This is a genomic window from Bacillus gaemokensis, from assembly GCF_001590835.1.
GTDB lineage: Bacteria > Bacillota > Bacilli > Bacillales > Bacillaceae_G > Bacillus_A > Bacillus_A gaemokensis.
Window position 1 is genome coordinate 70,920 of sequence record NZ_LTAQ01000003.1, and the last position, 57,671, is coordinate 128,590.

The window sequence follows — 57,671 nt, forward strand, 5'->3', positions numbered from 1 at the left end:
CCTCCCAACAAAGGCTACAACCGGACCATATTTTGCAAAGAAATGATCTGCTTTTTGGATTTGTTCTTCTTTTATAAAGAAATATTTCCCGTACTTTATTAATAAAGGTCGCCCACCATAATAACCAAGGGCATATAAAGTCAGCGGTCCTGTCGTCCCTCCAATTGTTCCAGCCAATACGGCTAGCCAAAAGTTCATATCTCCTTCATATACCCAATACCCAACAAGGGGCAAAACAATTTCCGCTGGAATAAACTCGAACGTTAAAGCCGCAATAACTCCAAAATAAGAAAATTGCTTCAAATACTCGATTACATCTAGAATAAATTGCTCCATCTCTTCAACTCCTATCCCTTATTTAAATCATATTTTTCTTGTAAATGCGGCGGGGCCATTTTTACAATTTGTTGCAAAATAAATGCCACTACAGCAATATCATCTAATACTCCAAAAAACAGAAAAAAATCAGGAATCAAATCGAATGGGAATACAACATATCCTATTAAAAAACCAATGGATAACACCTTTTTTCGCATTGGAACTTCTTTCGACGTAAAAAAATCATATAAAAATGGTCCAAAACGACGGAAATGAAGCATAAATCGAAATCTGTTTATAAATTTTTTCACTCTTCATAACTCCTTCCTTTATGTACAAAAAGGACCCTTACCAAATATGGGAAGGGTCCTAAAAAAGACAATAAGGGGCCTTTACCATTGCTGGTAAAGGTCTCACTAACAACAGAACGTTGCCAATAAAGCCGAGGGTTTCTCCCTGTAATGACGACTTTATTGTAATAAGTTACTCCCCTTTATATACACAATTTTATACACTCACCTTAAAATATTTAATAGAACTTGTCAATCTTTTTTCGATTATCCCTCTATTCGCGGGCAGTAAGACCCCACCTCAAGATTCAGAGAGAAGCAAGGAAGATAGGTGGAGGATAACTGCCCGTAAAAGCCCGATTGGTGAAGGCTAACCATCAGTGGGGAATGAAGAAAACCCCATTGATGGAAGTTTCACTTTATTGCAACAGGTTGATACATACTACCTATTGCCTGTATTTCAGAATGTGGTGCTGGTGATAATTGATAATATCCTTTCTTCACCATATACTGCCAAATATCATAAGCATGGCGACTACTATTTAAAAAGGCATTTTCTAAAAATGTTCTTAAATCTGGGTTTCCACACTCTAATAAAGAACCTGCATAATTGAATGCAGAAGACTTTTGATTGAGTAAATATCCTGTTGCAATTGCTCGATCACTAGGAGCCTGTGCAGTCATACTTGGTGTAACTGGTAAATATTTTTGTGAAGGAGCTTCTATATAAGAGACTAATACTGGTTTTAATTTAGACGGCTGAAACTTTGAGATATCAGGAGTTGACTCACTTTGTATAAATTCCACCTTCAAATTATAATCCTGTACGTGAAGAGGAAAATGCTTCTGTAACATTTGTTTCAACTCAGCATCCTGTGCTTGTTGTATATATGTAGACATTGTATTAATTGTATTGTAGCAACCAATGATCAGTTCACTTAAATCACGTAATTCATGTGTAGCTAATTGCATTTACGAATCCCCCTTTTCAAAACTTCTTTTTAGTCTCTCCCAAAACTAAAAAATAATAGAAGAAAAATTTGAACAACAAGAAAAAGCGCAACCATATCTCCTACCACAAACATCATAAACATTACGGAAACATTCAATGCTAGTATTGAACAAGTAAAACAACAAAAAGCCACATGATTGTGGCTTTTTGTCTGTTTTTAAAAGGGGGTACACTTTGGTATTTCTAGTCCAGATGCTTGTGCTAGTTTTAATAAATAGTAGCACTCCTCTCTTGCCATATGGTCTGCCATTCTCGCAGATAATGCACTTAATACTTGCTCGGATAGTTCTAATTCTTCTACTTCATGAAGAAAATGTGAAAATAAATTCAATTCCAATGAAACATCTTTCGTAAACTTCTTTAAAGCCGGAAAATTCTTAAGTTCTGTACGTAAATATCCCGTCATTTCAACAGCTTTTAAATAAAACTGCTCAAAATGTTTGGCGTACATCTCACTCTTCTCTTTCAATCGTTTCTCTACAGGATCCAATCCACCTGAAATCGAAGCAGCATGACCAGCCGCATCCGTTAACCAAGCAAGATGGTAATGTAATTCATGAAAAATAGGTGGCACTTCTCCTTTTATTAAAAATTCTAACACCGTTATATACTCTTCTACTTCATTTACCATATGATTAATAAAAGTTGGGGTAAAGTGGATACCTATTTTCCCTTCCAATTGCTTTTGTATAATACTCAACTTAAATTGTCTAATTTCCTCCGCCCCTTGTTTGGCATCTTTCGCAAATGCGACTAAATGAACCGTATGAATACGACTTAAAAGTCCATCAAATTTTTCTACAAAATATATAGCCCTCTGAATATCTTCTGTCTCTTTTGGAGCTAAAGCATCTAAAAGAAACTGTGCATGATCTCCAAGAACTTTGAGCCAAAATTTATGTTCAAATAATGCGCTTTCTTCATAAATTCTATCCATCCTGCATCTCCCCCTTGTAGTATGTATTTCATAGTTTTATCCCGCATTAACAAGCAGTAATACCCCACTAATTAAAGTTTCACTGTATATTTACTTTCGATTCAATTTGAAGTTTATGTTGGTCTGGATCATAAACAATAATAGCCTCTCCTTCAGCACCATACTCTTTACGAAATGATACCTGATAGAATTCCAGCTTTTTCTTTACCTTTTCCATATCAGAAATTGAAAAAGCGACCTCTATACATGGAGGTGAATCTACCTTAACCCCATCGCTTCGATTCCTATTAACTACAAAACAAATTCTTGTTGTATCAACATCGTACCAGACACCAGGTACATTTAATTGTGGCCTCTGCCCGCTAGGCTTAAGACCCAGGATTCCCTCATAAAAATATAAAGTTTCCTTTAAATTTCGCACTTCTAATACGATACAATTTGTAATCGTCTCCACATATATTTCCCCCTGTCCCTATTAGTTTTCTATATGAGTCATAAATAACAATTATGTCTGAATACAATACATAGTGATGAATGCTTTACGCTTTACTTATAAAGGGGGTTTATAAGATGGATAAATTCATGAAATCCTACACGCCTTACCATGGCCCACAGGATCCTTGCCCTCCAATTGGAAAAAAATATTACTCGACTCCTCCCCATTTATATATGGGATTCCAGCCAACTAACCTGCCACAATTTTCGCCAAAAGAAGCATTAAAAAAAGGAACTTTATGGCCTGCTTTTTATGATTATTATGAGAATCCATATAAGAAAGGACGGTGAATCAAATCGTGGCTCAAACATTACCAGATGAATACTATAAATGGATAGAAGAATTGCAAGAACTTGATTTTGTACTAGTTGAGCTTACCCTCTATTTAGATACCCACCCAGATGATGTTGCATCCATAAAACAATTTAATGATTTTTCCTACAAACGTAGATTGCTAACACAAAAAATCGAGGAAAAATACGGTCCACTTCAACAGTTTGGAAATAGTTATTCCAATGCCCCTTGGGAATGGAACAAAGGGCCTTGGCCATGGCAAATATAAAGGAGAAAAACTTATGTGGGTATACGAAAAAAAATTACAATATCCTGTTAGGGTAAGTACTTGCAATCCAGCACTAGCAAAATTATTAGTTGAACAATATGGTGGTGCCGACGGTGAACTAGCTGCAGCTCTCCGCTATTTAAATCAACGATACACCATTCCTGATAAAGTAGTTGGTTTACTAACAGACATCGGTACAGAAGAGTTCGCCCATTTAGAGATGATTGCTACGATGATTTATAAATTAACAAAAGATGCAACACCTGAGCAGATGAAAGCAGCCGGACTAGATGCTCAGTATGCGAATCACGATAGTGCTTTGTTTTACCATAACGCAGGTGGTGTTCCTTTTTCAGCAACATACATCCAAGCAAAAGGTGATCCCATCGCAGACTTATACGAAGACATTGCCGCAGAAGAAAAAGCACGTGCAACATATCAATGGTTAATTGATTTATCAGACGACCCAGATATAAATGATGGACTACGCTTTTTACGCGAACGCGAAATCGTCCATTCACAACGATTCCGTGAAGCAGTCGAAATTCTAAAAGAAGAGCGAGATCGAAAAATCTATTTTTAACTATTGCAGATGCACATATGAACATGTGCGTCTTTTTTAATTCGTACCTTCCTACTCCCCAAAAGGAAAATCTCTCCTTTCCACCCTATAAATAGTATAATTATTCACCTTAACGCATTAATTTTTAATTTTTTTAAAATTCCCTGTTGCTTTCTAGTCATCAGACCATTAGAATTAAAACAGTTACTCGACAAATTATTTGAATTTTCGACGAAATATTCTTAGGAGGATTATATATATAATGCGTACAACTTTAAAACCATCGCAAATTCTCTCCATTAGCTTATTGCTATTTGCAGTTTTCTTCGGCGCTGGTAATATGATTTTCCCACCCCTTCTCGGACTTTCATCTGGAGAAAACATGTGGGGCTCTATTTCAGGATTTATTATTACAGATGTAGGTTTATCTTTATTAGCAATTGTTGCCGTTGCTCTTGCCGGTGGTAGTTTTAACAATTTAGCAAGCCGTGTTCACCCAAAATTCGCAGCAGTACTAGCCATTATTATCTATCTTTCAATCGGCCCACTATTTGTTATTCCACGAACTGGGTCTGTTTCTTATGAAATTGGAATTGCTCCACTTTTCCAAGATCAATGGTATTCCATGTTAATCTTTAGCTTTATTTTCTTTACGGTTGTTTATTTTTTATCATTAAACCCGTCCAAATTAGTTGATCATATTGGCAAAATACTAACGCCAATTTTACTCGGAATTATTGCCGTTATGGCAACAAAGGCAATTCTTTCTCCAACAGGATCGTTTGTAGCACCAGTCGGTGACTATAAAGAAATCCCATTTTTCAAAGGATTTTTAGAAGGATTTTTAACATTAGATGCAATCGGCGCTCTCGTTTTATCAACAATTGTCGTAAATGCCATTCGCCAAAATGGTGTCCAGGAAAAAGCATCCATCGCTAAATATACAATTATTTGCGGAAGTATTGCTGCTCTTTTCTTAACAATTGTTTATTTCTTACTTGGATATATTGGTGCATCAAACGGAAACTTAGGGCAATTCGAAAACGGTGGCCAACTATTAGCGACTGTTATGTATCAATTATTTGGGACAAGCGGTAACATCATGCTAAGTATTGCCATCATATTTGCTTGCTTAACAACAGCTATTGGTGTCGTTAGTGCTTTTGCTAACTATTTCACAACAATACTAACTAACGTCTCGTATAAAAAACTTGTATTATATGTTTGTATCTTTAGCTTCATCATCTCAAATCTAGGATTAAGCTTATTAATTAAAATTACATTACCTGTGTTAATCATTCTCTATCCAATTACAATCATTTTAATTTTTGTATCATTTATTGATAAATATACAAAGCGTAAGCCTTCTGTATATATTGGTGCAATGATTGCCGCATTCATCATTAGCTGTATTCATGCGCTTGATAATGTGGGAATGATACCAACTTCTATTGCATCCATTGTAAGTACCATTCCTTTTTACAAATTAGGAATTGGCTGGATTGTTCCAGCCATTGTTGGAGGTATCGTAGGATACTTTATCCCGCAAACGCAAACAGAAGGTGAAGTTACTACTAAATAAAAAAGAAGCAAGCATTTTTTACGAATGCTTGCTTCTTTTTTATTTTCTCTCACTTAATACAACTTTTGTATATGAGCGAACCGTTAACAATAAATCACAATATAAACTCCGATGCTACTGTATATTTGAAATAAAGTCACGATCCTTCTAAAAAAGACCCGATGTTTTGAATAAAGTTGCGACGTTTATAAAAAAGATTGATCAAAAATCCTGCATTTTAATACAGGATTTTTCTTGTTCAGCAATTGGGCCATTTTCTTGAATAAGAAAAGGAATTATTAAAAGTAAATCGAAGCTTTAAGTTATTCCAATAACGGAGCTGTTTAGTGTGATAATGAACAATTAATGAACTAAGTAATAATAGTATTTTAAGTACAAGATTAGCTTTATTTTTCCAATCTTCTTGTGTAATCAAACAAATTTTTTTACATTAATAAAATCTAATTATAAAGGAGACCAAAGTTATGAAAATTTCTAAGGGAGTAGAGATGCTGCACCTTGAATTTCATGGGAATATTATTCATCCAACCCTTTTATGGGATCAGGAAATGGCTGTTTTAATAGACACTGGATTCCCTGGACAAATTGAAGATTTACACATAGCAATGGATAAGATAGGAGTGTCGTTCGATAAACTAAAAGTTGTGATTTTGACGCATCAGGATATAGATCATATAGGCAGTCTTCCTGAAATATTGCAGAATTGTGGAAGGAATATTAAAGTTTATGCTCACGAACTAGATAAGCCTTATATCCAGGGGGATTTACCTCTTTTGAAAGACGGGCACATAGGGAATCCACCGAAGGGAAAAGTGGATGTTACCTTGATTGACGGTCAAGAACTGCCGTATTGTGGCGGAATTCATATCATCCATACTCCAGGGCATACTCCTGGCCATATCAGCTTATATTTGAGGCAAAGTAAAACGCTTGTTGCCGGGGATTCGATGTACAGTGTAAACGGAACACTGGGGGGCATTCATGTTCCAACCACTTTGGATATAAAGGCTGCTCGACGGTCTTTGAAGAAATATTTAGACCTAGATATTGAATCCGTGGTTTGTTACCACGGAGGATTAATTAAGGGAAATATTAATGAGCAGATCCAAAAATTTTAGAGGATGCTAATAACAGATTATCATTTATTGAGGCGTTGTTGTTAAACGGTGTGAAGGTTGAAGAATAGCTGTTCCTTTTGGGTAGCTCTATTTTATCTTTTTCGTTCTTCAACAATACTAACAGTCAATATAAGGTCGGCATTCTTCAGCAAATGGGCGCCATTGTGGAACAATACAAACAGAAAATGATCAACCTTTTTTATACCATTTTCGAGAGTTAAGTTATAAATCCCTTACATTTTGATCAATCTTTGTTCAAAACGTAGGGGATTCTTTTTATGATGAAATGAATGTTTTCAGCTATTTTTTAATCGAACTTTATTTTAAGCCAACAGCTACCTACTAAAGAGATAAAATATAACAAATAATCGCGAATATTTCTTTTTATACTTCGTTTTGATACTTCTAAAAAATCCATTGTATTTCCTCACCTGCTCTTGTACATTTCGATATACACTGTGTATCGAAAATATGACATTATCCCTATCGATTTTCATTACACTATCCTTACAATCCTGTAATTGAATCAAATAGGAAAGAGCCTAGTTTTCTAGGCTCTTCACATTGTATGTTTGAACGTAAACAATTCTTCTTGAGGGTGTGAAACAGGCTGTACCTCTCTGATTTCCTCTTTCTTTTCACTTTCTCCTAACCTTACTTTCGTCATCGCATCCTCTATACTTCGTACAATCATATTTCCTGAAAAAATAGTAAGTCCAAAAAAAGTAATTGGTACGAGCGGAATCCATGGATGCACTGTTAGAGACCTAAAATAGACGCCAATTAATCCCGACCATTCATGTGTATAAGAATCTAGTTCTTTAATCATTCCGCCAAACTGCACCGTTCCACCAAAAAACACTTCAAGTAATCCTAAATGAAGAAAAATAATAAGGGTTTTAATAAATTGTTGCATAAATACAAGAATAAATGTCATATATAAATGCGGAAACACATGTTTCCGCACAATATGCCCTTTACTTCCTCCCAGTATACGGGCAGCATCAATAAATTCTTCCTTTTGTAACTTCTACACTATGTGAAATAACTTTCCTTACCATCTTCCCCCTTCTCTCTATACGATTTTCCATTCTATCATTTGACGCTTCGCTTTATTTTATAAATAATTTTCAGAATTGTAAATATTTTCTTCACAAAAAAAGAATCACTAGGATTATGATCCTAGCGATTCTTTTTGCACACGCTTTTCGTTTTTAGAAAATGACATATATAATAGTAAACACCCTATAAATGCAGCGATTTCTAATGAAATAATATAATACGGGTGAGGACCTAACATATCAAGTAATGAAGCTGTTTCTGGTTTATGTGCTAAAAACATATAGTTTCCGCCAGTGTTATAATTTACGAACGAAACAATTGGAATCAATATGTTTAAAAAAAGCATCGTACGCTTAATCGATTGAAGAGTTGGTCTGTAGCCTTCTACCCATGTCATAAAGAGCGGTGCCCAAATGAGTAATACATGTGCAATGAAATATTCTATGAAGCGAAAATGCGGAAATGCGTACTGTAAGTTTGGTGTTAAGATTGCTTGTGATGCCCCAATAATCCCCGTAAAAAAGACAATCTCATATATTTTGTAACTTTTTGTAATAACCATTATTGTTGCCAATAGTAAGCTCACCGTACATAACTCAAATGGTAATGAGGTACTTAACTGAAAAATTCCAGCCTTCACTTGCCACAGATCAAGTCCAATTTCACTTCCAATAAAGAAACAAGCCATTGTATAACGAACCATCATATTCCATTGCTGTTGACGGAGCAGATCCTGATATTGATAGATACAATAAATCCCTACACCGATAAGAAGAAGTATAATAACATGTTGTTTTGAGTATGGAACAAACGGCTCTAATGGAGCTGCTCGAAAATAAGCTTCCATATACCTTCCTCCTTTCCTCCATACAATATTATTGTAAGAAAACAAAGACTCGTCAACCAATTTGTTTTCTTCTAAACTGAAAACCTCTCTACCCCTACAAATCTAGCCCCAAGTTATTTCAATATATAAACCTTACAAAACTGTAATGTTATTGTAAGCTAAAACGATTTGTCATATTCTTTTCCTCTTCTATACTGAAAACAGATACAAAAACGAGCGAAAAGGTGATAAATAAATGAAAAAGAAAAATAAAGTGTTAATTACTAGTGTAGTAGCGATTGGAATTGCGGCAGGTTCATATTTTGCTTTTGCTGGTGGGAGTTCTGACGTGGCTATGGCATACAGCGGTTATAAAATTACAGAAAAACAGATTGAAAATGCACAAAAATTTGGTGGTGAAGTCATTCCAAATGGAATTGAAACAATTGCATTTGATCCATCAAAAGGTACGTATGAACTAGCAGTTAAAAAAGGTGATGAAGTAAAAAAAGGACAGCTACTTTTCAAATACAATGATCCTACTATAAAACTAGGTGTTACCGAAGCAGAAATGCAAAAGAAATTAGCTGAAAAAGAAGTAACACTGTACAAGAAACAACTGGATGCAGCAAAGCAAAAATTACAAAAAGATAAAAATGCTGGCGCACCTGGGGAAATGTTAAAAGCATCTGAAACTGAAATTCAAACCCTTGAATCACAGCTTGAAATGAAAAAGTTTGAAGTTGAAAAAGCTGATCAAATGATTAAAACAAACAAAGAAAAATTAACTACTCTTTCTGTAACAAGCCCTGCTGACGGCGTAATTGAAGATATTACAAAAAATGCTGATGAAAAAACAGGTATGAGTGGTATTACAATACGTAATGCTGGTCCTCTAAAAGTTAAAGGACAATTATCAGAATATGAACTAGCGCACGTAAAAGTTGGGCAAGAAGTAACTGTTACATCTAAAACTGTTACAGGCAAGAAATGGGTAGGTACAGTCACAGAAATCGGTACAACTCCATTAAAGAGTATGGACGAAAACAAGACAGTTTCTAACTATCAATTTACCGTTACATTAAATAATAGTGAAGAATTACAAAATGGCTTCCATGTATATGTAACAAGCAAGTCTGGTGAAGCAACTGGTACAATTATTCCGAAAAGCAGTATTGTGAAAAAAGGCGATAAAAATGTCGTGTTCATCATCAATGATGGTAAAGCAAAAGAACAAGCTGTTACTGTTGAATTCGAAACAGATAGCGAAGCAAAAGTTTCTGGCGTAAAAAAAGGTGAACAAATTATCTCTAAACCAGAAAAAGACTTAAAAGATGGTATGGAGGTTAATGTGGAATGATTGACTTAAAGGGCATCACGAAATCCTTTCAAAACGGTGAAGAAACAGTTCAAATCTTGCACGGCATCGATGTAACACTTAACCAAGGTGAATTCACTTCTATCATGGGACCATCTGGTTCTGGTAAGTCAACATTGATGAATATTATCGGTTGCTTAGATAAACCGACAACTGGCACCTATTCATTAGCCGGACAAAATATTTCAAACATGTCTGAAACAGAACTAGCCCATATTCGTAATAAAGAAATCGGATTTGTATTCCAAAACTTTATGCTACTTCCTCGTCTCAATGCACTACAAAATGTAGAACTACCTCTTATTTATGCTGGGGTAGATAAAAAGGAGCGACGTGAACGTGCATTAGCAGCACTAACAAAAGTGGGATTAGCGGATCGCGCCTCGCATTTACCAAATGAATTATCCGGTGGACAAAAACAGCGTGTTGCTGTTGCTCGTGCAATCGTAAATAATCCAAAGTTCATTTTAGCTGATGAACCAACAGGTGCACTTGATACAAAAACAAGTAAACAAATTATGGACCTCTTTTACGAATTAAATAAACAAGGCTCAACAATCATTATGATTACCCATGATCGTGAAATTGGGGAAGCGGCAGCACGCCAAATTGTAATTCGTGACGGAAATATCGTCCAAGATTGGAGAGGTTGATTTTGAACACAAGTGAAAATATACGTATGGCCCTATCCTCTATCTTCGCTCATAAAATGCGTTCTGTTTTAACGATGCTAGGGATTATTATTGGGGTTAGTGCGATTATCACCATTATCTCAATTGGTGACGGAACAAATGCAAAGTTTCGTGAACAAATAGGAAAAGAAAAGAAAGATCAGTTCTCAGTAAACTACACAACAGAAGATTATTCTGATATGGATGGAAAAATATCTGCAAGCATGTATGAAAATATCTCAAAAATTTCTGGTGTTCAAGATGTTTACCCAGATGTTAGAGGGAAAGAAAAGGTATATGCTGGAAAAAAAGAATTAGATATTGATATAACTGGTGCCAAAGGTGATTACTTTGAAGATGCTTCTAGATTCCAACTAGAGCATGGTAGATTTTTAACAGCTACCGATTTAGATAAACCTGAACACACAATTGTATTAAATAAAGATGCATTTAATAAGTTATTCTCTTCATGGGAACCAGATTTATATGTTGATATAAAAGGTACGCCCTACAAAGTAGTAGGCGTATATTCTACAAAAGCAATGATGGGTGGCATGGAGTTTAAAGAAGGTGCTATCTCTGCAGAAAACTGGCCTGTCCTATTTGGCAAGAACAACTATGATGGTGTGACAGTCAAACTTGCTCCTGGCCAAGATAAGCAAGCTGTACAAGATGCTGTTGTAAAATCATTAAATGATGCGAAAAAACCAGAGCATACAGGAAAATTCAAAGTACCCGATCCACAAGAAGCATTAAAAGAGATTGATGGATTTACAGGTATCTTAAAAAGTGTATTTGGTGGTATTGCCGCTATTTCACTACTTGTTGGTGGTATCGGTGTTATGAATATCATGCTCGTATCTGTAACAGAACGTACGCGTGAGATTGGTATCCGTAAAGCTCTTGGAGCAACACGCGGGAAAGTATTAATGCAATTCCTCATTGAATCTTGTATTTTGACCGCATTAGGTGGATTCATCGGCTTTATGCTCGGTATCTTCTTCGCTTGGATCGTCGCAATATTTGCTGGATGGCCACTTGTAGTTTCCATAAAGTTAGGACTTATTTCAGTCGGACTCTCTATGTTAATTGGTATTCTATTCGGTTTACTTCCAGCTAACAAAGCTGCTAAACTTGATCCAATTGAATGTTTACGATATGAATAAACAAAAAAACAGCTACCTTGTGGTAGCTGTTTTTTTTCAACTATTCTTTTATTCCGTACATATAAACTGCTTCCATGGATGGATATAACCTAGTAAAAACAACTCTTCCTTTATAATATTACCAACAATATTTTTCCTTTCATCCATTGGCATTTCTTGCAATATCACTTGTAATTCACCTTTATATTTTCCGAATAAATTGTTTCCAATAAAGATTTGACCCTTTTCTTGCATAACGCTCGGACGTACCGGAAAATCTTCATGCTTATATTTCTTACGCACTTCTGTAGAACGCACCATATATTCTGTTATATCACCACGGCGTACATGTACTTCCTGAAGTGTTGCTTGTTTCTCTATCGTTGTAACTTCCTCTACAAATTGTACTTTTAGTTCTAACATGTAACGATTTAATTTTCCTAGCTTCTCTAATTCTTCTTCACTTGCATAAGCATTCCCAATAATTACATCATCAATAACTCCTGTTGCCCATAAATGTTTCGCTTGTACATCAATTGATAGATTACGATGTTCTTCTAACGTACATAATCCATCATTAATATCCCACGGACCAATCGAACCAGATTGTGATGTAATAAATGCCGCAGTGCGAATCCCCTGCTCTTTAAAACGTTCACTACAACGAATGAAGTAATCATAAGGAAGACCTGTGAATTTTTGTGGATAAAAGTTATGACAACCTAATAGCGACGCTTTATTTGCTTGATGTGATAGAATATTGTCCAAATAAGCAATATCATTACTTACATTGAGCTCAATTTTTAATCCATATGGATTATATGTCATTTTCGATTCTGTTAATCCATCAAATCCCACATCTAAACGTATACCATCTGCTCCTAAATCCGCAAAAAATGATAAATCACTATAACTAATACCAAGTTGATCAAAAACAGTAGGAGCTACATCTAAAATTACTTCCATATTACACTCTTTCGCATGTGTAATAATTTCTTTAAATTCAGCTATAATTTCTTCTTTCGGACGATTTACGGATAATAAACAAGTAAATATTCTTGTAAATCCACGGCGTGCTGCCGCTGTAATATATGCCATATCACGTTCTTTTGTTGAATGTTCAGGATAAAGAGAAATTCCTAATTTACGCTCCATGTTTTTGCATCTCCTTTATACGTTGTAATAATGCCATGCTCGTAAATCTATATTTTGCAGATAGACATGTTGCACATAAAATTGTTGGTACAATGATAAAGAATGGTGACTGTAAACCTAGTGTGACAAACGCCCCCATCGAACAGCCGATGAGCAGAATAGATAAAAGTAGCAAGGTTACTAAAGATTTGCTTTTTATCCATTCAGAATAATGGGCAATATATTGACCGACAACAAATGTAATTATGATGATACCTGCTCCGAGCATGTTTCATTCTCCTCCCCTGCTAGCTGTTGCTTTTCATACATTTTAAAGAACGGATAGTAGATAACAAATGAAATTGCAAAGTTAATGAACACCAATACCCCTGCTGTAATGGTCCAATCTGTACTAATTACTGCCGCAATTGGAGAAAGCATCGTGAATGGAAGTTTTGCCATCATCATCGGTATCATGCCTGAAACAACTGCAAAATACGATAACGTTGTTGTAACTAACGGTGTAATTACGAATGGGATAATTAATATCGGATTCATTACAATCGGTGCTCCAAAAATAATTGGTTCATTTATGTTAAACAAACCTGGTACAAAAGATAATTTTCCTAATTCCTTTAAAAATTTAGATTTAGAGAACATAAACATTACTACTAAAGCTAGCGTTGAACCAGATCCTCCAATCCATACAAACCATTGAATAAATTGTTCTGTAAATAAGTTTGGTAAATGATGCGCATCTCCTGTACTTGTGAAAACTTCCATATTCTCAAGAATGGCTGAGTCCCACATCGGGCGAATAATTGGCCCCAAAATTGCTGGACCATGGATACCAAATGACCAGAAAAATACAATTAAAAATACTGTTAGCAAACCACCAAACAAATTATTTCCTACTAATACTGATTTAAGTGGTGTAATTAAATATGTGATTGTTGTGTTAATATCAAATTTCAAGCCATAGCGAATGCCCCAGAATAAAAGAATGACGGCTAATGTTGGAATTAATGCTGCAAATGAATTTGCAACTGCCGGTGGTACACTATCTGGCAATTTAATAGAAATATTATGTTTGATCATTAAATGGTAAATTTCAACTGCGATTAATGCCGTCACAATTGCTCCAAACAGTGAAGTCGCACTTAATGTTCCTACTGAAATATATCTACCAGCATCAATAACACCTTCCACCGGCTTCAATACTTGAACTGGTTCTACTGACGCAAGTAAAAAGGCAAGTACAGATAATAGTCCCGCACTTAATTGATTAAGTTGATAAAAATTCGCTAAAGAAGCCCCCACGCCAAAAGCTGCATATAATGCCATTAAACCTACTGTAAACCGAAATGGAATATCTAAAATATGACGAAATGGTGCGATCCATTCCATATATGCATCAATCGGTAAATTAAGGAATATAACAAAAAATGATCCGACAATTGTTAATGGTAATGTAGAAATAACTCCATTTCGAATGGCTAATAAATGTCGCTGTCCTGCAATCTTTTGTGTTGTTGGCATAATTTTTTGTTCCATAAAACTCATAAAACCATTCATCGATAAACCTCCCCTTTTATCTTGAATCTAAGAAAATACGATAAAGTTATAACATTATAATGTTTATATGTAAAAAATAAGGTACTTAAATCACCGAAGAACTAACTCTTCTGCTTGCTTAAGTACTGTCAAACCATCACACATGCCATAATCTCTCTGTGCAATAATTGCAACCGGTATACAGTGCGGCGCTGCAAGCGTCTCTACTGCACTTAACAGGTATTTTACCTGCGGTCCAATCAGAACTACATCTGCCTTAGCAATTTCAAGTTTAACTAATTCAGAATCAACAGCTTTAATTTTATAATTCTTACCTTGCTTTTGTGCCTCTTCTTGCATTCTTCTTACAACCATACTCGTTGACATTCCTGCGGCACAACATAATAAAATATACATATAATTTATCCTCGACTTTACAATACGACTTTCTCTGCCATTCGTTTATGAAGAACAATAAACTCCTCTGCAAGCTCTTTTACAGTAATCCCATTCATTAAATGATCTTGTGCGTGCACCAATAATAAACTTAACTCTGCATGATTTCCTTTCGCCTCTTCTTGAATTAAATCAGTTTGAATTCGATGAGCTGCTGAAATTTCTTGACGGGCAAGTTCTATTTTTACATCCGCAATCTCAAACTCTCCTTCTCTTGCACAAGCAATTGCTTCCAATGCTGCACTTCTAGCATTACCGCCATGTAAAATAAGTTCAAATGGAATTTGCATTTCACTCATTTTAAACTCCTCCAAGCTATGTTTTTCTATATCTCTACCTTAATTTGAAAACGCATACATTTAAACATAAAAAACTTCCGTTACACAACGGAAATTTTTATATGTTTTTTAATCTAATTCATCACAAAACTCCCAAACCTCATAACGACTTTAAAACTTCTTGAAATCTTTCAATTTCTTCTGCTTGAATTAGCTTTTCTACTATAGTTGGATTGGACATAATATCATATAAAAAATCATAGAGTTTTTGCAAGTCTTCATTTTTCATTTCCTATCATTCTCTCGTACATATATAAAAAGGAAAAGCTACTGAAAACCAGCAGTTTTTCCTTTTACTCTATCTACAAATCATTATTTCTTTAACGTGAACCCAAATTTATCCCAAGCCTGTAAATAATCTAACAAGAAAATTTCTTCATCTATCACACGACCAACTACATTTGTCTTACCTGTATTAACCATATCTTTTAAGGCAACCTGTAATTCACCTTTATATTGACCGTATTGTTCATTATCAATAAGAAGGTCACCACGTTTAATTGGTCTTGTATTATGTGGTTTAAACTCTTCTTTTTTATATTTCACACGACTTTGTGTAGAACGAATCATATATTCAGATACATCCCCGCGATAGAAATGCGGTTCTTCTAATACAATTTTCCGCTCTAAGTCTGTTGTTGTTTCATAAATCGCTACATCAAACGTTTGCTTCTCTTTATTTACCTCTCCAAGTGCTTTTAATTCCGCTTCCGATGCATATGCATTTGCAATGATTACATCATCAATTAGTTCTGTCGCAAATAAATGTTTTGCCTGTGTTGTCATCGGTAATTCACGATGTTGTTCTATCGTACACAAACCTTCAGTTACCGGCCATGGTCCATATGTCGCATCAAATGATGTAATGAAAGCAGCAGTTCGCATGCCATAGTCTTTAAATTGTTTTGAGCATTTTATGAAATGCTCATAAGAAAGACCAGAATAGCGATGTGGGTAGAAATTATGACAACCAATTAAATTTTCACGATTTGGACGATGACTCATAATATTATCAACATACTTCGTACCATTACTCATATTAATCTCAATTTTCAATCCATACGGGTTATATGTCATAATGGATTCTTCTAACCCCGAGAAACCAACATCTAGACGAATACCATATGCACCTAATTCATGGAAGAATGACAAATCATTATAAGAAATACCAAGCTGCTCAAAAACGGCTGGACTAATATCAACAAGTACTTGAAAACCTAATTCATTTGCATGAGAAATCGTTTCCTTAAATTCCTTAATAATCTGCTCTTTTTCCCCATCTACGGATAATAAACATGTGAATACACGTGTAAATCCATATTGATGTGCTAATGTTAAATATTCCTTATCTTTCTCTACTGTAGAATGTTCTGGATAAATCGAAATACCTAATCGTCTCATGTGTATACGCCTCTTTCTTCATCATCATTTTGTAAACCTTTTCAAACATATGTAATAAAATAGTTTAAATCCCCTTCTACTTCATCAATCATTTGAATCCGCTTTCTTTTTAGAGAAAATAACCTCTATCATTCATAACAACTAGCAGACTATACATCTATACTTTACCTTTTTTAAGAGTATTTGTGTAGTATTTACACAAATTTGTAAATTTTTTAGCCCCGAAAATTGTTACACGGTTTCAGTTCACCTTTCTTGACTGTTACATTGACCACTACATATACTCGAAAGAACAGAGAAAAATTATATAGGGGATGAATATATGGGAGAAGCAATACTCGTAAAACGAGAACCATTATGGACAAAAGAGTTTATTGCGTTAATTCTAGCAAACTTATGTATGTTTTTAGGCTTTCAAATGTTAATTCCAACTTTACCTGTTTACGTTAAAGAAATTGGTGGTACAAGTTCAAGCATCGGTTTTGTTGTTGGTATGTTTACCGTTGCAGCACTTTTTATTCGACCGTTAACGGGAAATGCCCTGCAAAAATTCAACAAAAAGATTATTTTAATGATCGGAACCGCTGTTTGTTTACTTGCCATGGGTAGCTACCTTTTCGCCTCAACTGTCTTTCTTCTTCTTGCCGTTCGAATTTTACATGGAACCGGTTTCGGAATTACAACCACTACATATGGGACAGTCGTTTCTGACTTAATTCCACCCGCCCGCCGCGGGGAAGGTATGGGATATTTCGGTCTCTCTGGAACAATAGCCATGGCGCTCGGTCCTCTTATCGGATTATGGCTTATGCAAACCTATAGCTTTACAATTCTTTTTTTATGTGCACTATCTTGTACAGTGATTTCTTTAATATTAACAAAGCTCCTTACGATTCAAGCGACTGAGAAACCGATTCAACAAACACATGAAACGTTTTTAGATGGATTTATCGAAAAGAAAGCTTTACTTCCTTCATTATTAATATTATGTATTACTTTAATGTACGGAGGTATCGGAAGCTTCATCACGTTATTCGCTACACAAATTGGAATCGCTGATATTAGCCTCTTCTTCTTATTTAATGCACTCGCAATCGCTGTAACACGCCCCTTCTCTGGAAGATTATACGATATAAAAGGGCATACATTTGTTATCATTCCTGGTGTTATCTTAACATTTGCGGGAATTATCCTTCTGTCGTATACGACAACAATACCAAGTTTAATTATTGCAGCAAGTTGTTATGGAAGTGGATTTGGAGCAATTCAACCTGCCTTACAAGCGTGGATGATTGACCGTGTAGCCCCACACCGCCGCGGTGTTGCTACTGCGACATTCTTCTCAGCATTTGATCTTGGCATTGGAGCTGGGGCCATTATCTTTGGATTCATTGCACACTTCACAGACTATGCGACTGTATATCGCTATTCTTCAATTTTGTTAATCGCTTTTCTTTTTATTTATATTACAAATGTGCGTAAGCAAAAACGAATGAACAAGAAGCAGGAAAAAGCTACTGGATAACGCTCAGTAGCTTTTTGATTTTATATGCATTCCTCATCAAGTATGCACAAAACTTTAGATACTATTGCTTATTTTTCTATCTGTAATCAAACGCTACAAAGTGAAACTTTAGTCAGTGGTTTTTTTCTTCATCCTCCACTGATCGTTAACCTTCACCAATCGGACTTTTATGGGCAGTTTATCTCCCACCTAACTTCTTTTCTTTCACCGAATTTTGAGGCGGGCATATTCCTGCCCATAAATAGCGGGATACACAGAGTTCTATCTCTTGTTTATTTTTTACATTAAATACCTAAATAACGTATTAAAACCAGGGGTTTCTTTAAATAAATGTAAACATTTTATCACTTTGTAAATTTAGTGTAAATTTTATCGGTAAATCGTTTACAGTGACTCAAATTTTAGTTAATAATTACACCGTACATGAAATTTGAGGAGTGGAATGCGTGGAATTTAATGTTCAAGACATGATCTTCCAATTTATTGGTGGACTAGGTATTTTCTTATTCGGTATTAAGTATATGGGAGATGGACTGCAACAAGCAGCCGGAGATCGTCTTCGCGATATTCTCGATCGCTTCACAACCAACCCACTTATGGGTGTACTAGCTGGTATGTTAGTTACCGTACTTATTCAATCTAGTTCAGGAACAACAGCTTTAACAGTTGGACTTGTAAGTGCTGGATTTATGACACTACGACAAGCAATCGGTGTTATTATGGGTGCAAACATTGGAACAACCGTTACAGCATTTATTATCGGAATTAAAATTGGAGAATATGCCCTTCCAATTATGGCAGTTGGAGCTATCCTGTTATTCTTCTTTAAAAATAAAAAAGTACAGTCTCTCGGACAAGTTGTGTTCGGGTTTGGTATGTTATTCTTCGGTTTAGAATTAATGAGCACAGGTATGAAACCACTTCGTTCTCTAGAATCATTCCAAGAATTAACAGTTAGTATGAGCAATAGCCCTGTCTTAGGAGTTATTGTAGGTACCGTATTCACTTTAATTGTACAGAGCTCAAGTGCGACAATTGGGATCTTACAAGAATTATTTGGTCAAGGTGCAATCGATTTAAAGGCTTCGCTTCCTGTATTATTTGGTGATAATATTGGAACAACAATTACTGCTGTATTAGCAGCAATCGGTACTTCTATTGCAGCTAGACGAGCAGCATTAGTTCACGTTATCTTTAACATCGTTGGTACCATCATCTTTACAATTTTATTAGTACCATTTACAAGTTTGATTCAATATTTCCAAACATCTTTAAACTTAAACCCAGAGATGACAATTGCTTTTGCACATGGGACATTTAACGTAACAAATGCGATTATTCAGTTCCCATTCATTGCCGTGCTAGCATGGATTGTAACAAAAATCATTCGCGGAGAAGATGCATCGATTGACTTTAAGCCGCAGCATTTAAATCCAATATTTATTGAGCAATCTCCTGCCATTGCCTTAACAGAGGCACAAAAAGAAATTATTCGTATGGCAGAGTTCTCATTACACGGCCTAAAAGAAGCAAATCAATTTTTAAATACAAAAGAAAAAAAACATGCTGACATGGCAGCTCAATTAGAAGGAGCTATTAACAACTTAGATAAAAAAATCACTGAGTATTTAGTGTTACTTTCAGAAAAACCACTTTCTCCAGCAGATTCAGAAAAACATTCTGTATTAGCATCTGTTGTCGGAGATATTGAACGCGTTGGAGACCACGTAGAAAACGTCGTAGAGCTTGTGGACTCTCAAATTTCTAATCGTGTCACACTATCGGATGAAGCAATGGCAGAACTAAATGAAATGCTTGAATTAACAATTTCAACATTACAAGATGCAATTGGTGCTTTAACAAACTTTGATACTGAACTTGCACAAAGAGTCATTACCAAAGAACGTAAAATTGATCAAATGGAGCGTGTATTGCGTAAGCGCCACGTAATTCGTCTAAACGAACGTAGCTGCTCAGGAGATGCTAGCATTATTTTTGTTGATATGGTAAGTAATTTAGAACGTATCGGTGATCACGCTGTAAATATTGCAGATGGAGTTTTAGGTGAACACGGAAAATATGCATTAAAACAAACACTATAAGCAAAAGAGACGCTCTTATAAAGCGTCTCTTTTTTATCACTCTCTAATCTTGTAATACACTTATCATTGGATCTTCTGTACCCTTGTGCTAGACGAGGATATACTTCAATCCAATTTATGAATCTGACTTATCTATTGTTTTTTCATAATATATCTCTCTATTCCCAATACGATGAATTATACTTATTCTATCACTCTCTCTCCTAAAATTTTCTTTATAAATAATTAGAAAATCTGACTTTTTATAAAATAAATTGAATTTTGGTGAAATGTAAATGATTTGTAATGTTCTTTTTCACCAATTTTAATTATAATTAGTTAATATGAGTGTCGTATTTCAATCCAAATGAAGGAGTATATGAAATGGATCAAAACCCATCTTTACAAGAAAATACACGAAATACTAAGAAAAACGGAAAGAAAAAAACAAAGATTATTATAAGTATCCTTTTATTATTTTTAATAATGGGAGGCGGATATACTTGGTTTTTAGTAAATAAAGCATCCTCAGCTGTTCGAAATGCCGCTCACGATTTAGCGCGCGGCGATAAATCAGATTTACGTGATAAAGTAGTAAAGCCTATTTCTAATAACGTCTCTGTATTAATAATGGGCGTTGATGAAAGTGATGTACGAGGCAAAGAATATGGTGCTGCCATAAGAACAGACGCACTGTTACTTGCGACTTTCAATAAAGATAGTAAAACAGTAAAACTTTTAAGTGTTCCACGAGACACATATACGTATATCCCGATAGAAAAGAAAAAGGATAAAATTACACATGCACATGCATTTGGATCTGCAAAAAATGGAAAAGATGGTGGACCACAAGCTAGCATCGATGCAGTCGAAAAATTACTTCATGTACCGGTTGATTACTTTGTAAAATTCAACTTCAAATCATTCATGAAAATTGTTGATGATTTAGGTGGTATTGAAGTAGATGTACCGGTCGAATTTACTGAACAAGATAGCAATGATAATGCCGGTGCAATTCATCTAAAAAAAGGTGTACAAACATTAAATAGCGAAGAGGCTCTTGCTCTTGCGAGAACACGTCACATTGATAGTGATGCAATGCGCGGACAACGCCAACAGCTTGTTATCGAAGCTATTTTGAAAAAGCTTACAAGTGTTGGATCTGTAACAAAAGTAGGAAATATTATTGATGACATTAACGGACAATTTGTAACGAACTTAACATTTGATGATATGTTATCATTCTATAAATATGGTACAGATTCTTCTATTGAAAAATTACAAATTGAAGGTAAAGATTGTTATATGTCCGCTGGTGATAAAGAATGTGGTCGCGCGAGTGACGGCGGTACATATTACTATGTACCACTGGAAAAAGAGTTAACAGATTTAACAAAGCAGCTTCGTTCTCATCTTGGACTACCAGAATATAAACAAACTAATACTGACGATAAAGAAAACAACCAAAAAACAAATCCAGAAAAAAATAAAGAATCAAAGTCTACTAGCAGTAACAAAGAGACAAAAACAACGTCAAATAATAATTAATAAGAAACCCAGCTCTCCTTCCATAGAGCTGGGTTTCTTATTCTTTCAATCCCTTTCCAAAATATTAAAAATTCTAACTTTTCAACTATCAATTTCAATATCTTTAAATTATAATAAATTATAGAAATCTATTCCAATTAACAGGAGGCACATACATATGAAAGCCGCAGTAAAACATAACATTTCAGACTTTAAAGATTACCTAAAATCCAATGAAATATATATGGAAGAAAACGTAGATGAGAATGATGGTTCTGTATTCTTTGCAGTCAACTTAGATACAGAAAGCGGCGCAAAGATCCGTCTTATTGCTGCTTTCCATAACGAGCATCCTACTGTAGATATGTATTGCTTCAATGTCGTGCGATTACATGATTCTACACCTAAAGATGAAGTTTTACGTCTAATCAACGAACTAAACATCGCATATAGATTTGCAAAATTCACAATCAACGATAGAAACTCTATCGACATTTCAACTTCTCTTGCATTTTCCGAGCCAAACTTCAACCCAGCTCTAGTCTTTGAACATACTTTGCAACTATACCAGATTGCAAATAAAGAATATGAAAATTTAATGAAAGTAATTGTGGCTTAATTACTCTCAAAAAAGCCGCTGATCAATCCCAGCGGCTTCACACATACTTCCGATGCACCATCTTCCCATCATATGAAAAGACCACACCTTTATTTTCCACCGACGACTCCATATGAACGGTTCTTCCCCACAGCTGATGAATGTATGGCAGTACTTTCTCTAAGTATTTTAAGTCAAGCTCAATCCCTTCATAACTATGCTTAATATACAGTTCCCCGTTCTTTAAATAATCGCCATCTTCTACTACTAAGTATGGGAAACCTCCATTTGTACGCATATTTACGAGCTGATCGCGCACGTTCTCCCACTCTTTATCAATTACTTTATACTCTTTCCCTTGGCGCTGGAATAAGTACATATCTTCCCTCATCACTAACTCTTTGTTTAAGTAATTTCTTAAGAAGGATACATCCCATTCAATCTCTCGTACTTCAAAGATCTTGTCACGTCCTGATCCTGGTTTCACACCGCGCTTCTTCATTTCTTCAGTTGGATTATTGTATCGTTCTTCAATATCTTCGAACATTTTAATACCAAGGTAGTATGGGTTAATACTTGTTTTAGATGGCTGCACGACTCCAGCGTTAAGTTTTGCGAATTCGATTGCCTCATCGGATGTTAGGTCCATTTCTCTGAGAATGCGCTGGTGCCAGAACGAAGCCCAGCCTTCGTTCATGATTTTCGTTTCAAGCTGCGGCCAGAAATACAACATTTCTTCTCGCATCATTGTTAAAATATCACGTTGCCATTCATCTAACTCTCGGCTATATTCTTCAATGAAGAGAAGTAAATCTTTCTCTGGCTGCGGTGGAATTTTCTTTTTCTTACGCATATTTGGGCGTTCTTGTTTTTTATTCCTATCATCTAGATTCCACAAGTCATCATACTGTGATACCCGTTTTTTTTCTACTCCTTCCTCTTCCAAATCGTCCGTACTCCATGCAAGCTTTGGTCGCATAAGCGATGGATCAATATGTTCTTGAATCGCCAAAACAGCATCTAAAAATGTTTCTACCTCTTCTTTTCCATATTTATGTTCATACGCTTTAATGCGCTCTGCTGTCGCTGCCATACTTTCAACCATATCGCGCTTCGTATTTGAAAAGCGAATATTATTTTTAAAGAAATCACAGTGTGCTAATACGTGGGCCACAATTAATTTATTTTGAATCAATGCATTTGTATCGAGTAAAAACGCATAACATGGATCAGAATTGATGACAAGCTCATATATTTTACTTAGCCCCAAATCGTAATGCAGCTTCATTTTGAAAAACTGCTTCCCAAAACTCCAATGTGAAAACCGCGTCGGCATTCCATACGCACCAAATGTATAAATAATTTCAGCAGGACATACTTCATAGCGCATCGGATAAAAATCGAGTCCAAAGCCTGTTGCAATTTCAGTAATTTCAGCAATTGCATATTGGAGTTCTTTATCATCACTACTTCTCATCTTTTTCCCTCCTTACAATTTCCCTTAAGAAAGTGTATGAAGGACAACAAGCTTTCATGAAGATTAAACACATCAAGAGGAAAATACTATAAAAGGCATCCTTGTATAAAACAAGAATGCCTCTCTTATTTAACCCTCAATCACTTCTAACTTCTCCGTAATCGGTGTACGCGCTTTTCCTTCCGGTGCTTTATCAAAGTAACCGATGTGAAGAATTCCAGTAATTCGTTGTCCTTTTGTTAATCCAAGTCCTTCTATAAATAAAGGATTATAGTTCAATCCACCTGATTTCCAAACACAACCTAACCCGCGTTCCCAAGCTAGTAATTGGAAGTTTTGCATAAATGCACATACCGCTGCGTAGTCTTCATCACGTTGAATTTGACGTGGATCTTCATCCATATACACAACAATTTGAGCTGGTGTGCTTAGAAAGCGATCGGATAAAATTTTACCTCTTTTTGCTTTTTCTTCTTCTGTAAAAGAATTTAACACAGCATCTACTAATGTTTTACGACCTTCTCCAATAAATAATTTACATTTCCACGGTTCACGATACTTATGGTTCGGTGCCCACGTTGCATCATTTAATAGTTCAATTAATAACTCTTTTTCTACCACTTTATCTGTAAATGTACGAATGGATCGTCTTTCTTTAATAACATTTGCAATGGAAGTATATGTAGTCATATTTTTCTCTCCCTTATTTTCATCTATATGTATATATTTCTTATTGATATTGATTTTCAATTTCGATTATAACGCAGTTTTCTATCATTAATCAATGTTTTATGTTGGAAAACAAATAAAAAAATCAATCCTCTATTGTGAATAAAAAAACTTGAAATGTTCACAAGTTTTTCACAACTTACGGACATGCTATATGTAAAGTTTTCCATCTGATTCAACTAGGAGGAATTTATATGTACAAAAAATTTGCATTAAGTATTACTCTAATAGCAATGCTATGCGGAATATCTACATTCCCTGCTTCTGCTGCTACACAAGAAGAAGTTGTCATGCACCATCATAAAATCATCTCGGAAGAACAACTACAATCATTAGAAAAACAAGGTTATCAAAAGCATGAAATTTGGAAAGCTGCACGCATTGCAAGAGCAAGTAAAAAAGATATCAATGACGTTTTATCCTACTATAAACAAAATAAATCTTGGAAAGAAACAGCAAAGCATTTTGGTGTAGATCTAAAAAAATTGCATAAGCATCATATGAGTAAACAAACGAAACAAGCGTTACTTCAAAAAATCGCTGATATTCAAAAATCTACACCCGAACAAATGAAGAAAACAATGCAAGATAATAAACTTCATTTACATCACCTTGCAGTTCTAACTGTCATTGCACAAAAAAGTAATACACCATTCAATGATGTATTAAAAATGAAAAAAGATGGCATGCATGTCAAACAAATCGCAGAAAAATTAAATGTGAAGAAAGAAGATATAAGAGCTGAAATGATGAAATTAATACAGTCTGTAAAAGAAAACAAGACAAACTAAATGTAAAGAAGGAAGAAGCATGTATTGCTCTTCCTTTTTTAATGAATTGATTATGTTTGTAGCATTGATGCCTTATGAACCTACAATAATAAATCCATCCGCAAGCGGGTCAGATGGGTCTAACAAAAACTGATGCATTCCTGTAATAAAAACTCTTCCTGTGATTCGTATGGTCATCTCGGTTTCTGTACATTTCACAAGCCTTACCTCATATATTCCCCCTGTAATATTTTCATGTTGTACACTTTCACCTTCTTTCAGCATGCCTTCCTGACAAAAAAGTACTAAACAAGCACATGTTGTAGCAATATATGGAGAACGACTAACAAGTCCATTCTTCTTTTGGAGCATTGTCCTAAAACGTTTCTCTTCAAATTCCTCTGTACCTATTAAAACTCCGCCATACGTAGATGTGTCTAAACTCCTTGCCATATGGGCGAAGGTTTTTAGTTCTATTAATTCATTCATCTCTAATTTAACTCCCAAATGTTTCGTATAACTCATTACATAAACTTCATTAGCCCCAAAGGAAACGATAGATTGAGAATTATTATTTTGAAATTCATAGCTACATTCTTTTTGTAATGACACAGACTGTATTTCACCAGTTTCCATACCAATATGCACATGAATGATTCCCTCAATTGTTTCCACTACAACTACATCATTTTTAACTTTTTGGTGTCCTGTTTCAACCATAACAGCAGCAGCTATCATGACAAACTCTTCTATCCCAGAAATAAAACCATTTGCATCCATAAACAAAGCTGCAAAATCTACTTCTTTTGAACTAGATGGTACAATAATACAACCGTTCATCGCCGCATGACCACGTGGCTCTTGCATTAGCATCCTTCGAAAATCTTGATGGTTTTCGATTAATTCTTGTTGTTTTTCCTGCAAAGTAGTCCCACGTAATAACGGCACACCATTCATGATTAGACGCAGTGGTTCCCCAGCCATATGCGCATCAACTGTTGTAATTGTTTTTACAAACTTCATACAATCTCCCCTTACCAATTTTTAAAAGCACTTCCTACTTTACCCCTCTGTCTATAGATGAAACATCGAATTACTTCCACTACTAATTAGTGACCATCCATTGGTGGGATGAGAATAAAGCCATCTTTTAAAATGTCCTCTTCATGATATAAAAATTGGTTCATCCCCATAATCCATGCCGATCCAGTAATTTCTGTTATCACAGCTTCTATCTCTCCCATATTTGTCGTTCCAATAATTTCACCTTTAAATAACGAACCGACTATACTTTCATGTACAAATTGTTCCTTCATATCAATTTTCCCATGTGCATATAACGTGGCAAGTTTAGCAGATGTTCCTGTGCCACATGGCGAACGATCAATACCGCCAGGTGGTACAATGACCGTATTTTTCACATCAGCTCTTTCGTCTGTTGGATCACAAAAGAATTCGACGTGTGTCACTCCTTCAATAAAAGAAAATTCCGGATGTACGATTGGTACGACCGTATTAATCTCATCACGAATCCGAATAGCCTGCTCCACAATTTGCGAAGAATTCTCGGTTTTTAACGTTATCCCTAACTTTCTAGCATCTATAATGGAATAAAAATTCCCTCCATACGCAATATCACATTGAACATTCCCTATCTCTTCTACATGGACTTCTACAGATTTTAATAAAAAGGCAGGTACATTACAGAACGTTACTTCTTTTGCTTTCCCCTTCTCTACAAGAACCTTTGCCGGAACAAGTCCAGCTGGTGTATCTAATGTAATATGCGTATAAGGTTCTTTCACCTCAACCATTCCTGTTTCTATTAAAGTGGTACAAACACCAATTGTATCGTGACCACACATTGGTAAATAACCACCCGTTTCTATGTAAATAACACCAACATCAGCTTCTGGATGACATGGATCTGTTAATAATGCCCCTGACATAACATCATGTCCCCGAGGTTCAAACATTAGAAATGTCCGAATCCAATCATAATGTTCTTTCATAAACAACATTTTTTCAGACATTGTATTCCCTTCTAATTTTGGAAGACCACTTATGACTGTCCTTGTCGGATTCCCTCCCGTATGTGTATCAATTGTCATAAATACTTTTTTTACATTCACACTTGTTCCATCCTTTCTTGAAATCGATTGTGGCTCAATAATTCAATTGGAACAGTTGTTTTTTGCTCCTCAATCATTTCTGCAATAAGCTTTCCTGTAATTGCCGCTAAACTAATTCCATCCCCTTCATGACCAGCTGCAATATAAAAACCCGGTACTTCTTCCACATGAGAAATAATTGGCAAATGATCAGCCGTCCATGGACGTAACCCTGCATAAGTTCGAATCAGTAACATATCCGCCATTTTTGGATAAAAACGGATCGCACGTTTTGCGATACATCTTATGACATTGGTATCTACCTTTGTTTGGAATCCAGCAAATTGTCTGCTACTTCCTATCAAGAAATTTTGACTTTCTGTTGGCTCAAATACGAGGGCCACCCCATACTTTTCGGTTTCTGCATCCACATGACGTGTACCGCCAAACTTACTAATCAAATATCCAAACTCCATTACTTTTCTCATTCCAACTGGCTCTTGCCTAGAAGCAACAATAATATGCCCTTTTCTCGGCTGAATTGGAATATCCACATTCATCATTTCTCCAATAATAGGTGACCATACACCTGCCGCATTTACGACTTTATTAGCTGTAAATGTTCCATTACTTGTTTCAACAATAAACATACCCCTTACATCTTTCCGAATACTTCTGACTTCTGTATGAAGTTGTACTTCTGTCCCTTGCCTTTTCGCTTCGTCCAATAAAGAAAATGATAATAAATAGGGATTTACAGTGGAATCTGTTGCACATTCTAATCCACCTAATAAATCATCCGCAAAATATGGTGACTCTTGTCTTATATCCTGCTTATCTAGCATTCGAAAAGGCAATCCCACGTCTTTTTGCCGCTTTACCCATTTCTCCGCCGCAATCATTTCCTCTTCACTTTCACAAACTAAAATACTCCCAGGTGCGCGGTACTCAAAAGAATGAGATAGCTCTGTCGCTAATTGATCAACAAGTTTTTGGCTTTCAAGAGACATTTGACTATCAAATCCAGGATCCTTATCAATCGCCAAAATATTCCCATCACACCGCGAGGACGTACCGCTCGCTAGCTCTCCTCTTTCTAGTAATGTCACATTTCTCCCACATTTTGAAACGTAATAGGCAATTGCACTTCCAATAATTCCTCCACCAATAACTAAAACATCACAATGCTTATTCATAACTCCCCACCTTTTCTCTCCGAAAACGGTAAACAAAGATCATTATGCTATGTTAATAATCTTGCTCTTCATTACTTATCTTTTCACTTGCAAATAAAGTGCCAACTTACAACAAGAATAATTATCTAATTTTTTAGAAAAAGGTTTTACATCCCCTTTGGATATGTGTAAAAATAATAAAATAGTGTATAAAAAACTTACAGTCGATTCCATAAGGAGGAACCATCATGACAATTAGTCTCCCTTCTATAGCTCAGCTTATTTCTAAAGACTTTCTCTTTTTTCCGTCTCTAGAAGAATGGCACCAATCACATCACAAAAACCATGAAAATATAACCACTCTCATTCATAAAGATAATGGTATATATATACTTGATTCACACGGTATATATCAGCCATGCTATACAACTTCCTATTATTCTTCTATTCCGTATCTATTAAAAAAACTAAAAAACTATCATGCAGTTGTTTTTACCAACGCTTCTCATAAACCAATCGGTTTTCTTACAAGTACCATGCTTGCCGAAACACTCTCCCACTCCTATGAATATTTACAAGCTTATTTTGAAACGGTTATTAAAACAATGGATGCATCAGTTACCGTTATTGATGAAAACGAAAATGTTAATGTATGGACGAACGGCGCAGAGGCTATCTTCTCTGTGAGACGTGAAGAAATTTTAGGAAAACCCATTACATCATTTTTTCATGAAGACATGCTAGAAATATTAAAAACCTTGCAAGATGGTCGTACACTACATCGGCATCAGCACCAGCCAAGAAAAGACTTAATTGTACTCATTAACTCTCATCCCATTTACTTACATAATAAAATCATTGGAGCTGTTGTATCAGAAACAGATATTACGAGCCAAGTCAGACTCAATCAGGAGCTATTCTCTGTCTCTGCAAAAATGCATCAATTAGAAAAACAAGTTGCTAAATTAACGCCACCGGCTGATCCCTTTCATTCTATTAAAGGAAATAGTCCTGCGTTGCAAAAGACAATTGAAATGGCTAAAAAAATATGTGCCACAAAATCTCCTGTACTCATTTTAGGTGAAAGTGGTGTTGGGAAAGAGCTATTCGCAAAAGCAATTCACGAGGCACGAGAAACTAAACAAGCCCCGTTTATTTCTATTAACTGCGGCGCTATTCCAGAATCTTTATTTGAAAGTGAATTATTCGGTTATGAGAGAGGAGCCTTTTCTGGTGCTGATCAAAAAGGAAAGAAAGGAAAAATTGAGTTGGCAAAAGGTGGAACGCTATTTTTAGATGAAATTGGCGAAATGCCGATGGACATGCAAGTAAAGCTACTTCGTGTACTACAAGATAAAACTTTCTATCGTGTAGGCGGTATAAAAGAATTACAAACTGATTTTAATATCATTGCTGCTACCAATCGAAATTTACAAAAACAAATTGCTGAAGGAAAATTCCGCGAAGATTTATTTTATCGCATAAACGTTGTAAGTATTGATGTACCGCCACTTCGTGAGAGAAAGGAAGATATTGTAGAGCTCATTCACTCTTTCTTATACGAATTTTCTATTCAATATAAGCGACCAATTCAAAACATTCCTCAAGATGTTATGTATGAATTGCTTGAGCACACATGGCCTGGGAACATCCGTGAACTACGAAATGCAATTGAACGACTCGTTGTATTCGCGGCAGATGGAAAGATAAAAAGAGAAGACCTTTCTTTTTATACGAAAACAACAAAAGAGAACACACCTGTCCCTCTTAGAATAGATATCAATGAAGGGGAACTACTTGACGATGCCTTAAACAAATATGAAAAAAACATCATTCAACAAGCCCTTGAATTAGAAGGGGGCAATAAGCTCGCTTGTGCAAAACGTCTTGGAATTACACGTGCAACTCTGTATAATCGCATGAAAAAATTACACATCCCCTTTTAATCCTCAGCTAGATTGGCATGTATTTTGCATATAAATTAACAAATAACCAATCTAGCAAGGGGGCTTTTATCATGGACATTCCAAAAGATTTCATCATTTGTCGTTGTGAAGAAGTAACATATAAAGAACTACTCCATACAGCAAACACATATAACTGCTCAACACGAGAATTGAAGCTGCGCACCCGTGCAGGCATGGGATTTTGCGGTGGACGAACATGCAGGTGCGCACTAGAAAGCTTCCTATCATTACAAGAACAGGAGCGCCAATTATTAAAGCATCAACCACCGGTTCGTCCCATTACCTTTGACTTGTTAGGTGATAAAAAATGAGAAATCGTATCGTTCATCATCCAATTCTCGGTAACCTGCCCGAACGCGAAACAATCTCTTTTACATTTAACGGCACGAAATGTGAAGGATTAACTGGGGAAACAGTAGCAGCTTCCTTATTTGCTAATAACATTCGAACATTTCGCGTTCATGAAGAAACAGGAGCGCCTCGTTCTATTTACTGTAATATTGGCCATTGTTTTGAATGCCGCGTTACGATAAACGGCAAACAAAATATACGCGCATGTATGACTTTAATTGAAGATCAAATGGTTGTACAAAGTGGAATCAAACAACCGACTCCTTTAAAGAAGGAGGATCCTATATATGAATGACGTTATTATCGTTGGGGCTGGACCTGCAGGATTATGTGCAGCCATCGCTTGTAAAACACATGGCTTATCCATTCGCATTTTTGATGAGTTTATAAAACCTGGAGGACGTCTTCTTGGACAGCTTCATCAAGAACCGAACGGAATATGGTGGAATGGTATAGAGGAATCAAAGAAATTACAAATACAATTAGAGGATTTAGCAATCCCCATCGAATGCGGTGTGACTGTATACGATTTAGAAAAAAATGAACAAGGATGGGCTATTCATACAAATATCGGTATCTTCCAAACAAAACATGTTCTCCTTGCAACAGGAGCAGCTGAATTCCCAACTCCACTTCCAGGATGGACACTTCCTGGTGTTATGTCTATCGGTGCTGCGCAAGTTATGACAAATGTACATCGCGTCAAAGTCGGTACTAACGGAATGATAATTGGAGCTAATATTTTATCATTCGCCATTATGCATGAGTTACAACTTGCCGGACTAGAAATTGATAGCATCGTATTACCACCAAAACATACAGTAACAAAACAAAGTGCACAGCCACTTCATGTTTTAAACTCCCTACTCCATGTTGCACATATCGCTCCTTCCCCTTTATTGAAATTTGGAAGTCGCTTTATGAAACATAGTGCGATGCAAAAATTAGCAATTCAATTTTATCCAAAGCAAGGAATGAAAATTTGGAATGTACCGCTTCACCTCCGCAAAGCAGCTATTGAAATCCTGGGCAATCAACACGTAGAGGCTGTAAAAATCGCTACAATTACACCAGATGGTGAGGTTATTCCTGGCACAGAAGAAGTACGTACTGTTGATTTTGTATGCATCGCTGGAGGGCTTTATCCATTAGCTGAATTAGCTGCTGTTGCTGGATGCCCGTTTTCTTACATAGAAGAGCTTGGCGGACATGTTCCACTTCATGACGAAACAATGGCAACTCCCCTTCCTGGCTTGTACGTTGCCGGGAATATTACTGGGATTGAAAGTGCAAAAGTCGCAATGGCGCAAGGAACGGTTGCCGGAACTGCCATTGCAAAAGAACGAATGCAGTCGCATTCACATCTTGATTCTTTATTACATCGCGCCATCCAAAATGTCAAAACAACTCGTGAAAATGCAACCATTCAATTCCATCCGCATATCGCTAAAGGACGTGAGCAACTGCTAGCTCTTTCGCAGCAAACATAACTTTGCATATACAAACATAAAAAAAGCTGTCCAAAAGACAAACATTGTCTAACTTCTGGACAGTTTTTTTATGTTTCTCGTATAAATTTCCGTCTTCCCCAAAAACTAACAAGAGCATTCCATCTAAGGGAAAGAGGTGAAAATCATGTTCGGTTTACCGTTAAAAAAATCTAAAGCGATAAATAAACAATCGCCTTGTTCTATTCCAGAGTTCATTCATACAATGAAAGAATCACTTGATTTTGTTTCTTATAACATAGTAGAAGATGGGGCACTGTGCCTATTTTATTATAAATCTGTCGTAGAAGCACTCATAATTAAACAATTTATTTTAACACCTATCAAAAAACAATTGGAACATATTCACAACATATCTGACATAGCAAACATCGTTTCTATCGAAGACATTATTGTCTCTCCTTCTATTGATGATATTCGCGAAAAATTATTAGGCGGATATATACTCATCCAGTTAAAAAACAACTCTCAACCTGTACAATACGCATTGATTCGAGCAGAGAGTACAGTCTTAGGAAAACGGTTATACAATGATACGGAAAATGAGTATAGTGTCATTGGCCCAAAAGTCGGCTTTGTCGAAAGCATTGATACCAATATTCACTTACTCCGCCGAAACATTGTAACAGAGCAATTGATTTTTAAAGAAGTTATTGTTGGGTCTATCTCCAAAACAAAAGTCGCAGTGGCTTATATAGAAGGCATTACGAATGAGCAGCATATTAATACGGCTACACAGCGCCTGCAAGACATTGATTTTGACGTCCCCTTTGATGCGACGATGATTGAACAATTCATTAGTGATAACAGCAATTCACCTTTTCCAGTTCTATTACCAACAGAGCGAGTGGATCGAGCCGTATTTGCTTTAATTAATGGTGAAGTTTTAATTTTAACAGATGGTTCTCCCTATGCACTAGCCGGGCCGACAACATTATTAGATTTTTTTGTTTCACCAGAAGATTACTATTTACCGTGGATGATTGGCTCTTTTTTTCGAATCATTCGCTTTTTCGGTGCCATATTTTCTCTATTTTCTTCAGCAATCTATACAGCTGTATTAACATTTCATTATCAAATGATTCCTGCTGATTTGCTAGGACCTATTATTTTTTCTAGAGCCAATGTACCATTTCCACCGATTCTCGAAGCACTTTTTTAGAGATTACAATTGAGTTACTACGTGAAGCTGGTGCTCGCTTACCTACAAAGGTTGGACAAACAATTGGTATCGTTGGTGGAATCGTAATTGGACAAGCTTCTGTTGAAGCTGCTTTAACAAGTACCATCTTATTAATCGCTGTAGCATTATCTGCACTTGCTTGCTTCTTTCACAACACCAACAGTAAAAATGTCTTCCACCATTCGGTTACTGCGATTTCCACTTATTCTTTTAGCCGGTGCATTTGGGGGACTCGGTCTTATTGTGGGATTTGTAGTTATGTTAGCTCATTTACTTCATTTAAAATCACTTGGATCACCTTATTTATTACCACTATATCCATTTCGTGGTTTAGGTTCAGCGGAAGGATTCTTTCGATGGCCGTTTAGTCAAACAGCATAGCGTCCCTCTTTCTTGCGCCCAAAGTCAAACTGGCGCTATAATCCAAACAAAGCAAAACAAAAACGTGATGGTGAAAAAACATGAAAAACATTTTATTTTTCTTAGTAATTGTTCTTTTATGTTTCCAATTTGGTTGTACACAAACATATACAGTAGATACGCAACGGATCATTCACATAGCCGGATTTGATATAACAAAAAACAAAAAATTTCAAGGTACTATTTTATATCCTGATTACACACAGGGAGTAAAAACCAAGCCACAAACTCAGTCAACAACTGCAATGTCTCTTGAAACAATTGCTTCCCGTTTAAATGCAAAGTCCCCCCATAATGTTGTCGTAGGACAAATGCGCGTTGTGCTATTTGGAAAGTCTTTTGGCACATATGGAATCAGTGACATTATTAGTAATTTACAACGTGATCCTAACGTTGGCCGCGATGTACAATTAGCACTTGTAGATGGTTCAACAGAAGAACTTTTAAAATATATAAAACCAAATGGTTCATTATACCTTTCTGACTTACTTGCACAAAATATAATGAATGAAAATATTCCACGAACAGCTTTAAATATTTTTTTATATGACTATTATTCATCTGTATCCGACCCCTTCATTCCTTACATTAAAATCGCCGATGACCATGCAGTTTCCGTAAAAGGACTTGCTTTTTTTAGAAAAGATAAAATCGTTATGTATACAAATAAAAAAGATTCATTTTTATTCAAATTACTTCTTAATCCGACTAAAAATGGACGTTATAAGGTACCGATAAAAAAAGACAAACATAAAGGGCTCATCGTAACACAAAATTTATCTGGAAAAAGTAGATACACTGTTAATCAAACTGGTGATATCCCTAAAATAACAATTCATTTAAAGTTAAATGGATTAATAAAAAACTCTCCTGATTGGCTTAATTTAACAAAACAGGAGAATATAAATTATGTCAAAAAATATGTAGAACAAACAATTGAAAAACAATCAGAACACTTGATTCAACAGTTTCAACAACAAAAAATAGACCCTTTAGGCATTCAAGATCAAATTAGAAGCCGGACAAGAAAATGGGACATAAAACAAATTCAAGAAATATATCCTTCAACAAATATTGACGTTAAGATTCAAGTAAATATTGTACAATCTGGAATCGGAGAATAGTGAGGTGAGATGATGAATACGCAAAGTAAAGAAAAAACTGTTTCTCCTTACTTCGTATTTATTTTACTCCATTCCCTCCAAATTGGAGTAGGAGTGCTCGGTTATCAACGAATTATCATCAAAAGCGCTGGTTATGATGCTTGGATTTCTCTTATTGTTGCGGGAATTGCAACTCATATTGTATTATTTTGCATGCTAAAAATGTTAGAAAAAGATGACGACTTAATCAATATCCATACAACATGCTTTGGAAAATGGATTGGATCTTTCCTTTCTTTATTTTTCACTGTATACTTTCTACTATTTTGCCTTACTGTTCTTCGTACATATATTGAAGTGATTCAAGTATGGGTATTCCCTACTATTAAAGTATGGAAGCTTACTTTACTTTTTTTATTAGTGACTTACTACGTTATAAAAGGAGGGTTTCGCTCTGTAACAGGGATGTGTTTTTGGGGTATTGTATTACCCATTTTCGTACTGCTCTTCTTAATTTCCCCTATGAAATACGCACATTTCCGTAATATTTTACCCGTTTTTACACACTCCCCTTTAAATATTATGTATTCAGCTAAAGATTCTGCATTAGAATTTTTAGGATTTGAAACGTTACTTATCTTTTATCCATTTATCGAAAAAGGAAAATCTTTAAAAAAATGGGCACATGGTGGCATTGCTTTTACAACAATTTTATATGTGGTTTTAGCAATAGTCTCCTTCATGTATTATAGTGAAGGACTATTAAAACATACGATTTGGCCTACGTTAACCATGTTAAAAATCATTAAAATTCCTTTTATCCAACGGTTTGAGTACATTATTATTTTCATCTGGTTTCTCATCATTTTACCAAACCTTTGCTTAACAATTTGGTCTTCTTGTCGTTCTATTAAGCGTTCCTTTCATATCCCATTTAAAATCACACTACCTTTTTTTATCTTTGTCGTATTTATCACTTCCTTATTTTTTACAAACCGAGAGAATATCAACACATTAAACACTATTTTATCCCAAGCTGGTATGTATATTGTATACGTCTATATACCTATTCTTTTTCTATTCCACTCCATTCGTTGGCGTTTGAAAAATGGTGATAATAAAACTTCTCCATAGGCAACAACTTGAGAGTCTGATACAATTTTACTAATACAAAAACAAAGGGGAAAAGCATATGAAAAAGTATCTATTCTCTCTACTTGTAATACTCAGTCTTATCCTTTCAGGGTGCAGCGGAGCAGACAAAAAGCAATCTTCTGAGTCAAAAGAAGAGCATGCCTCACACACGCAGCAAGGTGACATCCAAGAAACAACAAAAGGAATCGACACACTACCAACATTTCTGGACAAACTTGATCCGCAAATGAAGGACATCTATGCAGTTGCAGGAAAAAATGCCGAATTATTAAATTGGATACCTTGTTACTGTGGATGCGGTGAAAGTGTGGGCCATAAAAGCAATAAAAACTGTTTTATCCAGAAAATCAAGCCAAACGGAGAAGTTATTTGGGACTCTCATGCAACAACATGTGTAAACTGTTTAGAAATTGCTGTCCAGTCTGCATCTATGCAGCAAAAAGGGAAATCTCCACTCGAAATTCGAAATTATATCGACAACAAATATAAAGAAGGCTATGCAAAACCGACACCTACGCCGATGCCAAAAGCTTAAAAACGAGGAAATCCCTCGTTTTTTTATTTTCACTCAACATTTTCCTTAACAAATTCTTTCAAGTGTATTTCTCCTCACTTGTCATACACTATATGTAACTCCTCAGTAAGGAGGGTACAAAATGAACACATATAACGACTACGATAAAGCACTCTATTACACATATTGTTGTAATTGGGACAAGTTGCTCGTTTTAATGGTGCAAACTGATGATCAATTATTTTCTAAGCGAATCGAACATTTTTTACATGCTTATCAATATAGCAAAGAATTACCAGAAGTAGACAAGCAACTGCAACTTCTATTTCAATATATTGACCATGCCTCACAAAAATCACATATAGAAGACGTAGGGCAAGTACAAATGTAAATATAGCGCTATTCTCCTATGAGAATAGCGCTTTTTGAATATTTTTCCATAAACCTGTTCATAATACCTATATCATTATTTATTGGACGTGATTATTTGCATAAATCTTTACCCTTATTTCTCTGTATTATTATACTACTCATAGGCTGTGAGAAAATAAATAAAAATAGTTCGTTTCATGGTGTAAAGCAAGAAAGAAATATATGGAATATCCTAATTATCGGTAGTGATTCGCGTGGTGAACAAAACGCTCGCGCTGATACAATTATGATTGCCCAATATAATAAAAAAGAGCATACAGCCAAACTCGCTTCTATTATGCGTGACAGCTATGTAGAGATTCCTTCTTATGAGAAAAAATATAATAAAATTAACGCTGCCTATTACTACGGTGGTCCTGAATTATTACGAAAGACAATCCAACATAACTTCGGAATTGATATTTCTCATTATGTGACTATTGACTTTAAAGCATTTATTAAAATTGTTGATACACTTGCTCCTGAAGGTATTGAAGTCAATGTTTCACAAGCAATAATTGAAGATATGGGACTCCATTTACAACCAGGAACGCAACGTCTTCATGGAAAAGAATTATTAAAATACGCACGTTTTCGTCATGATAGCGAAAGTGATTTTGGCCGTGTTAAGCGGCAGCAAGAAGTACTACAAGCATTGAAACAAACATTTACTAACAAGATGCACTCAATGGATGGACTAATGAATTTACCAATAACGGTACATGAACTTTCTCCATACATAAAAACAAATTTAGATATATCCACTCTATTTTCACTTGGAAATAGCGTATTATTTCAGCCCATTAAAGGAACAGCAACGATGCGAATTCCAATTGATAACGCATATGAATCAGCTCTTATCGAACATGCTGGCTCCGTATTACAAATTCATCTCGAAAAAAATAAAGAAGCACTTCAAAATTTTTTCAATGTAACAAAACCTGTGAATCACTCGTAAAAACAAGGTTTATGAACCTTGTTTTTTTCATTTCCAAGTTTTCCACTTATAAAACTCTCTTGATAAAAATATTTCCTCTTTATTTTCTTGTCCTCTTCATACTATAATTTAGTATGTAACTATTATAAGAGAGGTAAAAAAATATGGAACGTGAGAAAAAACGAGAATATGCATTGTTTACTGCTTGGGGAGCTTCTTTTATTGCTACACTTGGAAGCCTGTACTTTTCCGAAATCATGAAGTTTGAACCTTGTGTACTTTGTTGGTATCAACGTATTTTTATGTATCCTTTTGTTTTATGGCTTGGTATTGCTGTTGTAAAAAAAGACTACCGCATTGCTTCCTATTCTTTACCAATTGCAAGTGTTGGTGCTTGTATTTCGTTATATCACTATGCAATTCAAAAGGTTTCCGCATTCTCAGCAGCAGGAGCAGCTTGCGGACGTGTGCCTTGTACGGGAGAATACATAAACTGGTTTGGATTCATCACAATCCCGTTTCTAGCACTTATCGGGTTTATTACGATTGCAGTTTGTAGTTTTATTGTTATCAAAAACAAATAAGGAGATGAAATAATGAAAAAAATGCTTATATTTGGCGGTATCATTATCGTCTTATTTGCCGCTATTTTTGCTGTAACAAAAATGGAAAGCAAAAACGTAGCAAAAAAAGAAGACAGTTACTATACAAATAAAATTTCTTCCTCTGATATCCGCAAGAATAATGAAGAGAAAAAAGAGCAAACAGTTTACTTCTATCAAACAGGTTGTCACTACTGCGAAAAAGTTTCACCTATCGTTGTTCCAATGGCCAAAGATATGAGTGTTGATATGAAAGTTATTGATATTTTAAACGATAATCAAACTTGGGATGATTATAAAATTGAGGGAACACCAACAATTATTCATTTCAAAGATGGAAAAGAAGTAAGCCGTATTAATGGCGAACAACCAAAAGATGCCTTTGAAAAATGGTTTAAAGAAAACAAAAAGTAATAAGAAAAGGAAACTCCTTCTATACATGAAAGCTGTGTAAAATCCCACACTAATGTATAAGGAGGGGGTTTTATGCCAGAAGTACGATGCTCTGTTTCCAATTGTTCATTTTGGGGACAAGGTAACTTTTGTCAAGCGAATGCAATTGTTGTTCAGCCTGATGCTCAAAGTGCAGATCAAGCAGCTAACGCTTCTTATACAAACGCCGTTTTAACAGGTGAAACACTTGACAGTTCAGCTCAGACAAGTGTTGAAACATGTTGTCAAACGTTTAGACCAAAATATTAACGAAGAAATCCTTGTCTTAAAAGAAGATGAGGATTTTTTTCTTCTTTGTCAAAGTAAGTGATGAAGCAGAAACAATATTAACAAATAAAACAAATATGTATGAAGCAGCACAACAATTATTATCCTGTGGAGCAAAATCTATAGCTATTACACTTGGAAGCAAAGGAACACTTCTGGCAACAAATGAAACACAAATCATCATTCCTTCTATTTCAGTTCAACAAGTAGACTCGACAGGAGCAGATAATGCTTTTGTAGGAGCAATGCTATATCAGTTTTCAAAAGAAAAAGATTGTCTGTCTAAAGATTTTGTAACTCTCATTCATTTTGTTTCATTCGCAAACAAATTCGGTGCTATAATTTGTACAAATTACGGAGCAATTGATTCTCTCCCAACACTTGAAGATATGAAAGCCTACGACTAAATGTATGCTTTCATATCATAATAACTCCATATTTCCACGCATCATGCATGGTGATCATATATACAATTAAGATCAAGACCGTTCCCCATAAAGTAATCTGACGATATATTCCATTTTCTCCTTCTCTGGCTTCAACAAAGGACCAAATAAACCCTATTAACAGCAATAAGTCGATGTAAGGTATATATAGAAAAAATAGAAATGACACATACAAATAAATAATAAATAACCCACTTGTTATTAGGAAGATTTTAAAAGCAAATTCACTATTTCCCTTATTCATAAAATATCCGCCCCCAATCTGTACTGTATTATATTCAAAAGAACATAATAGTTGCGATTAAGAGCAAATCATTTTATAACATCGAAGAAACAAGCTACCGCCCATTTACGATAGCTTTTACGGAATATGATATTTCCTTTTATATATGTTACTTAAAGTAGAATACGGTAATTGTTCATAGCGAGTTTTTTCTCCTGTTTCATCCATAATATACAAATTATTACCTATATAATAACTTCCATTCTTTCTTTGAGAGTACACAGCATATCGTTCATTAGGTAATACCGTTTTTACTTTCGTAAATTGACCATTTGGTTCTTGCCAATATATATGCATGCGATCCACAAGTGTCAGCATTCCAATTTGGTCTTTTTCTACTTTACGTCCATTCCAGCTTACAACACGATATCCAAGTCTATATGCTGCATATTCTGGTGATGTATGAAACCTGGAAATAATTACTTTTGTCTGTAATGATACTCGTTCATATAACCACTGTATATCTCGATCATGCATTCGAATACAACCATTTGATTCCCTTCCTCCAATCGTCCCTTCTCGATTTGTACCATGAATTGCATATTCTTTTTCATTTAATCCAAGCCACCGTGTTCCAAGTGGATTATTTGGTGCCCCACCAGGAATTTTCTTACGGTGATATTCTTTATTTTTATATTTATTAATAATACAAAAGCTTCCTTCAGGAGTTGGTGTACTTTTCCTCCCTGTTGTTACCGGGAATGTTCTTATATAATTTCCATTTTCAAAAAAAGATAACTGATTTGTCGTAAGATTAATCAGTATCAAATGATCTGTATCGGCAAAAGTGCTGATCGGTAGACAGAAAAAGAGTATCGCCATCAACCATACTTTCTTCATTCATATCCCCTCCAACATCCCTCTTTAAAATAATCCATACTATTCGATGATACAATTAGCTTTTACTACGCATTCTATTCTTATGAATGCATTCTTTCCTTTTATCTTATCCATTCACAATGACTCCACCATTCACATGAATAATTTGTCCAGTTACATAGGTTGAATCAGCTGAAGCTAAATATACATATGCAGGTGCTAATTCATATGGCTGTCCTGGTCTTTTCATCGGTACATTACTTCCAAATTCAGCTACCTTTTTCTTATCAAAACTTGACGGAATAAGTGGTGTCCAAATTGGTCCTGGTGCAACACCATTTACACGAATTCCTTTTTGTACGAGCGATTTTGCAAGCGAACGCGTAAAAGCAACAATCGCTCCCTTTGTTGCAGAATAATCAATGAGTTGCTCATTCCCTTCATATGCAACGATAGATGCCGTATTTATAATTGCATCTCCTTGTTTCAAATGCGAAAGTGCAGCTTTTGTAACATGAAAATAAGAAAAAATATTAATGCGAAATGTTTTTTCCAGTTGCTCCGCTGTAATATACTCTAAGCTTTGCTGCGGATATTGCTGTGCAACATTATTTACAACAATGTTTAATCCCCCTAGTTTTAAAGCTGCTTCCTTTACAATGTGCTGACAATGTTGTTCACTACTTACGTCACCTGGAAGCAATATGCATTTCACACCTTGTTTTTCGACAAGCCTTTTTGTCTCATTTGCGTCTTCAAGTTCATCTAAGTATGCAATAGCGATATGTGCCCCTTCTTTAGCGAAAGCGATTGATACCGCTCTTCCAATTCCACTATCCCCTCCTGTAATGAGTACATTTTTCCCTTTTAATTTTCCACTACCACGATAATTAGGATCTTCGTACCCTGGGAGAGGATTCATAATCTCTTCAATCCCAGGTTGTCTATTTTGGTGTTGGGGCGGTAAAGTTAGAAACTTTTTTTGTTGTGACATGTATCATTCAACTCCTTCTTATTCCTTCTTATTCCTCCTTATGATGTACACAATTATGAAAAGTACTTATATATTAAAACCCGAAACATATAAGCTTTTTTTTGATTAATATTCGAAATTAAGACATAAGATATGAATTGTTATAAACTTTTTGAGTAAAACTCTTGCATAATTACAAAAAAACGAATATTATATATAACTGTTGTGGTAATCATTCGTAAACAGAAAGGATGTTTATATGTTTAACCTTTCAAAACATAAAACTTCTATTAAAACTGAAATTATGGCAGGTATTATTACCTTCTTAACAATGGCATATATCATTGTCGTAAACCCTGTTATTCTTGGTGATGCAGGTGTTCCGTTTGAACAAGCATTTACAGCGACAATTATTGCAGCTGTTGTCGGAACATTATTTATGGCACTCTTTACAAACTTACCAATTGCAATCGCTCCAGGTATGGGACTTAATGCTTACTTCTCTTACTCTGTTGTAAAAGCTCATGAAGGCATGACATTTGCAGTTGCATTCTCTGCTGTATTCGTAGCAGGTATGATTTTAATTTTGTTATCATTCACATCTTTCCGTACAAAATTAATGGAAGCAATTCCTGAAAACTTAAAACATGCAATTACTGCTGGTATTGGCTTATTTATTGCTTTTATCGGCTTGCGTATGACAGGTATTGTAACAAGACATGAATCGAACTTAGTTGGACTTGGAGATCTTCACTCTGCTCCAGTACTACTAGCGTTAGCTGGACTTGGAATTACACTTGTCCTTATGTCCTTAAATGTAAACGGCGCATTATTCTTCGGAATGTTATTAACAGGATTTATCGCTTATTTCACAGGACAGTTAACCTTCTCACAAGGCATTACATCAATACCTGGATTACCAGAAGGAATTATTGTTTCTAACCCAATTACTGCTGTTTCTGATGTTATTAATTACGGATTATACGGTGTTGTATTCTCCTTCTTCCTTGTTACATTATTTGATACAACAGGTACACTACTTGGCGTCGCGCAGCAAGGTGGATTTATGAAAGACGGCAAACTTCCAAAGTCGGGACGAGCTCTTCTATCTGATTCTTTCTCAGCGACAATTGGATCTATGTTCGGAACAACACCATCAACAGCATACATTGAATCATCAGCAGGTGTTGCAGCTGGTGGACGTACTGGTTTAACAACAATTACAGTGGCTATACTATTTGCAGTTGCTGCATTCTTCGGTCCTCTAGTAGGTGCTGTTTCTGGTGTTTCAGCCATCACATCACCATCGCTAATTATTGTTGGCAGCTTAATGATGGGTGCTGTCCGTCATATTGATTGGGATACATTCGATGAAGCATTCCCAGCATTCTTAGTAATCTTAAGCATGCCACTTACATCAAGTATCGCAACAGGTATTGCTCTTGGGTTCATTTCATATCCACTTATGAAAGTGGCAAAAGGACAATTCCGCGCCGTTCATCCACTTGTATATGTATTTGGTATTTTGTTCGCTTATCAATTGATTTTCTTACCGCATTAAAAAAAGCCTTGGCTCACAAATTCTGTGAACCAAGGCTTTTTCTAATATTCCTCATTCATTTGCAATTCTTTACTATACTTTCGAATCAAAAACGAAGAAATAAACATTACCATTCCCGCGCTGAAACCAATAAGTTGATCCAATAATAACTCATTATGAATCAACCAGCGAAGTAGAAATACCCCACCAAAGATAATCATTGCTGCACGTCCAGTATGTCTAAGTCCTTTATATACATTTTCCATATGTATCATTCCTTTACATACTTTTATCCATATTATACCATAAAAACTGTATATTCCGTCTATTATAGGAAAAACCTCTTTGAAGAGGTTTTTCATCAATTAGCTTTTTAAAAACGCCTGCAAATCCGCAAATTGTCTTGCTGCATCTTTATATCCTTGTTCATATAAATTTTGCAATTTTTGCGGGTCTTTTTCCATTCGATCCACTTGCAATGGTACTTCAGGACGGATTACAAATAGATTGCCCGCTAACTCTTCTTTTTCAATATAATGAAGTGTTTCATTGTATACTTCATAGCGAGCAAGCATTGTATTTACAAGGTTTGGATATTTTTTATAAGCCTTTGCTGCAATCCATCCGAACTTGGATTTTCTTTTTGCATATCCGTGATTTCTCGTTAAAATAACAACAGATTTTCCATAGCCATCTTCCTGCGCTTTTCGAACTGGGATTGGATCAGAAATTCCGCCATCCAATAATTGTTTACCACGGAAATGAACCACGGGCGCTATAAATGGCAATGAACTAGAAGCTTGTAATAAGTTCAATGCATCCTCATTTGTGCCTTCTTTCTCAAAATAAACAGGCTTTCCAGTTTCGCAATCTGTCGTTCCTACAAGAAAACGTTCTGCACTATTAAAATATGTGCCAAAATCAAACGGCACATGTTTTTCTGGAATTTCATGAAAAATGAAATCCATATCAAATAACTGGCGCTTCTTCCATAAGTTTTTATAAGATAAATACTTCGGATGTGTTACATAATCAATATTTACTGTCTTATTTCTATTTCTTTGTCTAGAAAGATACGACGCTGCATGACAAGCTCCTGCTGAAACACCGATTACATATGGAAAATATAAATCTTGCTCCATAAAGTATTCTAGTATCCCACCTGTATATACACCGCGCATACCGCCGCCTTCTAATACTAAACCCGTATTTTCAAGCATTTTCTTCTCTCCTCTTTCTCTATATATAGACTCCTTAATTGTTCACTATGTTAAGTATATCTTTCTATTATATATGAGATTTTTCAGAAACCATATTCAGAAGGCTCGAAATAAAAAAGATTTTCTTTATACTATATAAATCCCTTTTGATGTTTCATTATATAAGTCGCTGCTTTGCAAAATAAAAAGGAACCTCACACCCATTTTCTTTGTTTTTCGCCTGGCATGGGGGCAGGAAAAGACACTGCCCGCTTCTATGCATGACCCGATGCTCTATTCCGCCTAAAAAGAACGTTTTTATACCTTTTAGTTTTCCATATGAGATGAAACATCCTTTACGAACCTTTGAATAAAAACTAATTCTTCTTTTGTATATTGATCCAGAAGTAAAAGCCACTTCTCTTCGGCTTCTGCATGCAATTCTTCATGAGCTATATACATTTCATTCCCTTTCTCTGTTAAACGGAAGAAAATTTCTTTTTGATTATCTATCATTTTCATCTTCTCAACGAACCGTTTAGTAAACAACTTTGTACAAATTTTAGAAATTGCTCCCTTTGTCATTCCCATCTCTTCGGTAATGGCTGTTACGTTCATCAAACCTTTTTTTCCTATACATTCGATAACATGTAATTCTGATAAAGACATACCACTTATACCTGTCTCATGAAGAAATTTCTCATCATTTTCCTTCATATGCTCTTCTTTTTTATGAAACAGTGTACGAATATCTGAAAGTATTTCCATTTGTTGAGATATACGATCCAATTCAATCCCTCCATGATACTTCATAAGTTTCCCTAGAAACAATTTAATTATATACCATTTTAAAATAAAAATTAAAATCATTTTTCATCTTTACAAGTAAGAAAATAGTGTTAAAATTAATTTAGTTTCCAAGGAAACTAAAAATAAGGAGGTTTTATTATGAACCATTCATTTTCTTCATCAAGATTAAAGTTTATTTTATACATCGTTTGCATTAGCGCTCTGTTAGGGTCTTTTTCCCAAAATATTTACACGCCTATCTTACCAATGATTCAAAATTCTTTTCACACCTCTCTTTATCTTGTAAATTTAACCGTTTCTATTTTCACTTTTATTCTTGCAATTATGCAGCTTATTTACGGACCATTAATTGATGCAAAAGGACGAAAATACATTCTTATTCCTAGTCTATTGATAAGTACGATCGGTTCAATCGGTTGTGCCTTCACAACAAACATCTATTTATTCCTTATTTTTAGAGCGATTCAAGCGTTAGGGCTAGCAGCTATACCTGTAGTAGCTGCTACTATTATTGGCGACTTATTCGAAGGAAAAGAACGCGGACAAGCAATGAGTCTCTATCAAACGCTACTTGCACTCGCCCCTGCAGTAGGTCCTCTCATGGGTGGCTATCTTGGAAATATAAATGGACACGTATCTATTTTTCTCTTTTTATCTATAATTGGTGTAATTTTATTAATTACAAATATCTCACTGCTCCCAGAAACAAAACCAGCTGTACTTAAACAAACAAAAACAACAAATAACTATTGGAGCATCTTACAACATAAAACTGGATTTTCTATTGCGATTATTGGTTTTATGCAGTTTTGTATTTATTTTTGTTTTCTCGTTTTTTTACCCTCCATATTAACAAATCTATTTCATCTAAGCACAGGTGAAATCGGGCTTATGTTTGTACCAATGTCCCTATGTATTATGCTAGGAAGTTATTGCTACAAATTTTCACAACCATTACTCTGTGGGAAACAAGCTTTGCTTATCACTAGTTTCTTCAACATCATATGCGTTCTCCTATTCTCTTTTACATATTATATAAACATCCCAATCCTTGTCATTGCTACATCCCTATACGGTTTTAGCATGGGGTTATCGATGCCAACTCATACCACTTTATTAACAGAAGAATTTGTAGAAGAACGAGCAACCGCCATTGGTATCTACAACTTTATTCGCTATATAGGAATGGGCACAGGTCCAATCGTAGGTAGTTTTCTGTTATTTAATCAAAATTACTTTTGGATTTTCTTTGCAGAAGCAATTGTTTTTCTAATTGTGGTCTTATATGCTATGAAAAAATTAACTCTTTATCATGTGAAAAAAGAAGCGATTCAAAAGGCTAAATAATATTTATCTATCTAATATACAAACAAAAAGAGAATGTCCGAAAACAGCTAGTTTACTGCATTTGGACATTCTCTCTTTTATTTATACTCTTTGATCAGCAACAATATGAATATCAATATGTTTTGTTTGCCTCATAATTTCATTTACAATTGATCCTTTTCGAATTTCTTCCCACCTTGTTCTTGCTGATTGCCCAAGCAAAATTTGTGTGACTTGCAATCGTTTCGCCACGTCAATAATGACATCAGCTGGTTTTCTTCCTCTTGCTTCTTCTAATAAAAAAGTAGCATAGAATTGATTTGTAAAATCTTTCCACTCGTTGATTATTTGCCTTTTTCCTGCCGATAAAGATTCTATATTTTCTCTTTCAACGTTTAACACATATAATTCTGCATTTAATCGATTCGCCATGCGCCAGCCACGTCTTATTAATTTCTCTGCTGTTGAACTGTATTGCACACAGACGAGAATTTTTTCTTTTACACCTATTGGTTCCGTAACCGATTGACTAATTTTCTCATCCATATCATCTGCAACTTCACGAAGTGACAACTCTCGTAAAGCTCCTAAATTATTAATTGTAAAAAAATTTTGCAGGCTCCGTTGAATTTTTTCTTCCTTATATATTTTCCCATCTATTAATCGTTTCCGTAATACTTCTGGTGTTACATCAACGAGTTGAATCTCATTTGCTTTTTGTAAAATAAAATCAGGAACACGTTCTCTTACTTTTACATTCGTTATTTGTTCTACAATATCATGAACGCTTTCTAAATGCTGAATATTAAATGCTGATAATACCGATATCCCCGCTTCTAACAATTCTTCTACATCCATATAGCGTTTCTTGTTTTTTGATCCAGGTATATTGCTATGTGCCAATTCATCTACAACAACTACATGCGGTGCTCGTTTTATAATTCTATCTACATCAAGTTCATAAAATACTTTTCCTTTATAATTCATTTCTTTTAAAGGAATTTTTTCTAAATCAGCAATTGCTTCTTCTGTCTCTTTTCTTCCATGTGTTTCAATTAAACCTATTACAATATCAATTCCCTCTTTTTTCATCTCCCTAGCGTCAAACAACATTTTATAACTTTTTCCTACTCCTGGAGCAGCACCTACATATAACTTTAATTTCCCACGATTTTGTTGACGAATATATTCTAAATATTCTTCTGGTGTTCGCCTTTGGAACGTCGGGTTATAGTCATCTGCATACATTACACACACAACCTTTCTTATCAAACAACGCTACCTCAATCGGTTGGATTGAGGTAGCGTTGATACTATTTTATTATTTTTTGTAATTCCAAATTTAATTTCAAGACGTTTACACGGTCTTCTCCAAATAATCCAAGTGCAGCACCTTCTGTTTGAGACTTAATCACTTGATTTATTTTATTTTTCGGAATATTTGTTAATTTCGAGATGCGATCAACTTGTATATAAGCTGCCTGCGGACTAATATCAGGATCTAATCCAGAGCCTGAATTCGTCACTAAATCCATCGGTACTTCCGTAACTGGAACAGCTGGATTTTTATCTTTCCAATTTGCTACACTTTCTTCTACACGTTTTACTAAATCTGGATTAGATGGTGCATAGTTATTTGATCCTGATGCTTCTGCTTTATATTCTATACTAGAGATACGTCCATGAAAATATCGTGGATCTTTAAAATTTTGGCCAATTAGTTTTGAACCAATCACTTCATTTTTTTCATTATATATAAGACTTCCGTCCGCATTATCCTTCATAACTGCTTGTGCAATTCCAGTTACAAGCAATGGGTATAAAATCCCACACAGGACAAGAAATGTAAAAGTAACACGAATGACCGGTGAAAGTATATTTTGTTTTTTAGCCATCTTCTTTTCCCCTCTTCCTTATATAAACAATCCTACAAGCAGATCAATTACTTTAATTCCAATGAAAGGAACAATCACTCCGCCAAGCCCATAAATCAATAAGTTGCGACCAAGCAACGCATTGGAACTCATTGGTTTATACGCAATCCCCTTCATTGCTAATGGAATGAGTAATGGAATAATAATCGCATTAAATATCAATGCTGATAAAATAGCTGAAAGCGGCGAAGTTAATTTCATTATGTTCAGTGCTTCCATTTGCGGAATTGCTAATGTAAACATCGCCGGGATAATTGCAAAGTATTTCGCTATATCATTTGCAATACTAAATGTTGTCAATGCACCACGTGTCATTAATAGCTGTTTACCAATCCCTACAACCTCAATAATTTTTGTTGGATTGGAATCTAAGTCAATCATATTCGCCGCTTCTTTCGCAGCTGTTGTTCCGCTATTCATTGCTAATCCTACATCAGCTTGTGCTAATGCTGGTGCATCATTCGTACCATCACCTGTCATTGCCACAAGTTTTCCTTTATCTTGTTCTGCTTTAATAACTGCAATTTTATCTTCCGGCTTACATTCTGCAACGAACTCATCTACCCCTGCTTCTTTCGCAATAGTTGCTGCTGTTAATGGGTTATCACCTGTACACATGACTGTTTTGATTCCCATCTGACGAAGCTGTTCAAAACGTTCACGCATACCGGGTTTTACAGTATCTTTTAAATAGATCAATCCATAAATACGATTATCCACTGCAACTACAAGTGGTGTCCCACCTTCTTTTGAAATTAAATCTGCCTTTTGATTCACATCTTTTGGAATCGTACCACCTTGTGCTTGTACCCACTCAATAACGGCACCAACTGCACCTTTTCTTACTTTTGTACCATCAAGTAAGTCTACACCACTCATTCTTGTTTCTGCCTTAAACGGAACGAACTCACCTTGCTCAGCAAGCTCACTGTTATATGATAGAGCTTTTGATTTTACATATTCAATTACAGAGCGACCTTCTGGTGTTTCGTCTAAAACTGATCCTAATGCAGCCCATTTTGCTAATTGTTCAATTGTTTCGTTCCCTACAGGAAGTAATGTATGTGCCATCCGATTCCCAAAAGTAATGGTACCTGTTTTATCCAAAATAATTGTATTAATATCACCAGCAGCTTCTACAGCTTTACCTGACATTGCTAATACATTAAACTTCGTAACACGGTCCATTCCGGCAATCCCAATGGCTGATAATAAACCACCAATTGTCGTTGGAATTAAACAAACTAGAAGTGCTACCAGTACAGCTGTATCAATCTTGAAACCTAAATAGTTTGTAAAGATAGGTAGTGTCACAACAACAATTAAGAAAATTAGAGTTAAGCTAGTTAATACTGTGTTCAGAGCGATCTCATTCGGTGTTTTTTGACGAGCTGCTCCTTCTACTAAAGAGATCATTTTATCTATAAATGACTCACCTGGATTGCTTGTAATCGAAATTGTAATCTCATCACTTACAACCATTGTACCGCCTGTTACTGAACAAAAGTCTCCACCAGCTTCTTTAATGACAGGAGCGGATTCTCCCGTAATAGCAGATTCATCTACTGATGCTAAACCTTTAATTACTTCACCATCACTTGGAATCATTTCTCCTTGTTTTACAATTACAATGTCGCCCTTTCTCAGTTCAGTGGCTGAAACTTGAACGATTTTCCCATTTTCTTTTATGACGTTTGCAAATACATCTTTCTTCGATTGTTTCAAAGAATCTGCTTGTGCTTTGCCACGCCCTTCTGCCAAAGCTTCTGCAAAGTTAGCAAACAAAACTGTAAATAATAGAATGAGAGAAACTGTTATATTGAACCAACCTGGTATACTACTAGAACTATTCGGAAGAAACGATAAAATAAAAGTAATAATAAATCCAATTTCTACTACGAACATGATTGGGTTTTTCACCATTACTTTCGGATTCAACTTTGCAACTGATTGTTTCATGGCATGTATAACAATATCACGATCCATTGTTTTCGCTTGTCTAACTTCACTTTCTACAACATGTATTGATGATGTACTCGATTGATTAGCTTGTTTTTCTTTTACCACTACAGGTCTCATCATTTACCCTCCATTACTTCAATGTAAGAAATTCTGCAATTGGTCCTAGCACTAACATTGGGAAGAACGTTAATGCACCAACGATTACAATTGTTCCAATGAAAATGCCCCCAAATAAACTATTATCAGTGCGGAATGTTCCTACCGTTTCTGGTACTACCGTCTTCTCTTTCAATGAAGCTGCTACAGCTAACATTGTAATTAAACTGAAATAACGTCCTAAAAACATAACTAAACCAGTTGTAATATTCCAAAATGGTGTATTATCTCCTAATCCTTCAAATCCAGATCCATTGTTAGCAGCGGAAGATGTATACTCATATACAACTTGCGTTAAACCATGAAAGCCTGAATGAGAAATTGCATCCGTCCCTAAATGAGTTGAAAGAGCTAATGCTGAGAATCCTAAAATAAGCAATGGATGAAATAATATCGTTACCGCAATTAATTTCATTTCTTTTCCTTCAATTTTTTTACCTAAAAATTCTGGTGTTCGTCCAACCATCAATCCAGATATAAAGACTGCAATAATTGCGTACATAATGATATTGACAAAACCTGCCCCAACGCCGCCAAACACTGTATTTAACATCATGTTTACAAGTGGTACCAATCCACCAATTGGTGTTAACGTGTCATGCATTGTATTAACTGCACCTGTTTCTGCTGCTGTCGTTACTGTCGCATACAATGAAGAAAAGGCTGTTCCAAATCGTACTTCTTTCCCTTCTGTACTACCTTGTACGCTTTCCATTCCCATTTGATTTAATGCTGGATTACCATGCAATTCTGATGACACAATCGTTGCAAAACCAACGAAAAATACCATAAATAGTGAAACGAAAAGGATACGTCCCTGTTTTTTATTCCCGACCATTCTTCCATACGTAAATGGTAACGCCGTTGGTAATAACATCATGAGCATCATTTGTAAAATGTTGCTTATTTGACCTGGATTTTCAAATGGATGTGTGGAGTTTGCTCCGAAGAATCCACCACCATTATTACCAAGTTCCTTAATTGAAACGAATGAAGCTACTGGACCACGCAAAATACTTTGTTTCACACCTTCAATCGTGTTTGCTGAAACCGCTCCATCTAACGTTTGTGGTACACCTAAAGCAACAAAAATCAGTGCTGCAACAAATGCAATTGGAAGAAAGACCCTTGTTAATGCTCGTGTAAAATCAACGAAAAAGTTACCAAGTTCCTTGCCTGCTAATCCTCTTATAAAAGCCATTACAAGTGCCAATGTTGTTGCCGGTGCAGTAAACATTAAAAATGTAATCCCAATTAACTGTGATAAATAAGATAATCCATTTTCACCGCTATAATGCTGTAAGTTTGTATCTGCCATAAAGCTGATGGCTGTATTAAAAGCAAGTGTTGGCTCCATCCCTTCAATATGCGCTGGATTTAACGGCAATACACCTTGCAAACGGAAAATAAAATATACAACAACAATCATAAATCCATTAAGTGCAACTAATGATAACGCGTACTGTTTCCATGTTTGATTGTATGACCTAACACCTGCAATTTTGAAAATAAATTTTTCAAAAGGCCCAAATACTTTATCTAATTTTCTACTACCTTGAAAAGCTTTCTCTAAATAAATGCCCGTTGGCTTTGCAACAAGAATAAATAATATCATTGTGATAACAACTGCAACCCAAATCATAATGAATGATTCCCCCTAATTAAAACTTCTCTGGATTTAATAACGCATAAACTAGATACACAGTAATCGCTGCAACAATAATCGATAAGGCAATCATCATGGTTGCTTCCCTTCTTTCACAACTTTATCTGACCAGCTTGCAAGTCCTATCATAGATGCTACTAATACAACAAAGATCCCAATCATCACAACATCAAGCATTACAATCCCTCTCTCTTTTTTAATGTAAAATTTTACCATCTATCCATCAAAAAAAGAACACTGAGGCTCTACTCAGTGTTCAAAAATGAACAACACAAAAGTAAACCTCCTCTCCAAACGCTTACGAGGTTAGCTGTCGGATTCGGGCCTAAAGAGTAGCCCTACTTTCGTAATGAAAGATTCACCCCAAGTGACAATGCACAAAATTGGTTCCCCCGCTCCATTTCTGGACTCAGCGATATCAGGTTGTTTTTGGAAATATTTATGAACAATTTATGATTGTAAATATACTCCTCTATATTTGACTTGTAAAGAGGGGAATTACCTAAAATAAGAAAAAATTTCATCATTTAAACGTTTACATTAGCTAGAATTCGTATTTTATCATCTGTTTCCTTGTCTTTTCTTTCTTTTTTATTAAAATCATCTTTTAATATGAAAGAAAAAAGAGCGAATTAACCTGAGCACCTTTTTCTAGCACCCTGGATTCGCTCTCTTTTTCATTACCAATCTATTCTCTGTATATCTGCAAGAGTTTACCCCTCATTCATACGGGATAAAAATGAACGCAAATTTCTCCCCCGAATATAGACCTGCGTCAGCTCCACATGCGTTTTTTCATACTCAATAACATCCATTTCTAAATACAAAATATCTCCTGATGGCAATACCATATATGGCTTTGGAAAAACAGGATCTTGCGTTGCTAGTTCTTGAACCCGCTCTATCGATACTGCCCAACGATTAGCTATATCCTCACGTAATAAGACTCTCATCTTCACTTCCCCCACCCTACTCGAAAAATAAAAAAGAAATGTTATCACAATTCGTAAATACTACAAATTTAGCTCCAATTGTTTGATAGAGCCTTACTGGATATCTTTTATTTCTTGTGACAACTGTAATAGGTGCTTGAAAAGAAAAGCGAATACGCTCGGTAAAAAAACTAACTGTTGGAAGTTCATCTCCTAGCAAAATTACCTTTTTTATTCCGCTACAAATACTTGTTAGATCCCGATCTTTATTGCAACAATAGGCTGATTCAAATCCACTTGCTCGCACTACTGCTGCTACATGTTCATCTGCTGTAAAAATAATCATATCACTTTGAAAAGGTAACAATTCTCGTAAACTATTTACTTTATTTTCTTCTCCTACACAAATGAGCGTTAATTCTTTTTCCCCATTCATGCACATCATCCTCCTTAGCATAAAAGAATTCAAATATAGATTGATATTCTCCTATACTAACCAGACCGATGAAGCGATGTATCCATCGTTACACCATCCCCTCTCAAGACGCTTACGAAGTTAGCTGTCGGATTCGGACTTTGAGAGTAGCCCTACTTTCATCATGAAAGATTCACCCCTAGTGCCAATGCACAATTTGGTTCCTCCGCTCCCTATACTGGACTCAGCGTTTCAACAAAATACGTTTCTATTCCTACGCTGCTGCTTGATCCCTTAATCAATACAGAAGTAAAAACAGATTCTGGATGATATACTACTCCTAAATATGGAAAAAGTAAACAACAAAAAAACCAGTTATAAAAACTGGTTTCCTCATCAAAATCCGAATATTTATGCATGAATTTCTTGACGTTTCCCCCGCTATTCGCGGGCAGTAAGACTCCCATCTCAAAATTCAGCAAAAGCAAAGAAGCTAGGTGGAGGATCAACTGCCCATAAAAGCCCGATTGGTGAGGGCTAATAATCAGTGTGGGATAAAGCCCCCACTGATTAAAGTTTCAGTTTATAAGCAAAATGATTCGTTGGTCCATGACCACTTCCAATATTTAATTGCTGTTCAATCGCTATACTAATAAACTTTTTTGCTTCTTGAACAGCTTCTTGGATTCGATATCCTTTTGCAAGTCCTGCCGTAACGGCTGATGCAAATGTACAACCGCTACCATGCGTTTGTTTTGAATCAATTCGTTCGCTTCGATATTCAATAAACTGCTCGCCATCAAATAATAAATCGATAACTTCGTTCCCTTGATACGCTGCATGTCCACCTTTCATAAGAACATATGTCGCTCCTAAACTATGCAACACCTTCGCAGCTTCTTTACTATCGCGGATATTATGAATTTCCATCCCTGTTAATACTTCTGCTTCTGGTACGTTCGGAGTCACAACTGTTGCAATTGGCAATAAATATTCTTTTAACGCCTGTACTGCTTCTTGTTGTAATAACGAAGCACCGCCCTTTGCAATCATAACAGGATCTAGTACAATATTATTCCAATCAAACTTTTTAATATGTTCTGCTACAACTTTAATAATTTCACTACTAAACAACATACCAAGCTTAACAGCATCTGGTGTTAAATCTGTACCAATTGAATTTAATTGCTCCTTAATCCCTTCCAGGGTAACAGGATATACCCCTTGCACACCAAGTGTGTTTTGGGCAGTAATAGCAGTGATAGCCGTCATTCCATATACACAAAGCTCTTGAAATGTTTTTAAATCCGCTTGAATTCCTGCACCACCGCCGCTATCAGATCCAGCAATTGTTAAAGCTTTATTCACTTTCATTTCACTCATCCTTTTCTATCCAAAATAGCGATGATAAATTGTTTTTGCTTCTACTACATCCTTCGTCCCATGCACAAGTACGCGTCCATCTTGAAAGGCAACTAGCCGTTTGCCTTCGACTGAAAATGATAGTAGATATGGATTTATGTTTAAATCTGCTACGCGATCATGTAATATTTCTTTATACCGCTCAAAATCAAGCTGTTCCTTATGAGGTGTTCTAATTTGAACTGTATTCCTCCCGCATAAAACAGCAGTTTTCGATGTATTCTCTGTATTTAAATATGGGTATATTGCCCCCTCACCACATGATGGACAATTATGTTTGCGAAGCTTTTGCACATTCATACATGAATATTCATTTTTCCATACATCAAACGATACAAGCCCATCTCGAAGGGCTTCATAATCCTCTACTAACAATTTAAGGGTTTCCGTTACTTGATGAGAAACAACAAGAGATACAGCAGGTGAAATAATACCGGCTGTATCACATGTTGCTCCGCCAAGCGGGATCGATTGTAGTAAACAAGATAGACATGGCGCTTTTCCTGGCAAAATCGTATAAGAAAGACCATAGCTTCCTACACACGCTCCATAAATCCATGGAATCGAATGTTTTTGTGATATATCATTTACAATAAAACGTGTTTCAAAATTATCAGTTGCATCAATCATCACGTCTACATTTGTAACCAGCTGTTCTAATTCTTCCGCTGTTACATCTTGCACAAAAGCTGCTACGGTTACATTACTATTAATTGCTTGCAAACGACTTTGTGCTGCTACAGCCTTGGGAAGGTTATTTTTCACATCCTCCTCACAATACAGCTGCTGACGTTGTAAATTACTCCAATCAATATAATCCCGATCCACAATTGTCACACGGCCTACACCAGCTCTTACAAGCATCTCTGCATTCGCACTACCAAGTGCACCTGCACCGATGATTAGTACATGTTTTTGTCCTATCTTTTGCTGTCCCTTTTCTCCAATTGGAGAAAATAACTCTTGGCGAGAATATCGATTATTCAACTACGCTCATTCCTTCTAACGGACTACTTGCTGTTGCACAACGCTTACGTGCAATACGTCCTGCTTCAAATCCTAAGCGTCCTGCATGAATACCTAGTTTCATTGCGAATGCCATTTTAATAGGGTCTTTCGCACCAGATACAGCTGTATTTAATAACACACCGTCTGCTCCTAATTCCATTGCAAACGCTGCATCAGCTGGGCTACCAACACCTGCATCAACAATGACTGGTACAGTTGCTTGTTCAATAATAAAGCTTAAATTTAATGGATTCACAATTCCAAGTCCTGAACCAATTGGTGAGGCACCAGGCATAATCGCATGAACACCTAGTTCCTGTAATTTACGAGCTAATACAACATCATCAGATGTATAAGGAAGAACGATAAAACCTTCCTCGAGCAACATTTCAGATGCTTTTAACGTTTCTACTGGATCAGGTAATAACGTTCTATCATCACCAATAACCTCTACTTTTACCATGTCACAAAGTCCGGAGGCTTTTGCTAATTTTGCAATACGAACAGCTTCTTCAGCATTTTTTGCTCCGGCTGTATTTGGTAGTAATGTATATTTCTTCAGATCGATTTTTTCTAATAAATTCGGCTGGTCTGCATCAAATATATCCATACGACGTACAGCGAATGTTAAAATCTCTGCCTCTGATACTTCAATTGCTTTCTGCTGCACATCAAAATCAGGGAATTTTCCTGTTCCTAATAAAAGTCTAGAATGAAATGTAAATGGTCCAATGTTTAACATAATCAACCGCCTCCTACGAAAGTTACAATCTCAATTTGGTCTCCATCAAAAACAGATGTATCTCGATGGTCTTCCTTTTGCAAAATATCCTGGTTACGTTCTACCACGACAATCTTTGTATCTAGCCCTAAATGTGTAAGCAATTCTGCTACTGTTTTAATACTTACAGGTACCTCTACTTGCTTACCATTAATTTTTAAGTTCAAGCTTCCATCCCCTTTCTATATAAACCCTTTCTTTTTAGGTGGGAGAGAGCATCCGACCATGCATAGAAACAGTCAGATCCCCCTTCCTGCTCCATGCCAAGTGAAAACAAAGAGAGAACACGAGTG

General features: G+C 35.7%; 62 protein-coding genes, 4 pseudogenes and 2 riboswitches (1 of these 68 only partly in view). Of the genes and pseudogenes, 29 read left to right on the forward strand and 37 right to left on the reverse strand.

The window, feature by feature from the left end; genetic code table 11:
- The 5 genes from AZF08_RS06795 to AZF08_RS06815 form a co-directional block, all read right to left on the reverse strand.
- A protein-coding gene (locus tag AZF08_RS06795; RefSeq protein WP_033674637.1) for a DedA family protein crosses the window boundary here: on the reverse strand, positions 1–336 show its 5' portion. 270 nt of this gene lie to the left of the window's left edge; only the first 336 of its 606 coding nucleotides appear in the window; the start codon lies at positions 334–336; the stop codon falls past the left edge of the window.
- 11 nt (positions 337–347) lie between these two features.
- A complete protein-coding gene (locus AZF08_RS06800; RefSeq protein WP_033674636.1) occupies positions 348–629 on the reverse strand; it encodes a YkvA family protein in 282 nt (93 codons plus the stop codon).
- A 393-nt stretch (positions 630–1,022) separates the two neighbouring features.
- A complete protein-coding gene (locus AZF08_RS06805) occupies positions 1,023–1,580 on the reverse strand; it encodes a spore coat protein (RefSeq protein ID WP_033674635.1) in 558 nt (185 codons plus the stop codon).
- Positions 1,581–1,777: 197 nt separating this feature from the next.
- The gene (locus AZF08_RS06810) at positions 1,778–2,557 is read right to left on the reverse strand and encodes a DUF2935 domain-containing protein (protein WP_033674634.1); all 780 of its coding nucleotides are present in this window, start codon (positions 2,555–2,557) and stop codon (positions 1,778–1,780) included.
- A 79-nt stretch (positions 2,558–2,636) separates the two neighbouring features.
- The gene (locus tag AZF08_RS06815) at positions 2,637–3,011 is read right to left on the reverse strand and encodes a VOC family protein (protein WP_033674633.1); all 375 of its coding nucleotides are present in this window, start codon (positions 3,009–3,011) and stop codon (positions 2,637–2,639) included.
- 116 nt (positions 3,012–3,127) lie between these two features.
- Here AZF08_RS06815 and AZF08_RS06820 point away from each other — a divergent pair, with 116 nt between their 5' ends.
- The 5 genes from AZF08_RS06820 (at position 3,128) to AZF08_RS06840 (ending at position 6,877) form a co-directional block, all read left to right on the forward strand.
- Positions 3,128–3,343, forward strand: coding sequence for a spore coat associated protein CotJA (locus AZF08_RS06820; RefSeq protein ID WP_033674632.1), 216 nt, complete (start codon positions 3,128–3,130; stop codon positions 3,341–3,343).
- A gap of 8 nt (positions 3,344–3,351) precedes the next feature.
- A complete protein-coding gene (locus AZF08_RS06825) occupies positions 3,352–3,615 on the forward strand; it encodes a spore coat protein CotJB (protein ID WP_033674631.1) in 264 nt (87 codons plus the stop codon).
- Positions 3,616–3,628: 13 nt separating this feature from the next.
- Positions 3,629–4,198: a spore coat protein CotJC gene (gene cotJC, locus AZF08_RS06830; protein ID WP_033674630.1), complete on the forward strand. Its 570-nt coding sequence runs from the start codon at positions 3,629–3,631 to the stop codon at positions 4,196–4,198.
- A 241-nt stretch (positions 4,199–4,439) separates the two neighbouring features.
- Positions 4,440–5,759 carry a branched-chain amino acid transport system II carrier protein BrnQ2 gene (gene brnQ2 / locus AZF08_RS06835; RefSeq protein ID WP_033674628.1) on the forward strand — a complete coding sequence of 440 codons (1,320 nt, stop codon included), beginning with the start codon at positions 4,440–4,442 and terminating at the stop codon, positions 5,757–5,759.
- Positions 5,760–6,223: 464 nt separating this feature from the next.
- Complete coding sequence (locus AZF08_RS06840) at positions 6,224–6,877, forward strand: MBL fold metallo-hydrolase (RefSeq protein ID WP_033674626.1); 654 nt, start codon at positions 6,224–6,226, stop codon at positions 6,875–6,877.
- Positions 6,878–7,436: 559 nt separating this feature from the next.
- Here the strand turns inward: AZF08_RS06840 and AZF08_RS06845 are convergent.
- Positions 7,437–7,907: pseudogene (locus AZF08_RS06845) on the reverse strand (peptide ABC transporter permease); the annotation flags it as partial.
- 144 nt (positions 7,908–8,051) lie between these two features.
- On the reverse strand, positions 8,052–8,786 hold the full coding sequence (locus AZF08_RS06850) for a YwaF family protein (RefSeq protein WP_033674624.1): 735 nt from the start codon (positions 8,784–8,786) through the stop codon (positions 8,052–8,054).
- Between the two features lie 235 nt (positions 8,787–9,021).
- Here AZF08_RS06850 and AZF08_RS06855 point away from each other — a divergent pair, with 235 nt between their 5' ends.
- From AZF08_RS06855 to AZF08_RS06865, 3 genes are read left to right on the forward strand one after another with little or no spacing between them, the layout of a single operon-like run.
- Positions 9,022–10,125 carry an efflux RND transporter periplasmic adaptor subunit gene (locus AZF08_RS06855; protein ID WP_033674623.1) on the forward strand — a complete coding sequence of 368 codons (1,104 nt, stop codon included), beginning with the start codon at positions 9,022–9,024 and terminating at the stop codon, positions 10,123–10,125.
- Positions 10,122–10,796, forward strand: a complete 675-nt coding sequence (locus AZF08_RS06860; RefSeq protein WP_033674622.1) for an ABC transporter ATP-binding protein — start codon at positions 10,122–10,124, stop codon at positions 10,794–10,796. The genes AZF08_RS06855 and AZF08_RS06860 overlap by 4 nt, the downstream gene beginning before the upstream one ends.
- Positions 10,797–10,822: 26 nt before the next feature.
- Complete coding sequence (locus AZF08_RS06865) at positions 10,823–11,980, forward strand: ABC transporter permease (RefSeq protein ID WP_407639466.1); 1,158 nt, start codon at positions 10,823–10,825, stop codon at positions 11,978–11,980.
- A 48-nt stretch (positions 11,981–12,028) separates the two neighbouring features.
- On the opposite strand, the gene AZF08_RS06870 is transcribed toward AZF08_RS06865, so the two are convergent.
- From AZF08_RS06870 to AZF08_RS06900, 7 genes and pseudogenes are all read right to left on the reverse strand, one after another.
- Positions 12,029–13,114: a DUF871 domain-containing protein gene (locus AZF08_RS06870; RefSeq protein WP_033674620.1), complete on the reverse strand. Its 1,086-nt coding sequence runs from the start codon at positions 13,112–13,114 to the stop codon at positions 12,029–12,031.
- Positions 13,104–13,382 carry a hypothetical protein gene (locus AZF08_RS06875; RefSeq protein WP_033674619.1) on the reverse strand — a complete coding sequence of 93 codons (279 nt, stop codon included), beginning with the start codon at positions 13,380–13,382 and terminating at the stop codon, positions 13,104–13,106. Before AZF08_RS06875 ends, AZF08_RS06870 begins: the two co-directional genes overlap by 11 nt.
- A complete protein-coding gene (locus tag AZF08_RS06880; RefSeq protein ID WP_033674618.1) occupies positions 13,358–14,668 on the reverse strand; it encodes a PTS sugar transporter subunit IIC in 1,311 nt (436 codons plus the stop codon). Before AZF08_RS06880 ends, AZF08_RS06875 begins: the two co-directional genes overlap by 25 nt.
- A 90-nt stretch (positions 14,669–14,758) precedes the next feature.
- Entirely contained in the window at positions 14,759–15,064 is a 306-nt protein-coding gene (locus AZF08_RS06885; RefSeq protein WP_033674617.1) for a PTS sugar transporter subunit IIB, read from the reverse strand.
- 17 nt (positions 15,065–15,081) lie between these two features.
- Positions 15,082–15,402: a PTS lactose/cellobiose transporter subunit IIA gene (locus AZF08_RS06890; protein ID WP_033674616.1), complete on the reverse strand. Its 321-nt coding sequence runs from the start codon at positions 15,400–15,402 to the stop codon at positions 15,082–15,084.
- 139 nt (positions 15,403–15,541) lie between these two features.
- Positions 15,542–15,664, reverse strand: a pseudogene (locus tag AZF08_RS06895) (PTS sugar transporter subunit IIA); the annotation flags it as partial.
- Positions 15,665–15,753: 89 nt separating this feature from the next.
- Positions 15,754–16,842, reverse strand: a complete 1,089-nt coding sequence (locus AZF08_RS06900) for a DUF871 domain-containing protein (RefSeq protein ID WP_033674615.1) — start codon at positions 16,840–16,842, stop codon at positions 15,754–15,756.
- 322 nt (positions 16,843–17,164) lie between these two features.
- On the opposite strand from AZF08_RS06900, the gene AZF08_RS06905 reads away from it, so the two are divergent.
- The 4 genes from AZF08_RS06905 (at position 17,165) to AZF08_RS06920 (ending at position 22,594) form a co-directional block, all read left to right on the forward strand.
- Complete coding sequence (locus AZF08_RS06905; RefSeq protein WP_033674614.1) at positions 17,165–18,367, forward strand: MFS transporter; 1,203 nt, start codon at positions 17,165–17,167, stop codon at positions 18,365–18,367.
- A gap of 446 nt (positions 18,368–18,813) precedes the next feature.
- A complete protein-coding gene (locus AZF08_RS06910) occupies positions 18,814–20,469 on the forward strand; it encodes a Na/Pi cotransporter family protein (RefSeq protein ID WP_033674613.1) in 1,656 nt (551 codons plus the stop codon).
- A 327-nt stretch (positions 20,470–20,796) separates the two neighbouring features.
- Positions 20,797–21,996: an LCP family protein gene (locus tag AZF08_RS06915; protein WP_082246063.1), complete on the forward strand. Its 1,200-nt coding sequence runs from the start codon at positions 20,797–20,799 to the stop codon at positions 21,994–21,996.
- A 157-nt stretch (positions 21,997–22,153) separates the two neighbouring features.
- Positions 22,154–22,594 (forward strand): hypothetical protein, encoded by a 441-nt coding sequence (locus tag AZF08_RS06920; protein WP_033674612.1) that lies wholly within the window; start codon positions 22,154–22,156, stop codon positions 22,592–22,594.
- Positions 22,595–22,631: 37 nt separating this feature from the next.
- On the opposite strand, the gene spoVR is transcribed toward AZF08_RS06920, so the two are convergent.
- Both spoVR and AZF08_RS06930 read right to left on the reverse strand, forming a co-directional pair.
- Positions 22,632–24,050 carry a stage V sporulation protein SpoVR gene (gene spoVR, locus AZF08_RS06925; protein ID WP_033674611.1) on the reverse strand — a complete coding sequence of 473 codons (1,419 nt, stop codon included), beginning with the start codon at positions 24,048–24,050 and terminating at the stop codon, positions 22,632–22,634.
- A gap of 129 nt (positions 24,051–24,179) precedes the next feature.
- Positions 24,180–24,740 carry a nitroreductase family protein gene (locus AZF08_RS06930; protein ID WP_033674610.1) on the reverse strand — a complete coding sequence of 187 codons (561 nt, stop codon included), beginning with the start codon at positions 24,738–24,740 and terminating at the stop codon, positions 24,180–24,182.
- Positions 24,741–24,973: 233 nt separating this feature from the next.
- On the opposite strand from AZF08_RS06930, the gene AZF08_RS06935 reads away from it, so the two are divergent.
- Positions 24,974–25,570 (forward strand): hypothetical protein, encoded by a 597-nt coding sequence (locus tag AZF08_RS06935; protein WP_033674609.1) that lies wholly within the window; start codon positions 24,974–24,976, stop codon positions 25,568–25,570.
- A 72-nt stretch (positions 25,571–25,642) separates the two neighbouring features.
- Here AZF08_RS06935 and AZF08_RS06940 read toward each other — a convergent pair whose 3' ends face one another.
- The 3 genes from AZF08_RS06940 to AZF08_RS06950 form a co-directional block, all read right to left on the reverse strand.
- Positions 25,643–26,572, reverse strand: a complete 930-nt coding sequence (locus tag AZF08_RS06940; protein ID WP_033674608.1) for a proline racemase family protein — start codon at positions 26,570–26,572, stop codon at positions 25,643–25,645.
- Between the two features lie 86 nt (positions 26,573–26,658).
- A complete protein-coding gene (locus tag AZF08_RS06945; RefSeq protein WP_033674706.1) occupies positions 26,659–27,660 on the reverse strand; it encodes a proline racemase family protein in 1,002 nt (333 codons plus the stop codon).
- A gap of 17 nt (positions 27,661–27,677) precedes the next feature.
- A complete protein-coding gene (locus tag AZF08_RS06950) occupies positions 27,678–28,856 on the reverse strand; it encodes an NAD(P)/FAD-dependent oxidoreductase (protein ID WP_033674607.1) in 1,179 nt (392 codons plus the stop codon).
- A 227-nt stretch (positions 28,857–29,083) separates the two neighbouring features.
- Between AZF08_RS06950 and AZF08_RS06955 the strand changes: the two genes are divergently transcribed.
- The 14 genes and pseudogenes from AZF08_RS06955 to AZF08_RS07020 all read left to right on the forward strand — a co-directional run.
- The gene (locus AZF08_RS06955; RefSeq protein ID WP_033674606.1) at positions 29,084–30,781 is read left to right on the forward strand and encodes a sigma-54 interaction domain-containing protein; all 1,698 of its coding nucleotides are present in this window, start codon (positions 29,084–29,086) and stop codon (positions 30,779–30,781) included.
- A gap of 71 nt (positions 30,782–30,852) precedes the next feature.
- Positions 30,853–31,113: a (2Fe-2S)-binding protein gene (locus AZF08_RS06960; RefSeq protein WP_033674605.1), complete on the forward strand. Its 261-nt coding sequence runs from the start codon at positions 30,853–30,855 to the stop codon at positions 31,111–31,113.
- On the forward strand, positions 31,110–31,448 hold the full coding sequence (locus AZF08_RS06965; protein ID WP_033674604.1) for a (2Fe-2S)-binding protein: 339 nt from the start codon (positions 31,110–31,112) through the stop codon (positions 31,446–31,448). Before AZF08_RS06960 ends, AZF08_RS06965 begins: the two co-directional genes overlap by 4 nt.
- Entirely contained in the window at positions 31,441–32,643 is a 1,203-nt protein-coding gene (locus AZF08_RS06970; RefSeq protein WP_033674603.1) for an NAD(P)/FAD-dependent oxidoreductase, read from the forward strand. Before AZF08_RS06965 ends, AZF08_RS06970 begins: the two co-directional genes overlap by 8 nt.
- Before the next feature lie 145 nt (positions 32,644–32,788).
- Positions 32,789–34,309: pseudogene (locus AZF08_RS06975) on the forward strand (spore germination protein).
- Positions 34,306–35,388 (forward strand): Ger(x)C family spore germination protein, encoded by a 1,083-nt coding sequence (locus AZF08_RS06980; RefSeq protein ID WP_033674602.1) that lies wholly within the window; start codon positions 34,306–34,308, stop codon positions 35,386–35,388. The pseudogene AZF08_RS06975 and the gene AZF08_RS06980 overlap by 4 nt, the downstream one beginning before the upstream one ends.
- 12 nt (positions 35,389–35,400) lie before the next feature.
- On the forward strand, positions 35,401–36,501 hold the full coding sequence (locus tag AZF08_RS06985; protein WP_033674601.1) for a GerAB/ArcD/ProY family transporter: 1,101 nt from the start codon (positions 35,401–35,403) through the stop codon (positions 36,499–36,501).
- Between the two features lie 58 nt (positions 36,502–36,559).
- Positions 36,560–37,057 carry a PCYCGC motif-containing (lipo)protein gene (locus AZF08_RS06990; RefSeq protein WP_033674600.1) on the forward strand — a complete coding sequence of 166 codons (498 nt, stop codon included), beginning with the start codon at positions 36,560–36,562 and terminating at the stop codon, positions 37,055–37,057.
- 121 nt (positions 37,058–37,178) lie between these two features.
- Complete coding sequence (locus AZF08_RS06995) at positions 37,179–37,427, forward strand: YhdB family protein (protein WP_033674599.1); 249 nt, start codon at positions 37,179–37,181, stop codon at positions 37,425–37,427.
- Positions 37,428–37,523: 96 nt separating this feature from the next.
- Complete coding sequence (locus AZF08_RS07000) at positions 37,524–38,405, forward strand: LCP family protein (protein ID WP_033674598.1); 882 nt, start codon at positions 37,524–37,526, stop codon at positions 38,403–38,405.
- A 143-nt stretch (positions 38,406–38,548) separates the two neighbouring features.
- Positions 38,549–38,968 (forward strand): disulfide formation protein C, encoded by a 420-nt coding sequence (locus AZF08_RS07005; RefSeq protein ID WP_033674597.1) that lies wholly within the window; start codon positions 38,549–38,551, stop codon positions 38,966–38,968.
- A gap of 12 nt (positions 38,969–38,980) precedes the next feature.
- The gene (locus AZF08_RS07010) at positions 38,981–39,400 is read left to right on the forward strand and encodes a thioredoxin family protein (RefSeq protein ID WP_033674596.1); all 420 of its coding nucleotides are present in this window, start codon (positions 38,981–38,983) and stop codon (positions 39,398–39,400) included.
- 72 nt (positions 39,401–39,472) lie between these two features.
- Positions 39,473–39,688 carry a DUF1540 domain-containing protein gene (locus tag AZF08_RS07015; protein WP_033674595.1) on the forward strand — a complete coding sequence of 72 codons (216 nt, stop codon included), beginning with the start codon at positions 39,473–39,475 and terminating at the stop codon, positions 39,686–39,688.
- 44 nt (positions 39,689–39,732) lie between these two features.
- Positions 39,733–40,113, forward strand: a pseudogene (locus AZF08_RS07020) (PfkB family carbohydrate kinase); the annotation flags it as partial.
- Between the two features lie 10 nt (positions 40,114–40,123).
- Here AZF08_RS07020 and AZF08_RS07025 read toward each other — a convergent pair.
- The 3 genes from AZF08_RS07025 to AZF08_RS07035 all read right to left on the reverse strand — a co-directional run bounded on the left by AZF08_RS07025 (position 40,124) and on the right by AZF08_RS07035 (position 42,248).
- A complete protein-coding gene (locus AZF08_RS07025; protein ID WP_033674594.1) occupies positions 40,124–40,396 on the reverse strand; it encodes a hypothetical protein in 273 nt (90 codons plus the stop codon).
- Positions 40,397–40,513: 117 nt separating this feature from the next.
- Positions 40,514–41,275: a L,D-transpeptidase gene (locus AZF08_RS07030; protein ID WP_033674592.1), complete on the reverse strand. Its 762-nt coding sequence runs from the start codon at positions 41,273–41,275 to the stop codon at positions 40,514–40,516.
- A gap of 106 nt (positions 41,276–41,381) precedes the next feature.
- Complete coding sequence (locus AZF08_RS07035) at positions 41,382–42,248, reverse strand: SDR family oxidoreductase (protein WP_033674590.1); 867 nt, start codon at positions 42,246–42,248, stop codon at positions 41,382–41,384.
- 238 nt (positions 42,249–42,486) lie between these two features.
- Here AZF08_RS07035 and AZF08_RS07040 point away from each other — a divergent pair, with 238 nt between their 5' ends.
- Entirely contained in the window at positions 42,487–43,788 is a 1,302-nt protein-coding gene (locus AZF08_RS07040; RefSeq protein ID WP_033674589.1) for an NCS2 family permease, read from the forward strand.
- A gap of 41 nt (positions 43,789–43,829) precedes the next feature.
- Here AZF08_RS07040 and AZF08_RS07045 read toward each other — a convergent pair whose 3' ends face one another.
- The 3 genes from AZF08_RS07045 to AZF08_RS07055 form a co-directional block, all read right to left on the reverse strand.
- Positions 43,830–44,033, reverse strand: a complete 204-nt coding sequence (locus AZF08_RS07045; protein ID WP_033674587.1) for a hypothetical protein — start codon at positions 44,031–44,033, stop codon at positions 43,830–43,832.
- A gap of 99 nt (positions 44,034–44,132) precedes the next feature.
- Positions 44,133–44,987, reverse strand: a complete 855-nt coding sequence (locus AZF08_RS07050; RefSeq protein WP_033674585.1) for a patatin-like phospholipase family protein — start codon at positions 44,985–44,987, stop codon at positions 44,133–44,135.
- 306 nt (positions 44,988–45,293) lie between these two features.
- On the reverse strand, positions 45,294–45,779 hold the full coding sequence (locus AZF08_RS07055) for a MarR family transcriptional regulator (protein ID WP_407639464.1): 486 nt from the start codon (positions 45,777–45,779) through the stop codon (positions 45,294–45,296).
- 135 nt (positions 45,780–45,914) lie between these two features.
- Between AZF08_RS07055 and AZF08_RS07060 the strand changes: the two genes are divergently transcribed.
- Positions 45,915–47,123 (forward strand): MFS transporter, encoded by a 1,209-nt coding sequence (locus AZF08_RS07060; RefSeq protein WP_033674583.1) that lies wholly within the window; start codon positions 45,915–45,917, stop codon positions 47,121–47,123.
- A gap of 81 nt (positions 47,124–47,204) precedes the next feature.
- On the opposite strand, the gene kdpDN is transcribed toward AZF08_RS07060, so the two are convergent.
- The 12 genes from kdpDN to thiS all read right to left on the reverse strand — a co-directional run bounded on the left by kdpDN (position 47,205) and on the right by thiS (position 57,545).
- Positions 47,205–48,350, reverse strand: coding sequence for a KdpD-like non-kinase potassium sensor (kdpDN, locus tag AZF08_RS07065; protein WP_033674581.1), 1,146 nt, complete (start codon positions 48,348–48,350; stop codon positions 47,205–47,207).
- A 65-nt stretch (positions 48,351–48,415) separates the two neighbouring features.
- Positions 48,416–48,997 carry a K(+)-transporting ATPase subunit C gene (gene kdpC, locus AZF08_RS07070; protein WP_033674579.1) on the reverse strand — a complete coding sequence of 194 codons (582 nt, stop codon included), beginning with the start codon at positions 48,995–48,997 and terminating at the stop codon, positions 48,416–48,418.
- An 18-nt stretch (positions 48,998–49,015) separates the two neighbouring features.
- A complete protein-coding gene (gene kdpB / locus AZF08_RS07075) occupies positions 49,016–51,115 on the reverse strand; it encodes a potassium-transporting ATPase subunit KdpB (RefSeq protein WP_033674577.1) in 2,100 nt (699 codons plus the stop codon).
- 13 nt (positions 51,116–51,128) lie between these two features.
- Complete coding sequence (gene kdpA, locus AZF08_RS07080; RefSeq protein WP_033674575.1) at positions 51,129–52,796, reverse strand: potassium-transporting ATPase subunit KdpA; 1,668 nt, start codon at positions 52,794–52,796, stop codon at positions 51,129–51,131.
- 19 nt (positions 52,797–52,815) lie between these two features.
- Positions 52,816–52,896 carry a K(+)-transporting ATPase subunit F gene (gene kdpF / locus AZF08_RS07085; protein WP_000972376.1) on the reverse strand — a complete coding sequence of 27 codons (81 nt, stop codon included), beginning with the start codon at positions 52,894–52,896 and terminating at the stop codon, positions 52,816–52,818.
- Positions 52,893–52,997, reverse strand: a complete 105-nt coding sequence (locus AZF08_RS07090) for a hypothetical protein (protein WP_033674573.1) — start codon at positions 52,995–52,997, stop codon at positions 52,893–52,895. The genes kdpF and AZF08_RS07090 overlap by 4 nt, the downstream gene beginning before the upstream one ends.
- Positions 52,998–53,101: 104 nt before the next feature.
- Positions 53,102–53,245: riboswitch (cyclic di-AMP (ydaO/yuaA leader) on the reverse strand.
- Between the two features lie 288 nt (positions 53,246–53,533).
- Positions 53,534–53,773 carry a hypothetical protein gene (locus AZF08_RS07095; RefSeq protein WP_033674572.1) on the reverse strand — a complete coding sequence of 80 codons (240 nt, stop codon included), beginning with the start codon at positions 53,771–53,773 and terminating at the stop codon, positions 53,534–53,536.
- Positions 53,774–53,789: 16 nt separating this feature from the next.
- Complete coding sequence (locus AZF08_RS07100; RefSeq protein ID WP_033674571.1) at positions 53,790–54,188, reverse strand: hypothetical protein; 399 nt, start codon at positions 54,186–54,188, stop codon at positions 53,790–53,792.
- 93 nt (positions 54,189–54,281) lie between these two features.
- A riboswitch (cyclic di-AMP (ydaO/yuaA leader) is annotated at positions 54,282–54,427 on the reverse strand.
- 310 nt (positions 54,428–54,737) lie between these two features.
- Entirely contained in the window at positions 54,738–55,550 is an 813-nt protein-coding gene (gene thiD, locus AZF08_RS07105) for a bifunctional hydroxymethylpyrimidine kinase/phosphomethylpyrimidine kinase (RefSeq protein ID WP_082246061.1), read from the reverse strand.
- Between the two features lie 6 nt (positions 55,551–55,556).
- Complete coding sequence (locus AZF08_RS07110) at positions 55,557–56,576, reverse strand: thiazole biosynthesis adenylyltransferase ThiF (protein WP_033674568.1); 1,020 nt, start codon at positions 56,574–56,576, stop codon at positions 55,557–55,559.
- The gene (gene thiG, locus AZF08_RS07115) at positions 56,569–57,339 is read right to left on the reverse strand and encodes a thiazole synthase (RefSeq protein ID WP_033674566.1); all 771 of its coding nucleotides are present in this window, start codon (positions 57,337–57,339) and stop codon (positions 56,569–56,571) included. Before thiG ends, AZF08_RS07110 begins: the two co-directional genes overlap by 8 nt.
- 2 nt (positions 57,340–57,341) lie before the next feature.
- On the reverse strand, positions 57,342–57,545 hold the full coding sequence (gene thiS / locus AZF08_RS07120; RefSeq protein ID WP_033674564.1) for a sulfur carrier protein ThiS: 204 nt from the start codon (positions 57,543–57,545) through the stop codon (positions 57,342–57,344).
- Positions 57,546–57,671 lie beyond the last annotated feature (126 nt).

Bases quoted from the DNA above. Each gene is read 5' to 3' on its own strand.
- AZF08_RS06805 (WP_033674635.1), bottom strand. From the start codon at position 1,580: ATGCAATTAGCTACACATGAATTACGTGATTTAAGTGAACTGATCATT.
- AZF08_RS06810 (WP_033674634.1), bottom strand. From the start codon at position 2,557: ATGGATAGAATTTATGAAGAAAGCGCATTATTTGAACATAAATTTTGG.
- AZF08_RS06820 (WP_033674632.1), top strand. From the start codon at position 3,128: ATGGATAAATTCATGAAATCCTACACGCCTTACCATGGCCCACAGGAT.
- cotJC (WP_033674630.1), top strand. From the start codon at position 3,629: ATGTGGGTATACGAAAAAAAATTACAATATCCTGTTAGGGTAAGTACT.
- brnQ2 (WP_033674628.1), top strand. From the start codon at position 4,440: ATGCGTACAACTTTAAAACCATCGCAAATTCTCTCCATTAGCTTATTG.
- AZF08_RS06840 (WP_033674626.1), top strand. From the start codon at position 6,224: ATGAAAATTTCTAAGGGAGTAGAGATGCTGCACCTTGAATTTCATGGG.
- AZF08_RS06850 (WP_033674624.1), bottom strand. From the start codon at position 8,786: ATGGAAGCTTATTTTCGAGCAGCTCCATTAGAGCCGTTTGTTCCATAC.
- AZF08_RS06855 (WP_033674623.1), top strand. From the start codon at position 9,022: ATGAAAAAGAAAAATAAAGTGTTAATTACTAGTGTAGTAGCGATTGGA.
- AZF08_RS06860 (WP_033674622.1), top strand. From the start codon at position 10,122: ATGATTGACTTAAAGGGCATCACGAAATCCTTTCAAAACGGTGAAGAA.
- AZF08_RS06865 (WP_407639466.1), top strand. From the start codon at position 10,823: ATGGCCCTATCCTCTATCTTCGCTCATAAAATGCGTTCTGTTTTAACG.
- AZF08_RS06870 (WP_033674620.1), bottom strand. From the start codon at position 13,114: ATGGAGCGTAAATTAGGAATTTCTCTTTATCCTGAACATTCAACAAAA.
- AZF08_RS06875 (WP_033674619.1), bottom strand. From the start codon at position 13,382: ATGCTCGGAGCAGGTATCATCATAATTACATTTGTTGTCGGTCAATAT.
- AZF08_RS06880 (WP_033674618.1), bottom strand. From the start codon at position 14,668: ATGAATGGTTTTATGAGTTTTATGGAACAAAAAATTATGCCAACAACA.
- AZF08_RS06885 (WP_033674617.1), bottom strand. From the start codon at position 15,064: ATGTATATTTTATTATGTTGTGCCGCAGGAATGTCAACGAGTATGGTT.
- AZF08_RS06890 (WP_033674616.1), bottom strand. From the start codon at position 15,402: ATGAGTGAAATGCAAATTCCATTTGAACTTATTTTACATGGCGGTAAT.
- AZF08_RS06900 (WP_033674615.1), bottom strand. From the start codon at position 16,842: ATGAGACGATTAGGTATTTCGATTTATCCAGAACATTCTACAGTAGAG.
- AZF08_RS06905 (WP_033674614.1), top strand. From the start codon at position 17,165: ATGGGAGAAGCAATACTCGTAAAACGAGAACCATTATGGACAAAAGAG.
- AZF08_RS06920 (WP_033674612.1), top strand. From the start codon at position 22,154: ATGAAAGCCGCAGTAAAACATAACATTTCAGACTTTAAAGATTACCTA.
- spoVR (WP_033674611.1), bottom strand. From the start codon at position 24,050: ATGAGAAGTAGTGATGATAAAGAACTCCAATATGCAATTGCTGAAATT.
- AZF08_RS06930 (WP_033674610.1), bottom strand. From the start codon at position 24,740: ATGACTACATATACTTCCATTGCAAATGTTATTAAAGAAAGACGATCC.
- AZF08_RS06935 (WP_033674609.1), top strand. From the start codon at position 24,974: ATGTACAAAAAATTTGCATTAAGTATTACTCTAATAGCAATGCTATGC.
- AZF08_RS06940 (WP_033674608.1), bottom strand. From the start codon at position 26,572: ATGAAGTTTGTAAAAACAATTACAACAGTTGATGCGCATATGGCTGGG.
- AZF08_RS06945 (WP_033674706.1), bottom strand. From the start codon at position 27,660: ATGACAATTGATACACATACGGGAGGGAATCCGACAAGGACAGTCATA.
- AZF08_RS06950 (WP_033674607.1), bottom strand. From the start codon at position 28,856: ATGAATAAGCATTGTGATGTTTTAGTTATTGGTGGAGGAATTATTGGA.
- AZF08_RS06955 (WP_033674606.1), top strand. From the start codon at position 29,084: ATGACAATTAGTCTCCCTTCTATAGCTCAGCTTATTTCTAAAGACTTT.
- AZF08_RS06960 (WP_033674605.1), top strand. From the start codon at position 30,853: ATGGACATTCCAAAAGATTTCATCATTTGTCGTTGTGAAGAAGTAACA.
- AZF08_RS06965 (WP_033674604.1), top strand. From the start codon at position 31,110: ATGAGAAATCGTATCGTTCATCATCCAATTCTCGGTAACCTGCCCGAA.
- AZF08_RS06970 (WP_033674603.1), top strand. From the start codon at position 31,441: ATGAATGACGTTATTATCGTTGGGGCTGGACCTGCAGGATTATGTGCA.
- AZF08_RS06980 (WP_033674602.1), top strand. From the start codon at position 34,306: ATGAAAAACATTTTATTTTTCTTAGTAATTGTTCTTTTATGTTTCCAA.
- AZF08_RS06985 (WP_033674601.1), top strand. From the start codon at position 35,401: ATGAATACGCAAAGTAAAGAAAAAACTGTTTCTCCTTACTTCGTATTT.
- AZF08_RS06990 (WP_033674600.1), top strand. From the start codon at position 36,560: ATGAAAAAGTATCTATTCTCTCTACTTGTAATACTCAGTCTTATCCTT.
- AZF08_RS06995 (WP_033674599.1), top strand. From the start codon at position 37,179: ATGAACACATATAACGACTACGATAAAGCACTCTATTACACATATTGT.
- AZF08_RS07005 (WP_033674597.1), top strand. From the start codon at position 38,549: ATGGAACGTGAGAAAAAACGAGAATATGCATTGTTTACTGCTTGGGGA.
- AZF08_RS07010 (WP_033674596.1), top strand. From the start codon at position 38,981: ATGAAAAAAATGCTTATATTTGGCGGTATCATTATCGTCTTATTTGCC.
- AZF08_RS07015 (WP_033674595.1), top strand. From the start codon at position 39,473: ATGCCAGAAGTACGATGCTCTGTTTCCAATTGTTCATTTTGGGGACAA.
- AZF08_RS07025 (WP_033674594.1), bottom strand. From the start codon at position 40,396: ATGAATAAGGGAAATAGTGAATTTGCTTTTAAAATCTTCCTAATAACA.
- AZF08_RS07030 (WP_033674592.1), bottom strand. From the start codon at position 41,275: ATGAAGAAAGTATGGTTGATGGCGATACTCTTTTTCTGTCTACCGATC.
- AZF08_RS07035 (WP_033674590.1), bottom strand. From the start codon at position 42,248: ATGTCACAACAAAAAAAGTTTCTAACTTTACCGCCCCAACACCAAAAT.
- AZF08_RS07040 (WP_033674589.1), top strand. From the start codon at position 42,487: ATGTTTAACCTTTCAAAACATAAAACTTCTATTAAAACTGAAATTATG.
- AZF08_RS07045 (WP_033674587.1), bottom strand. From the start codon at position 44,033: ATGGAAAATGTATATAAAGGACTTAGACATACTGGACGTGCAGCAATG.
- AZF08_RS07050 (WP_033674585.1), bottom strand. From the start codon at position 44,987: ATGCTTGAAAATACGGGTTTAGTATTAGAAGGCGGCGGTATGCGCGGT.
- AZF08_RS07055 (WP_407639464.1), bottom strand. From the start codon at position 45,779: ATGAAGTATCATGGAGGGATTGAATTGGATCGTATATCTCAACAAATG.
- AZF08_RS07060 (WP_033674583.1), top strand. From the start codon at position 45,915: ATGAACCATTCATTTTCTTCATCAAGATTAAAGTTTATTTTATACATC.
- kdpDN (WP_033674581.1), bottom strand. From the start codon at position 48,350: ATGTATGCAGATGACTATAACCCGACGTTCCAAAGGCGAACACCAGAA.
- kdpC (WP_033674579.1), bottom strand. From the start codon at position 48,997: ATGGCTAAAAAACAAAATATACTTTCACCGGTCATTCGTGTTACTTTT.
- kdpB (WP_033674577.1), bottom strand. From the start codon at position 51,115: ATGAGACCTGTAGTGGTAAAAGAAAAACAAGCTAATCAATCGAGTACA.
- kdpA (WP_033674575.1), bottom strand. From the start codon at position 52,796: ATGATTTGGGTTGCAGTTGTTATCACAATGATATTATTTATTCTTGTT.
- kdpF (WP_000972376.1), bottom strand. From the start codon at position 52,896: ATGATGATTGCCTTATCGATTATTGTTGCAGCGATTACTGTGTATCTA.
- AZF08_RS07090 (WP_033674573.1), bottom strand. From the start codon at position 52,997: ATGCTTGATGTTGTGATGATTGGGATCTTTGTTGTATTAGTAGCATCT.
- AZF08_RS07095 (WP_033674572.1), bottom strand. From the start codon at position 53,773: ATGAGAGTCTTATTACGTGAGGATATAGCTAATCGTTGGGCAGTATCG.
- AZF08_RS07100 (WP_033674571.1), bottom strand. From the start codon at position 54,188: ATGAATGGGGAAAAAGAATTAACGCTCATTTGTGTAGGAGAAGAAAAT.
- thiD (WP_082246061.1), bottom strand. From the start codon at position 55,550: ATGAGTGAAATGAAAGTGAATAAAGCTTTAACAATTGCTGGATCTGAT.
- thiG (WP_033674566.1), bottom strand. From the start codon at position 57,339: ATGTTAAACATTGGACCATTTACATTTCATTCTAGACTTTTATTAGGA.